General features: G+C 58.5%; 60 protein-coding genes and 4 tRNA genes (2 of these 64 running past the window's edge). 45 read left to right on the top strand and 19 right to left on the bottom strand.

The annotated features are described in order from the left end of the window. The 6 genes from F0A16_RS02925 to F0A16_RS02900 all read right to left on the bottom strand — a co-directional run. A protein-coding gene (locus tag F0A16_RS02925) for a DNA cytosine methyltransferase (RefSeq protein ID WP_149433877.1) crosses the window boundary here: on the bottom strand, positions 1-126 show its start. 1,686 nt of this gene lie to the left of the window's left edge; only the first 126 of its 1,812 coding nucleotides appear in the window; it begins with the start codon at positions 124-126; its stop codon lies off the left edge, out of view. 73 nt (positions 127-199) lie between these two features. Beyond that, on the bottom strand, positions 200-841 hold the full coding sequence (locus F0A16_RS02920) for a C2H2-type zinc finger protein (protein WP_149433876.1): 642 nt from the start codon (positions 839-841) through the stop codon (positions 200-202). A gap of 138 nt (positions 842-979) precedes the next feature. After that, positions 980-1,408: a hypothetical protein gene (locus F0A16_RS02915; protein WP_149433875.1), complete on the bottom strand. Its 429-nt coding sequence runs from the start codon at positions 1,406-1,408 to the stop codon at positions 980-982. A gap of 1 nt (position 1,409) precedes the next feature. Next, positions 1,410-2,384 (bottom strand): hypothetical protein, encoded by a 975-nt coding sequence (locus F0A16_RS02910; RefSeq protein ID WP_149433874.1) that lies wholly within the window; start codon positions 2,382-2,384, stop codon positions 1,410-1,412. Beyond that, positions 2,377-3,213 carry a hypothetical protein gene (locus F0A16_RS02905; RefSeq protein ID WP_149433873.1) on the bottom strand — a complete coding sequence of 279 codons (837 nt, stop codon included), beginning with the start codon at positions 3,211-3,213 and terminating at the stop codon, positions 2,377-2,379. Before F0A16_RS02905 ends, F0A16_RS02910 begins: the two co-directional genes overlap by 8 nt. A 282-nt stretch (positions 3,214-3,495) precedes the next feature. Continuing rightward, complete coding sequence (locus F0A16_RS02900; RefSeq protein ID WP_149433872.1) at positions 3,496-3,822, bottom strand: hypothetical protein; 327 nt, start codon at positions 3,820-3,822, stop codon at positions 3,496-3,498. A 305-nt stretch (positions 3,823-4,127) separates the two neighbouring features. Between F0A16_RS02900 and F0A16_RS02895 the strand changes: the two genes are divergently transcribed. Continuing rightward, positions 4,128-4,442 carry a hypothetical protein gene (locus F0A16_RS02895; RefSeq protein ID WP_149433871.1) on the top strand — a complete coding sequence of 105 codons (315 nt, stop codon included), beginning with the start codon at positions 4,128-4,130 and terminating at the stop codon, positions 4,440-4,442. A gap of 100 nt (positions 4,443-4,542) precedes the next feature. Here the strand turns inward: F0A16_RS02895 and F0A16_RS02890 are convergent, their stop codons facing one another. The 3 genes from F0A16_RS02890 to F0A16_RS21955 all read right to left on the bottom strand — a co-directional run bounded on the left by F0A16_RS02890 (position 4,543) and on the right by F0A16_RS21955 (position 6,907). Further along, positions 4,543-4,821 carry a hypothetical protein gene (locus tag F0A16_RS02890; RefSeq protein WP_149433870.1) on the bottom strand — a complete coding sequence of 93 codons (279 nt, stop codon included), beginning with the start codon at positions 4,819-4,821 and terminating at the stop codon, positions 4,543-4,545. A gap of 624 nt (positions 4,822-5,445) precedes the next feature. Continuing rightward, positions 5,446-6,168 (bottom strand): zeta toxin family protein, encoded by a 723-nt coding sequence (locus tag F0A16_RS02885; protein WP_149433869.1) that lies wholly within the window; start codon positions 6,166-6,168, stop codon positions 5,446-5,448. Positions 6,169-6,214: 46 nt separating this feature from the next. Further along, the gene (locus tag F0A16_RS21955) at positions 6,215-6,907 is read right to left on the bottom strand and encodes a LexA family protein (protein ID WP_149433868.1); all 693 of its coding nucleotides are present in this window, start codon (positions 6,905-6,907) and stop codon (positions 6,215-6,217) included. 92 nt (positions 6,908-6,999) lie between these two features. Between F0A16_RS21955 and F0A16_RS02875 the strand changes: the two genes are divergently transcribed. From F0A16_RS02875 to F0A16_RS02810, 14 genes are all read left to right on the top strand, one after another. Beyond that, the gene (locus tag F0A16_RS02875; protein ID WP_149433867.1) at positions 7,000-7,236 is read left to right on the top strand and encodes a helix-turn-helix domain-containing protein; all 237 of its coding nucleotides are present in this window, start codon (positions 7,000-7,002) and stop codon (positions 7,234-7,236) included. Between the two features lie 38 nt (positions 7,237-7,274). Then, positions 7,275-7,880: a hypothetical protein gene (locus F0A16_RS02870; RefSeq protein ID WP_149433866.1), complete on the top strand. Its 606-nt coding sequence runs from the start codon at positions 7,275-7,277 to the stop codon at positions 7,878-7,880. A gap of 62 nt (positions 7,881-7,942) precedes the next feature. Further along, the gene (locus tag F0A16_RS02865) at positions 7,943-8,644 is read left to right on the top strand and encodes a phage antirepressor KilAC domain-containing protein (protein ID WP_149433865.1); all 702 of its coding nucleotides are present in this window, start codon (positions 7,943-7,945) and stop codon (positions 8,642-8,644) included. Then, a complete protein-coding gene (locus F0A16_RS21865; RefSeq protein ID WP_223119689.1) occupies positions 8,641-9,564 on the top strand; it encodes a helix-turn-helix domain-containing protein in 924 nt (307 codons plus the stop codon). Before F0A16_RS02865 ends, F0A16_RS21865 begins: the two co-directional genes overlap by 4 nt. Before the next feature lie 3 nt (positions 9,565-9,567). Further along, on the top strand, positions 9,568-10,314 hold the full coding sequence (locus tag F0A16_RS02855; RefSeq protein ID WP_149433864.1) for a hypothetical protein: 747 nt from the start codon (positions 9,568-9,570) through the stop codon (positions 10,312-10,314). Beyond that, on the top strand, positions 10,311-10,553 hold the full coding sequence (locus tag F0A16_RS02850; protein WP_149433863.1) for a helix-turn-helix domain-containing protein: 243 nt from the start codon (positions 10,311-10,313) through the stop codon (positions 10,551-10,553). The genes F0A16_RS02855 and F0A16_RS02850 overlap by 4 nt, the downstream gene beginning before the upstream one ends. Before the next feature lie 160 nt (positions 10,554-10,713). Further along, positions 10,714-11,178, top strand: coding sequence for a hypothetical protein (locus F0A16_RS02845; RefSeq protein WP_149433862.1), 465 nt, complete (start codon positions 10,714-10,716; stop codon positions 11,176-11,178). Continuing rightward, complete coding sequence (locus tag F0A16_RS02840) at positions 11,179-11,589, top strand: HNH endonuclease signature motif containing protein (protein WP_149433861.1); 411 nt, start codon at positions 11,179-11,181, stop codon at positions 11,587-11,589. Next, positions 11,586-12,023 (top strand): DUF968 domain-containing protein, encoded by a 438-nt coding sequence (locus tag F0A16_RS02835; RefSeq protein WP_149433860.1) that lies wholly within the window; start codon positions 11,586-11,588, stop codon positions 12,021-12,023. Before F0A16_RS02840 ends, F0A16_RS02835 begins: the two co-directional genes overlap by 4 nt. Further along, positions 12,020-12,487 (top strand): RuvC family protein, encoded by a 468-nt coding sequence (locus F0A16_RS02830; protein WP_149433859.1) that lies wholly within the window; start codon positions 12,020-12,022, stop codon positions 12,485-12,487. Before F0A16_RS02835 ends, F0A16_RS02830 begins: the two co-directional genes overlap by 4 nt. Continuing rightward, on the top strand, positions 12,484-13,215 hold the full coding sequence (locus tag F0A16_RS02825; RefSeq protein WP_149433858.1) for a hypothetical protein: 732 nt from the start codon (positions 12,484-12,486) through the stop codon (positions 13,213-13,215). The genes F0A16_RS02830 and F0A16_RS02825 overlap by 4 nt, the downstream gene beginning before the upstream one ends. Positions 13,216-13,924: 709 nt before the next feature. Then, entirely contained in the window at positions 13,925-14,464 is a 540-nt protein-coding gene (locus F0A16_RS02820; protein ID WP_149433857.1) for a glycoside hydrolase family 108 protein, read from the top strand. Positions 14,465-14,535: 71 nt separating this feature from the next. Beyond that, positions 14,536-14,859, top strand: coding sequence for a phage holin family protein (locus tag F0A16_RS02815; RefSeq protein WP_187775883.1), 324 nt, complete (start codon positions 14,536-14,538; stop codon positions 14,857-14,859). A gap of 7 nt (positions 14,860-14,866) precedes the next feature. Further along, positions 14,867-15,394: a hypothetical protein gene (locus F0A16_RS02810; protein WP_149433855.1), complete on the top strand. Its 528-nt coding sequence runs from the start codon at positions 14,867-14,869 to the stop codon at positions 15,392-15,394. 357 nt (positions 15,395-15,751) lie between these two features. Here F0A16_RS02810 and F0A16_RS22170 read toward each other — a convergent pair whose 3' ends face one another. Together F0A16_RS22170 and F0A16_RS02795 are read right to left on the bottom strand one after the other, a co-directional pair. Further along, positions 15,752-15,931: a YegP family protein gene (locus F0A16_RS22170; protein ID WP_149433853.1), complete on the bottom strand. Its 180-nt coding sequence runs from the start codon at positions 15,929-15,931 to the stop codon at positions 15,752-15,754. Between the two features lie 197 nt (positions 15,932-16,128). Further along, positions 16,129-16,368 (bottom strand): hypothetical protein, encoded by a 240-nt coding sequence (locus F0A16_RS02795; RefSeq protein WP_149433852.1) that lies wholly within the window; start codon positions 16,366-16,368, stop codon positions 16,129-16,131. Positions 16,369-16,461: 93 nt separating this feature from the next. Here F0A16_RS02795 and F0A16_RS02790 point away from each other — a divergent pair, with 93 nt between their 5' ends. The 18 genes from F0A16_RS02790 to F0A16_RS02705 all read left to right on the top strand — a co-directional run bounded on the left by F0A16_RS02790 (position 16,462) and on the right by F0A16_RS02705 (position 37,990). After that, positions 16,462-17,022 (top strand): terminase small subunit, encoded by a 561-nt coding sequence (locus F0A16_RS02790; protein WP_149433851.1) that lies wholly within the window; start codon positions 16,462-16,464, stop codon positions 17,020-17,022. Then, positions 17,019-18,539 carry a terminase gene (locus F0A16_RS02785; protein WP_149433850.1) on the top strand — a complete coding sequence of 507 codons (1,521 nt, stop codon included), beginning with the start codon at positions 17,019-17,021 and terminating at the stop codon, positions 18,537-18,539. Before F0A16_RS02790 ends, F0A16_RS02785 begins: the two co-directional genes overlap by 4 nt. Before the next feature lie 9 nt (positions 18,540-18,548). Next, positions 18,549-18,806, top strand: coding sequence for a hypothetical protein (locus F0A16_RS02780; protein ID WP_223119688.1), 258 nt, complete (start codon positions 18,549-18,551; stop codon positions 18,804-18,806). Positions 18,807-18,869: 63 nt separating this feature from the next. Then, entirely contained in the window at positions 18,870-20,570 is a 1,701-nt protein-coding gene (locus F0A16_RS02775; RefSeq protein ID WP_149433849.1) for a portal protein, read from the top strand. Beyond that, entirely contained in the window at positions 20,567-20,869 is a 303-nt protein-coding gene (locus tag F0A16_RS02770) for a hypothetical protein (protein WP_149433848.1), read from the top strand. Before F0A16_RS02775 ends, F0A16_RS02770 begins: the two co-directional genes overlap by 4 nt. Continuing rightward, a complete protein-coding gene (locus tag F0A16_RS02765) occupies positions 20,862-21,545 on the top strand; it encodes a peptidase (RefSeq protein ID WP_149433847.1) in 684 nt (227 codons plus the stop codon). The genes F0A16_RS02770 and F0A16_RS02765 overlap by 8 nt, the downstream gene beginning before the upstream one ends. Before the next feature lie 8 nt (positions 21,546-21,553). Next, positions 21,554-22,591, top strand: coding sequence for a major capsid protein (locus F0A16_RS02760; RefSeq protein WP_149433846.1), 1,038 nt, complete (start codon positions 21,554-21,556; stop codon positions 22,589-22,591). A gap of 10 nt (positions 22,592-22,601) precedes the next feature. Next, entirely contained in the window at positions 22,602-22,994 is a 393-nt protein-coding gene (locus F0A16_RS02755; protein ID WP_149433845.1) for a Bbp16 family capsid cement protein, read from the top strand. A 45-nt stretch (positions 22,995-23,039) separates the two neighbouring features. Then, entirely contained in the window at positions 23,040-23,648 is a 609-nt protein-coding gene (locus F0A16_RS02750) for a hypothetical protein (protein ID WP_149433844.1), read from the top strand. A gap of 40 nt (positions 23,649-23,688) precedes the next feature. Beyond that, positions 23,689-23,997: a hypothetical protein gene (locus F0A16_RS02745; RefSeq protein WP_149433843.1), complete on the top strand. Its 309-nt coding sequence runs from the start codon at positions 23,689-23,691 to the stop codon at positions 23,995-23,997. Between the two features lie 4 nt (positions 23,998-24,001). Further along, the gene (locus F0A16_RS02740; protein ID WP_149433842.1) at positions 24,002-24,625 is read left to right on the top strand and encodes a phage connector family protein; all 624 of its coding nucleotides are present in this window, start codon (positions 24,002-24,004) and stop codon (positions 24,623-24,625) included. Further along, the gene (locus F0A16_RS02735; protein ID WP_149433841.1) at positions 24,613-27,384 is read left to right on the top strand and encodes a phage tail protein; all 2,772 of its coding nucleotides are present in this window, start codon (positions 24,613-24,615) and stop codon (positions 27,382-27,384) included. The genes F0A16_RS02740 and F0A16_RS02735 overlap by 13 nt, the downstream gene beginning before the upstream one ends. Then, complete coding sequence (locus tag F0A16_RS02730) at positions 27,374-27,841, top strand: hypothetical protein (protein WP_149433840.1); 468 nt, start codon at positions 27,374-27,376, stop codon at positions 27,839-27,841. The genes F0A16_RS02735 and F0A16_RS02730 overlap by 11 nt, the downstream gene beginning before the upstream one ends. Positions 27,842-28,350: 509 nt before the next feature. Further along, positions 28,351-30,747, top strand: coding sequence for a hypothetical protein (locus F0A16_RS02725; RefSeq protein ID WP_149433839.1), 2,397 nt, complete (start codon positions 28,351-28,353; stop codon positions 30,745-30,747). Continuing rightward, positions 30,748-32,559: a hypothetical protein gene (locus tag F0A16_RS02720; RefSeq protein WP_149433838.1), complete on the top strand. Its 1,812-nt coding sequence runs from the start codon at positions 30,748-30,750 to the stop codon at positions 32,557-32,559. A 10-nt stretch (positions 32,560-32,569) separates the two neighbouring features. Then, positions 32,570-35,134: a hypothetical protein gene (locus tag F0A16_RS02715; RefSeq protein ID WP_149433837.1), complete on the top strand. Its 2,565-nt coding sequence runs from the start codon at positions 32,570-32,572 to the stop codon at positions 35,132-35,134. Between the two features lie 5 nt (positions 35,135-35,139). Then, on the top strand, positions 35,140-35,430 hold the full coding sequence (locus tag F0A16_RS02710; RefSeq protein ID WP_149433836.1) for a hypothetical protein: 291 nt from the start codon (positions 35,140-35,142) through the stop codon (positions 35,428-35,430). A gap of 64 nt (positions 35,431-35,494) precedes the next feature. Beyond that, complete coding sequence (locus tag F0A16_RS02705) at positions 35,495-37,990, top strand: hypothetical protein (protein ID WP_149433835.1); 2,496 nt, start codon at positions 35,495-35,497, stop codon at positions 37,988-37,990. A gap of 48 nt (positions 37,991-38,038) precedes the next feature. Here F0A16_RS02705 and F0A16_RS02700 read toward each other — a convergent pair whose 3' ends face one another. From F0A16_RS02700 to F0A16_RS02690, 3 genes are all read right to left on the bottom strand, one after another. Beyond that, a complete protein-coding gene (locus F0A16_RS02700) occupies positions 38,039-39,022 on the bottom strand; it encodes a glycosyltransferase family 2 protein (RefSeq protein WP_149433834.1) in 984 nt (327 codons plus the stop codon). A 70-nt stretch (positions 39,023-39,092) separates the two neighbouring features. Continuing rightward, complete coding sequence (locus F0A16_RS02695; protein WP_149433833.1) at positions 39,093-40,271, bottom strand: tyrosine-type recombinase/integrase; 1,179 nt, start codon at positions 40,269-40,271, stop codon at positions 39,093-39,095. Positions 40,272-40,992: 721 nt separating this feature from the next. Continuing rightward, a tRNA-Ala gene (locus tag F0A16_RS02690) sits at positions 40,993-41,068 on the bottom strand. A gap of 390 nt (positions 41,069-41,458) precedes the next feature. Between F0A16_RS02690 and F0A16_RS02685 the strand changes: the two genes are divergently transcribed. The 6 genes from F0A16_RS02685 to F0A16_RS02660 all read left to right on the top strand — a co-directional run bounded on the left by F0A16_RS02685 (position 41,459) and on the right by F0A16_RS02660 (position 45,182). Beyond that, positions 41,459-42,106 carry a response regulator gene (locus tag F0A16_RS02685; RefSeq protein WP_149433832.1) on the top strand — a complete coding sequence of 216 codons (648 nt, stop codon included), beginning with the start codon at positions 41,459-41,461 and terminating at the stop codon, positions 42,104-42,106. Positions 42,107-42,202: 96 nt separating this feature from the next. Then, positions 42,203-44,017: an excinuclease ABC subunit UvrC gene (gene uvrC / locus F0A16_RS02680; protein WP_149434096.1), complete on the top strand. Its 1,815-nt coding sequence runs from the start codon at positions 42,203-42,205 to the stop codon at positions 44,015-44,017. Positions 44,018-44,078: 61 nt separating this feature from the next. Next, positions 44,079-44,627 carry a CDP-diacylglycerol--glycerol-3-phosphate 3-phosphatidyltransferase gene (gene pgsA, locus F0A16_RS02675; protein WP_149433831.1) on the top strand — a complete coding sequence of 183 codons (549 nt, stop codon included), beginning with the start codon at positions 44,079-44,081 and terminating at the stop codon, positions 44,625-44,627. A gap of 63 nt (positions 44,628-44,690) precedes the next feature. Further along, a tRNA-Gly gene (locus F0A16_RS02670) sits at positions 44,691-44,765 on the top strand. A 165-nt stretch (positions 44,766-44,930) separates the two neighbouring features. Then, positions 44,931-45,004, top strand: a tRNA-Cys gene (locus F0A16_RS02665). 91 nt (positions 45,005-45,095) lie between these two features. Beyond that, positions 45,096-45,182, top strand: a tRNA-Leu gene (locus tag F0A16_RS02660). A 722-nt stretch (positions 45,183-45,904) separates the two neighbouring features. On the opposite strand, the gene F0A16_RS02655 is transcribed toward F0A16_RS02660, so the two are convergent. Together F0A16_RS02655 and F0A16_RS02650 are read right to left on the bottom strand one after the other, a co-directional pair. Next, a complete protein-coding gene (locus F0A16_RS02655; protein ID WP_149433830.1) occupies positions 45,905-46,273 on the bottom strand; it encodes a hypothetical protein in 369 nt (122 codons plus the stop codon). Positions 46,274-46,512: 239 nt separating this feature from the next. Continuing rightward, complete coding sequence (locus F0A16_RS02650) at positions 46,513-47,352, bottom strand: arylamine N-acetyltransferase family protein (protein ID WP_187775882.1); 840 nt, start codon at positions 47,350-47,352, stop codon at positions 46,513-46,515. A gap of 466 nt (positions 47,353-47,818) precedes the next feature. Here F0A16_RS02650 and dusA point away from each other — a divergent pair, with 466 nt between their 5' ends. Beyond that, positions 47,819-48,832, top strand: a complete 1,014-nt coding sequence (dusA, locus tag F0A16_RS02645; protein ID WP_149434095.1) for a tRNA dihydrouridine(20/20a) synthase DusA — start codon at positions 47,819-47,821, stop codon at positions 48,830-48,832. Positions 48,833-48,846: 14 nt separating this feature from the next. Here the strand turns inward: dusA and F0A16_RS02640 are convergent, their stop codons facing one another. From F0A16_RS02640 to F0A16_RS02630, 3 genes are all read right to left on the bottom strand, one after another. Beyond that, the gene (locus F0A16_RS02640) at positions 48,847-49,869 is read right to left on the bottom strand and encodes a succinylglutamate desuccinylase/aspartoacylase family protein (protein ID WP_149433828.1); all 1,023 of its coding nucleotides are present in this window, start codon (positions 49,867-49,869) and stop codon (positions 48,847-48,849) included. Between the two features lie 81 nt (positions 49,870-49,950). Beyond that, positions 49,951-50,538, bottom strand: a complete 588-nt coding sequence (locus F0A16_RS02635) for a YceI family protein (protein WP_149433827.1) — start codon at positions 50,536-50,538, stop codon at positions 49,951-49,953. A 58-nt stretch (positions 50,539-50,596) separates the two neighbouring features. Then, positions 50,597-51,358, bottom strand: a complete 762-nt coding sequence (locus F0A16_RS02630) for a CDP-alcohol phosphatidyltransferase family protein (protein WP_149433826.1) — start codon at positions 51,356-51,358, stop codon at positions 50,597-50,599. A gap of 355 nt (positions 51,359-51,713) precedes the next feature. Between F0A16_RS02630 and F0A16_RS02625 the strand changes: the two genes are divergently transcribed. The 5 genes from F0A16_RS02625 to F0A16_RS02605 all read left to right on the top strand — a co-directional run. Then, positions 51,714-52,685, top strand: coding sequence for a zinc-dependent alcohol dehydrogenase (locus tag F0A16_RS02625; protein WP_149433825.1), 972 nt, complete (start codon positions 51,714-51,716; stop codon positions 52,683-52,685). A gap of 121 nt (positions 52,686-52,806) precedes the next feature. Then, positions 52,807-53,205 carry a 6-pyruvoyl trahydropterin synthase family protein gene (locus tag F0A16_RS02620; RefSeq protein WP_149433824.1) on the top strand — a complete coding sequence of 133 codons (399 nt, stop codon included), beginning with the start codon at positions 52,807-52,809 and terminating at the stop codon, positions 53,203-53,205. Beyond that, positions 53,202-54,269: a glycosyltransferase family 4 protein gene (locus F0A16_RS02615; RefSeq protein ID WP_149433823.1), complete on the top strand. Its 1,068-nt coding sequence runs from the start codon at positions 53,202-53,204 to the stop codon at positions 54,267-54,269. Before F0A16_RS02620 ends, F0A16_RS02615 begins: the two co-directional genes overlap by 4 nt. Then, positions 54,269-55,177 carry a class I SAM-dependent methyltransferase gene (locus tag F0A16_RS02610; RefSeq protein ID WP_149433822.1) on the top strand — a complete coding sequence of 303 codons (909 nt, stop codon included), beginning with the start codon at positions 54,269-54,271 and terminating at the stop codon, positions 55,175-55,177. The genes F0A16_RS02615 and F0A16_RS02610 overlap by 1 nt, the downstream gene beginning before the upstream one ends. Further along, positions 55,174-55,718 carry the 5' portion of a lysylphosphatidylglycerol synthase transmembrane domain-containing protein gene (locus F0A16_RS02605; protein ID WP_149433821.1) on the top strand. The gene runs 445 nt beyond the window's last position, so 545 of the gene's 990 nt are visible here — the first part of the coding sequence; it begins with the start codon at positions 55,174-55,176; its stop codon lies beyond the right edge, outside the window. The genes F0A16_RS02610 and F0A16_RS02605 overlap by 4 nt, the downstream gene beginning before the upstream one ends.

The raw sequence follows: 55,718 nt of genomic DNA, 5'->3' as shown, positions 1-55,718 counted from the left end.
ACCGCCGATGCATCGAAAGCGGGCCTGCATGTTGCCGACCCGGGCGTTGCCGCGGTTGAAGCCAGCAGCGCCGCCGCCCAAACCGCAGAAGAGGTGGAAGTGGCGAATCTCGCGGTGTTCGGTCATGGGTGCTCCAGAACGAAAAAGGCCACCCGAGTGGGTGGCCTTGATAAGTGAGGTCAGTTGTAGACTCTTTGAATTAACTGCCTGGGCGCCAGTAGCTCGACTTGATTGAAACAGGACCTTTAACAGAGCCGTATTTCGCCTTCAGCAAACCGATGCAATTGCAACGCGGGTGTATCCCATCATCAACGAGCATCGCGACGAACCTATCAAGAGACGGGTGTTTCTTTGAGTACCCTGCTCTCGCGGCTGAGAAGACTGAGCGGTCGAACCACGCCTTAGCGATCACTTCCCATCTCGCCATCTCGGCCTCACTGTTTTCTCCAGTCATCTCGGACCAAGCAATACTCTTTTTTCGCTCCCGCTCTTGGTGATTGTCCGGCACGATTCCACGATCGACCGCTAATGCATCAAGGTTCCGGTGAACCCTGCGATGCTCCTTGACATCATCTCGTGAGTCAGTTGAGAAGGTCATGGAACACAAGGAGCACCTAGCAACTCCATACGAATACGGATCCGCCTCTGCCAACCCATCGATTAAATTTCGATAAGTACTATTGATAGAGTGGTAGCTTGACATACGAGCTATTTGAAATGCAGCAGCATCAAGATGCTGCATATAACTCATGGTAGGAGTGTCTTTCGAAGATTTCCGAGCCTGAGATTTTATCTGCTCGATGTAAGCGTAAACTTCAGAAGTGCTTGTAAAAGTGGGCATGTAGCCTCCGACGATTTCCCTTTCATCCACTAGAAAGAGATCATGTGTGATTTCGTTGGGTATTTCAGTTTGATAGCTGGTTTGCCGTAGTGGATGGCAGGCGTCTACCCACGCCCTGAGAAAAGTATATCACACTTCTCAAGCAGCCAGCTTTCGCCGACGCTGCACGCGCTCGCCGGTGGCAACCCTGATGCGCGTGCCGTTGCGGCGGGCGCGCTCGCGGATATTGTGCGGCATGGCCGCGATGCGGCGGTAGATGGTGTCCTTGTGGACGGGATTCCCGAGCGCCGTGAGCTTTTCGGCTATCTGGCGTGGCGTCATCAACTCGCACTCGAGCATGTCGACGATCTTGCGATCCAGCTTTGACCAGTCCGGTGATCGCCAATGGCGTCGGCATGACGAGACACCGATCCGCTGAGCAGCGCCTCGGACGCTTTTCACGCTTCTTCCCAGCTCGGCGGCGATGCTGGCGTACTGCCGGTTGTCGCGCATGATGGCCTTCTCGACCAGGTCGTATTCCGCCCGCGTCCACGGGCGGTAGTTCTCGCGGGGTTTGCATGTGGCCATGTCACTCTCCCGAGTCGAAAGCAACGTGGCGAACGGCTCCGTCGAAGATCGCTTGAACCGCGGTTTCGGCGGACTGCCAATCGAGCCCAGCGTCGATGAGATCCGCGCGAGCGGCGTCCCAGTTCGACTCGCTGCCACTCGCCGCCGTGGCAGCCCATTCCTCTTCGTCAGCCCAGGATGTTTCGGCCTCTGTCCGTTCGTCCTGGCTGATTGCAGGTTCGCGAGGCCAGGGCGCAGCCAGAGTCGGCTCGGGTGTCGGATCTGACTCCTTGCGCGCGGCTTGCGCTTCCTGCTCGGCTTTGAAGCGCCGCAACTCTTCCAACTCGGCGCGATCTGCCTCCTGGCGCTCATTCTCTTCGCGCAGCCGGCGATGTTCGGCCTCGATGGCGGCCTGCTCGGCGGCGAGCTGCTCGCGCTGCACAGCGGCATCGTGCATGGCGCTGATCTCATTGATGACCCGGGCCCGCTCGTCTTCCGCTTCCTGGGTCACGTCGAAATAGTCGCCGGTGTCGATGCCCTGCGCCTGATCATAGAGCTCGGCCAGGGCGGAAGAGTCGAGCCCTTGGGCCGTGTCGAGATAGCTTGTGATCTCGCGAGCAATACGCTGTCGCAGCCGAGCAATCCGCTCTTCCTTCTTGCGCTGCTCGGCCTCGTCGACGACCTGCTTTGCGTCCCGGTGCGGCTGCTCCAGCTTCTCGATCTCAGCGATGAGCGATTTGCCGTAGTTGTTCACCCGCTCGATGAACTCACGGTGCGGCTTAGTGATCGCCAGTCGGGCTTTGTCTGTCCCGGTACGGTAGCCGGTCAGCTCCTTGATCGAGGCCTTGCCGGCTTTGTAGCCTTCGGCGGTCGTGTAGTCCGGCACGTTGCCGTGCTTGGCGCGCAGCTCGGCCAGCGCCTGATCCACGCGCGTCAGCTCGATCAACTCGTTGCTATAGGGTTCCTGCTGCTCCATGTTTTCGGCGGTATCAGCCATGGTTGCTCTCCTGTGGTTGCTGTGCTGTCTGGGCCTGCCGTTCTGCCTGCTTGGCGCTTGTCACGCGCTCGATGCCCTGCTGCATGGCGTCTTGGAGCTGCTTGCGCGCAACGCCGGTGGTCGCATCGTCCAGCCGGGCAATACTGGCCCGGTCGGATAACTGGTTGAGCGCCTTGTCACCGGCCAGTTGGATGCTGCGGGGGTGCGGCAACTGGTGCTGAAGCATCTTGCGCTGACTCTCGAGCCAGCCCTTGAACTCCTGGCGAAGACGATCAAGCTCGGCGTCGAGGTTGTCGGACTTCGCCAGTCGCTCTTCGGTACGCCTAGCGGCGACATAACCCTGGTCGTCGTAGAGGCCGCTGAAGATGTCGGCAGAAAAGCCGAGCAGCGAAAGGCACTTCTTCATGGCGTCAGACGTGGATTTCTTCGGCGCTTCGCCGTCAGTCATCCACGTGCCTTTGTTGGTGCGGTAGACGGCGCGGGTATGGCCATACTGCTCTACCTCGCCGCGCTCGCCGTTGAGCTTGTACCAGAGCTTCATGCGGATCGTGTGCGTCTGCTCGTGGCCAATTACCGTGCCCTGCGCGTCGGTGACGGGGGCGCCCTGATCGAACCTCTCTTCGTCGATGCTGTAGCCCCAGCCGATCCCCATCGGCCCGAATTCCTTCGTGGCCATCTGGATCATGTGGATGGTGTCGATCGATGTGATCTTCTGCCCGCCGACAGTCGCTTCCTTGGTCGCCGATTCGGGCGTCGTCTTCACGCGCTCCCACAGCGCCATGTGAGAGCCGGGCTGTTGAGCGCCGGCGTCTTTATCAATCGCGGTCACGTTTCTCTCTCCAGCCCGTTAAGCGGGCAAAAAAATGCGCTCAGGGCGCTTGAGTTGTTCGGTTGCGGATGAACCCATCCACGTCACCGGTATGCGTTCTACCTAGGTAGCGGAATCGCCGGCGGCTGGGCCAGTAGTCGAGCCGATGGCCGTCTAACTCTCGTGACCAGTGGTGCTCTGTGTGCTTGGTCCAGCCAGCCGGATCGGCTTGCTGCAGGTTGCGTTCTCGTCGCTCTCGGTGGTGTTCTCTGAGTGCTCGGAAGTCATCGCCCATGTCGCCCATTACGCTGCTTCCCTCCGTTCCAGCTCCCGCCGTGCCACCTCTCTGCACATACCGCTGATCTCGTCGTAAACGACTCTGCGTAGAGCCCGGGTTGCCGCTTCGATGTCGCTTGGCTGTTCGGCCAGCGCCAAATCGGTGACGAGCTTCGTTATCTCGTCTTCGTCGACCCGGCTGATCGCCTCGCCGCGGTTGCAGTTCATGAAACCATGGCCGCGCCGCAGCATGTCGATCAGATCATCGGTCTGCCGGCCGAGCGCCAAGTCATACCGCGCCCGGTCGTCCACACGGCGCTCGTAGTCCGCCAGGTCTCGTTCGACTGTGCTCATGACACCCTCCAGATTTCGAGTAGTGGCTGTTCGCCGAAACGTTTGCGCTGCAGGCGGCGCTTGAATCGCGTCAGCCGAGATTCCGGGGCGCGATCTGATAGGCCCAGCCGACGCCGGGCAATATCTGCTGTTCTGGTCATAGCTGGACCTTTGGAATAAAAAAGCCCGGCGGGTGCCGGGCAAGGGAGCCGCTGGATCGCGGCACGCAGGGACTGGAGACTTTAGCCGGGTTACCAATGGTCTATTGGCTTGCCAGCACAAGAGTGAGAGCTTCGTGCTATCCGCCCGAAGAGGCGGCGACAAAAATGACAACGACGCAGGTGATCCCCATGACGAAGATATTTGCCGCCATGCTTTGCAGCATGGTCATGACGTTCGCGTTCGCTTATGCCGACCAACCGGTACAGGCCGGGGCTGCTTCCCACACCTTCACGCAGGAGATTCAATTCGAGGGCCAGTGCCCTGAAGTCGCCGAGTTTTCGGCGCTGACTGCAGACGATGGTCGTATGCTCGCCCAAGGCTGCTGCAAGGTCTGTCGCGCTGGCAAAGCCTGCGGCAACAGCTGTATCAGCCGGAGCTACACTTGCCATCAACCACCAGGGTGCGCCTGCGACGGTTGAACCTCCATCCGAAGCGGCTCTCCATATGAAAGCCGTTTCGGATGCCGCCGTATTCTCAGCCCAGCGGCAGGCTATCGGCCGCACTGCGCAGCGGATCGCGTCATGCTCGTTGGCGTAGCTCGTGGTAGATGCCATTCAAAAGCTCACGCCCCTGCCGACCATGGATCGTTTCTACCCCGTACTCCCGGTCCATCCGGTGAGCCTGAATTGCCTGAAACGTCTTTTCAGCCATGTGCTGAACTACGCGCCCAGCCTCTGCCACCACTTCACGTGCCATTCGAACCTGCTCTTCGTCGCTCTCCGGCATGCCGTGCTTTTCTATCCAGCGCTTAGCGGCGGCATGGTGATGCGGTGTGATCATGTCTTCGGTGATCTGCACGTTGTCTCTCCTGTAAAAATCCCGAAGCCCACTCTCGAATGGGCTTGGGGATGCGCCCTGCCGTAACAAGGCGCTGAATCCTTACCGGTATTTCGACAGCCCCGGTCGGCGTAATCCCCTCGGCCCTCGCGCTCTCCACGCTACGTGCTGTTGGGGCTACCTGGTTTTTAAAGAGCGTGGCCTTCCTGGCCTTTTGGGCGCTGTCCGTTGCGTTCATACCGAGGTACATCTCTGCGCCTCACGGAACCTATTAAAGTACCTATTAGGTACATCGTCAACCATGAAGAAGAACTTTTTTGGTACATACGAAGTCGAAGATGGCTAAGCCGCTGAAAGGGCTAGCGATTCGCTGCGAAAAAATTCGCTCAGGGCGGATCGGCTGACGGAATCAGGGTGGCTGGCAAAGAAAAACCCGCCGGGTGGCGGGTTTGAGGAATCTTATCTTCTTCAGGCTATCGCGCGACGCGGTTGGTACGTCCAATCACCTGATTCTGACGATCAATAGCCCTGTCGATAACTTTTTGATAAACACGCTTTTTCTCTCTCGAAGACGCTGTACGAATGAATTCAGAGAAGGCGGTTGTCTCGACTTTTTGGCTATCGTTGAAAAATGTAAGCATTTTTTCACCTACGGCTAGGGAGTCCCTGTAGCAGGGACTCGGCAGTGTATTTCTCAGGGAGGTGGGTGTCAATACGATCCACGCCTGCTTTGTAGGACCTCACCGAACAGTCATTGTTCTTGACGATGAGATCTACATGCACGGATTTGCCGTGCTTTCGCTTAATCTCATGCACAACCCTTCGGGATTCAAAATACTGTTCTACAAAGGTTTCCATCCGAATGTTCCGACCTTCATCTGCCTCTCGGCGCAGAACAAAATCCCAAGCTAGATACGGGTCCTGGTAGACGTACAGGATCTGCACGAAACGACCTCTACCCAGGGATCGTTCTACATTCTCCATAGCAATATTGAGGCTGGATAGCGTGCCGTCAAGTATGAAGCTTTGGCTCTGTTCGAGCGCGAAGTCATGAACCTTGGACACCAGAATAGATACTGCATACTGAAACAGCCACGAGTTATCTCCTGTATACCACTCAAATTCATGGCGCAGCTCGTCGGGGTCAATTCGCAGAACTCTGCCCCCTTCGTTATGGAAGGACTGTAGCAACTCAAGGGATGCCTCAGTCTTACCAGCTCCCGGGGATCCAGCCATGAATACTGAGGCTGGCTTCTTTTCCCGAGGGAAGATCTTCTTGTCGGTTATACGTCGCGCTATCTTCTTCTTGTTTTTCTTAGCAAAATCAACTGCTAGTGCTGAGATCACCTCATCTGATAGGTTGTTCATACTCTTCCTTACACCGCCCCGCCGCGCCACACGACGTGGCCGACGATCAGCCAGTCTTCGGCGTCCGCATCCACATGGTGGCGACCACAACTCCGATGATCTGGCAGTTGCCGTTGATCTTGACCCACTGCTCCGGCCAGCTGGGGTTCCGGGCCTTCAGCATCTTGCCACCGCCCGGCTCCTCTACATACTGCTTGAAAGTCGCCTCATTCGATTCCGTCAGCACCGCCACCACGTCATCCCCGTCGAAAGGAACCACCTCGGGGTCGACGTAGATTATCAGGTTGGGCTCGTAGCGCGGGGCCATCGACTGCCCTTTCACGCGCAGCGCGAAAGTCCGGTCGGAGCACCCCGGCGGCCGCGGCACCATCTCGTCACTGACAGCCTCGACGTTACAGACCTCAGTCCACGCCCCCGCCTGTACCCACGAGATGACCGGCACATACCCATCCATGCGCGGCGCGGGAGCAACATTCGACTCAAACTGCGCAGGGTGATGAGCAACGTTCGAGTCGCCGCGGCCGGAATGATCGGTGTCTAGCCAGCCTTTCGGCTTATCGAAGCATTCCTCAATGTGCCTGGCCAGCCGGTCCCCGATGTTCTTGGTCGGGTTTCTGCCCATGAATCGCGATGCCTGGGTCGGCTCACGGTCGATGCGCGAGGCAAAACTACCAGTGCCGCCAACTTGATCAGCTAACGTTCTGGCGTTCTCAAGGCGAATTTCTGAGATCTCTTTCATGAGCTCTATTTGAGCCCACTTGTACTTATTAGGTACAGAACCTTGACGGTACATTTGGAGTGGATGACAATGTACCCCGGAGGTACCTATCGATGCCTGAATCAATGAACGAATCCCTTAAGCAGTACTGGCAATCCATGTCGCCCGAAAAGCGCGACGTAGTGGCGGCCAAGGCCGAAACCACTACGGCCTACCTGCGGCAAGTTTTGGCCTGTGGACGCACTCCTGGCGCGGCCATGGCCAAGAGCATCGAGATTGCTACGGATGGCGAGGTTTCCCGGCGAATGCTGCGCCCGGATCTGTATGCCGACCTGCAGCCCGCCGCCTAACCACGAAACCAGACTACCCAAAGGTCGACACCATGCCCATGTCTGACAACCGACACCCCAGCCGTGACGCCCTGCTCCGGGATGGCTTTGGCCAGCTACGCGAGCAGCGTGGGGTATCGCTCGAATCGTTCGCCTTCACGCTCAACGCGCTTGTCCACGCCATGGCGCCCGCCAAGTCCGACAAGATGCCGAACCTGTCTTCGCTGGGCGGCCTGAATGCAGAGTCGATGCGAACCATTGAGAGTTGGCGCAAGCGCTGCGAGCGCTGGGTTGATGGCGGCACCGAGCTGCCCGCGTGGCTGGAGGAGCCCTTCGTCACAGCGCTCGAGGAGCACGGCGACACAGATACGCGTGTCCAGTTGGCCCGGCGTCACGGCTTCATGGGCGTGCGACGCCCTGCCCTTGGTGACGCCCCAGCCTGTGCATTCGCCGCACTCGGCTCCGTTGGACGCGAAACCGGCGATGTCATGGGCGTGGTGAGCGAGATGCTGCAGGACGGTGTGCTGGACGAGAGAGACCGCCAATACGGCGAACAGGCGCTGACGGATATCGACGATGCCGTCGCGGCACTGATGAGCATGCGCGCCTTGATTCAAGAGCGCGTGATGGGAGCAAGGCCGGCCCTGAGGTCGGTCAACCAGTAACGAAAAAGCCCCGGGCGGCGACCAACCAACCCCGGGGCTTTCATACAACCAGTGAGGTAACTATGAATCAGCTCACATCGAATGTCCAGCCAACAATGACCAGTCTCGAAATTGCCGAGCTTGTCGAGAAGCGGCACGACAACGTAAAGCGAACCATCGAAACGCTGGCAGATCGCATGGTTATTGCTTCTCCTCATTTTGAGGAAAAGCCTACCGCTGGCCGCCCGGTCACTGTTTACGTGTTCTCGGGTGCGACTGGAAAGCGCGACAGCACTATCGTCGTCGCCCAGCTCTGCCCCGAGTTCACCGCCCGGCTCGTCGACCGATGGCAGGAGCTTGAGGCCCAAAACGATGGTGGCGCCCTCCCCAATTTTGCCGACCCTGTAGCCGCTGCCCGCGCCTGGGCGGACGCCAAAGAATCCGAACAGCTCGCTCTGGCTCAAGCCGAAGCCGCTCGTCCCGCTGTCGAGTTCGTTGAGCGCTACGTTTCTTCCGACTCTGGCAATAAGGGATTCCGTCAGGTCGCCAAGCTTCTCAACGCCAATGAGCGCGAGTTCCGCGAATTCCTGCGCGACCAGCGCGTCATGTACCGCTTGGGCGGCGAGTGGATGCCCTACCAGAACCACGTCGACGCGGGCCGCTTCGTCGTGAAGACCGGCGTCGCCGAGAACGAGCACGCTTTCAACTCCGCCAAATTCACCGCCAAGGGCGTCAACTGGGTTGCCGGCCTGTGGGCACATCGCAATATGCAGGGTGCAGCATGAGCGTCGAAGCCATGTCCTGGGCTATGAACCAGACAGTCGTAACCGATTCTGGCGCGCGCTTCGTGCTCGTCGGTCTCGCCAATCATGCCGACAAGTTCGGCCGCAACGCCTTCCCTTCCAACAAGACGCTATCCGAGTACACGGGGCTTTCCGGGCGCACAGTGACTCGGAAAATTGCCGATCTGCTAGAGCTGGGGGTTATCCAAGAGGGTAACCAGGCCATCGTCGCAGCTCATATCCCGCGCCCTGATCAGCGCCCGGTGCTCTATGACATCGCGATGACCGATGACACCCCCAAACGGGGTGACAGGGTGTCACCTCGATCAGAACGGGGTGACAACGTGACAGGAGTGGGGTGTCAGCCTGACACCAACGGGGTGACATCTGTGCAGGAACGGGGTGACACAGTGTCACCCGAAACGTCCTTTAAACCATCCACTGAACCATACGATGAACCAGATCGGGACGAGGGGGCTGCGCCGCCCTCTCCGTCTGCTGGCTTGGTTCCTGCTGCAGAGCCTCGCTGCGCAATCCCGCCGGACATGCCTGGCCCAAAAGATCCGACATGCAAGACGTTCAAGCCCTGGGCGAACTACGCCGTGACCTACCGGCAGCGTTACGCCGAGTGGCCGATCTGGAACCAACGCATCGCCGGACAACTGTCCCAGCTGGTCGACCGCGTCGGCCAAGACCTGGCTCCAGGCGTCGCCGCGTATTTCCTTCGCTGCAACAACGAATTCTATGTCCGCAAAGGCCACCCGGTCGGCCTGATGCTGCAGGACTGCGAGACCCTGGCGACCCAGATGCGCACCGGCTCCCAGATGACCGCAACCCGGGCACGACAAATCGACGGCACCCAAACGAACCTGAGCAATGTCGATGAAGCCCGAAACCTACTCGCTTCCGGCTGGGAGGACTGATCCATGCCACTGACGAGACAAGACGCCGAAGGTTTGCTCGAGACGGTCTATGCGACTGCCGAGCTGCTGGGAACCGAGATTCGTCCGGCTACTGCCACGATGATGATCAAAGACCTCCGACCCTATGAGCGCGCCGAGATTGAGCAGGCGCTGGGCCGGTGCCGCTCTGAGCTGACCGGGCGCCTGACGCTTGCAGCTGTGCTTGAGCGTATGCCGAGTGCCCAGCAGCACCTTTCGCCCAATGAGGCATGGTCCGTTGCTCTCCAGTCGATGGATGAGATGGACACGATCATTTGGACGCAAGAGGCCGCCGCGGCAATGGGAGTCGCCCGGCCGATCATGGAATCCGGAGACAAGGTTGGTGCCCGAATGGCGTTCATCGCCGCTTACGAACGCGAGGTTGGCAAGGCCAAGGCGGAGGGGCGTCAGCCGGAATACACAGTATCCCTAGGGGAGAGCAAGGAGCGGCGCCAGGAGACGATCCAGAACGGCATCAAGCAGGGTTTGCTGCCGGCGACCAAGGTCGAGCACCTGCTGCCCGCGCCGCATGGCTTCGACGAAGACGCTGGCCAGACCGAAGAGGAAAAGGAGCGCTCGCGCGAAGCAATCCGGCATATGCGCAACCTGCTGAACGACGATTCCGCCGAGAAGCAGCGCGAGGCACGCGAGTATTTCGAGCGCATGGAAAAGCGACGCCAAGAACTCATCGATCAAGCCGAGCAGCAGGCTCGTCAGCGAGGTGCCGCATGACAATCCTGACATTCCCACAGCACAACCGCGTCGACCTGATGCAACTCACACTCGGGGTTCTCGGCAACGGTCCGGCCAGCGCGGAAGACATCAGCGAGATCCTGGCGAAAAAGGGTTATCACGGCTTCAGCGCCGAGGGCGTTGAACAGGCGATCGATGGGCTGCGCCGGAACGGCTACCCGATAGAGAGCGATGGCGATGTGTACTGGCTTGGTGATTCGCCCAAGGGGGCCGCGTGAGTATCAATCTAGACGGACTCGCAGGAACCTTGGTTCTGATCGCGTGGGTCGCCGGTACCGTAACCGCATCCGGGTTCTGGTCGACGCTATTCGCGATCTTCTTCCCACCATGGTCGCTCTACCTGATCGCTGAGCGATTGTTGCAAATGTGGGGTGTCATATGACCAAGGAAGTGGTCATTCGAGTCGACAGCATCAAGGGCGCTCAGTTCGCCCTTTCACGCGCGTCGGCGGCGATCAGCAAAGGCATCGAGGCTGGCCCGATTGAAGTTGTGCTTCGCCGCCCTGGCAAGTCCCGCCTTCAGGAGGAGAAGTACCACGCGATGATCGGCGACATCCATCGCCAGTGCTTCCGTGGTTACTCGGTCGAGGGCGTAAAGGCTGTGCTGGTCAATCAGTTCGCTCATGAAATGGAAGAGCAAGGAACGCCTCTATCGAAGCCTGGCGAACGGGTCTGGGACTGGGTGCTGCAGTCGCCGGTGTACGTGAGGCCATCGACAACCAAGTTCCGAAAGGCTGAGGCCGCCGCATTCATGGAGTTCCTGTACGCCACCGGTGCCGAGCTTGAGGTCGCTTGGAGCGAACCGGCGCTCAAGGCCTACAGCGAATTCAAGGAGGCGGCTTAGATGGACAACAAAACCTTCATCATGCAGCGCTTGGACAAGAAACAATCTGGGTGCTGGGAGTGGAAGCTTTACAGGGATCCTGATGGCTACGGTCGATTCACTCGGCCAAAGATAAGCCCAATGGCTCATCGGGCGGCATACATCATTCTGATCGGCGAAATCCCGGCCGGCTTCGATGTCGATCACAAATGCTGGAATCCAGCCTGCTGCAACCCTGAGCATCTTCGATTACTAATCAGCTCTGAAAACAGAAGCCGACAGAGATCATCTTTGCAATCTCGATGCAAGCATGGGCACGAGATGAAGGGTGACAATGTTGCGATATATGCCAATGGAAGAAAGGCATGTAAGACCTGCGTTAATCAAAGGGTGCGGAATTATTCGGCCAGGAAAAAGGAGCGCGCCGCATGAAGCGCACTGCCCTCAAGCGCAAAACGGCCCTCACCGCTCGCCAGCCGATGCGCCGGAAGTCGCCGCGCAAGCGTGAGGCCAGCCCAAAGCCGCGCAAGACCGATCCCCGCTTCCGCTCGCCGGCCTACCTGCGTTGGGTGCGCTCGATGCCCTGCTGCGTCTGCCTACAGGACGCCACCGACGCGCACCACGTGATCGGCTTGGGCTGGGGCTTGTCCGGCATGGGCATGACAGCGCCCGACTCGTTCGCCATGCCGGCCTGCCGTGAATGCCACGGAGATATCCATCGAGACCCGGAGTTGCAGCGGCACCAGTCGGACTGGCTACTACAGATCATCGGCTACGGCTTGCGTCAGTTCCCGGCCGGCCCGATCCACGACGCGCTGATCGAGGCGCGAACGTTCGTTATGAGCAAATGGGAGGGTTCGCAATGATCGTAGGGATCGATCCCGGACAGAAAGGCGGCGTTGCCAGCATCTCCCCAAGCGGCGCGGTAACCGGGCAGCCGATGCCGCTGGCAGGCAAGGAGATCGACGGGCATGCCTTAGCCACCCTCCTTCGCGTTCAATCGCCAGCTCTGGTGATCATCGAGAAGGTCCACTCGATGCCGGCCCAGGGCGTGGCGAGCACTTTCAAGTTCGGCATGGGATTCGGGCTGGTGATCGGGATCTGCGACGCGCTTGGGCTGCCCTATCGGCTCGTGACGCCACAGGCTTGGAAAAAGGCGGTGCTATCCGGCACCGCCAAGGATAAAAGCGCGGCAATCAATTTCGTCCGCCGGGCCTATCCTGGCCTCGACCTATCGCCTGGGCGGCTGCGCGCCCCACACGACGGCATCGCCGATGCGGTATGCCTGGCTGAGTACGGCCGCCAACTGATGACCAAGGAGAGAGCATGATGATCGACACCAACCCCCGCGTAGCATGGGCCGCGGCGTTCGAGACCGGTATCCGCACTCAAGCGATGGTCAGCATGCTCGAGGCGCAGACGGATGCGCACACCAAGAAAAGCGGCCGCCGCCACACATACTCCGACGTCGCAATGAATGACCGCGGCGAAGAAGTGGTGCTCAACTACACCCGAGACCAGGTGTCAGCGTCTGAGACCAGGAGCCGGAAAGGCGGCGCCGGCGCAGCGCATGGGGAAGACGCTTTCCCGATCTGGCAGGCGGTGAAGCGCCTCGAGGAATCGAACCCGGTACTGGCCGCCGTCGGTCACTGGCTATCACTCAACGACACCGGCGCGGCGAACGAGTACCTGGACGACGTCGCGGATACGATTCTGGTCCGGTACCAGATGGCGATCGGCATGGATGCGTGGAACGGTTATCGTCGTGCGCGCCGAGAGCGCGTCGAGGCGCTGATCAAAGCGCGGATGATGCAGGATCGTGACAACGTGGATGGATCCCGGCCGCCGCTGCAACCCCGGGCAATCTGCCAATCGATCTACGGGCTTTGGGGTATCCGGATCATCTCGGATAACTGGAAACAGGACGGCTGGGACAAGACGTGGCCATTGCTCGGCGACATCGTTTCACAGCTCGAATCAGAAGCCATGGAGCCAATCATGACAGCAACGCGCGATGCCAACCGAGAGATGCGCAATTTTATTGCGCGAGCCGCTTGACGAAATAAGGGTGGAAATGTAGGCTTCTCGCTAAGCTGTTCGAGCTACGCGCTTAGCAGCTCCAAAACTTCAAGGGCTCGCTTCGGCGGGCCTTTTTAATTGGCAGGTCAGTTTTGTGGACTAGACTCCTGGGGCACTTCGACTTGAGACAAATTGTATGTCCCATACAAAGATCCTGATCCTGGTAATTGCTCTTGCATCTGGAATTCTGGCCTTAAACGGTTGTTCCCCCATCCCAGACGCCCCAGGGCCTATCGGTATCCCCGGGATCTAAGCTACAGCACAGCTTTGAGCGCCTCGACTTCAGTCGGGGCGTTTTCATTTGCGCTACGGACTGGGAGTATCCCGGTCGGCGCACTTCAAGACCATGCGAAGCTCCGCGCTGCATGGCAACCCGCCGACGGGCGGTACATTGGTGATGGCCCCAATGAGGGCAATGTGCTCAAGGGTGAATGCGTGGCTTGACTGCGTGCGCACTGACAGCGATAGGCGCCCCGATAAAGGCCAGCTGCTTGCCGGGTAAACCCGGTCATCACCACCTATTCAACGCCTCGGCCTATGCCGGGGTGTTTTCGTGTTCGGCCCCGCCAGGTCAATTATCGGCTACCCCCTTTTCGCCAATCGCTGGCACGGGGCCAACCTATTCGAGCGGCCACCTCGTTCGATCTTGCCGGCTCCCCTTCGCCGGCCTTTTCTTCTGGAGCCTTCCATGATCAACGTCACCTTCGACGTCGCTTTCGATCGCGTCATTGGTCATGAAGGCGGGTATACCGACGTGCGCGCTGATCGCGGCAACTGGACCAGTGGGACGGTTGGCGTTGGCGAACTCAAGGGGACCAAATGGGGCATCTCAGCGATGAGCTATCCCGAGCTGGATATCCGCAACCTGACCCGTGACGACGCCAAGGCCGTCTACAAGCGCGACTTCTGGGATAAGGCATCGGATAACGGCCAGTTTGACGGCGCCATCGCGTATCAAATGTTTGACGCTGGCATCAATCACGGGCTGAAGACGGCGATCAAGCTGCTGCAGCGTGCGGCAGGCGTGAAAGACGATGGGCTCTATGGTCCGGTCACCCGCAGCGCGGTGAACTCGGCGTGGCTAGACGACTTGCTGAAGCGGTTCCTGGCGGCCCGCCTCCGCTACATGACCGATATCGGAGCGTTCACGACTTTCGGCCGCGGCTGGTCCCGGCGAATCGCTGACAATCTTCTGCTGGCTGCAGATGACACACCGAATCCGAAATAACCATAACCCTACTGGTACGCAGGCCGCCCGAGAGGTGCGCCATGAAACATCGCAATCATGAGAACCGAGCCATGCCAGGACGTGATCCGAACAACTGGCAGCCGTTGCTCGACCACTTGCCCTACTTCCTCGTCGCGTTCCTGACGTTCTGCGTCGCCCTGGCTCGTGGCGTACACGATGGCGGGCCATTCAAGAAGGCGATCCTGGGCGCTGTGGTCTGCACGCTGCTGGCCGTAGCGCTCTATCCCGTATTCATCTGGATTGCCGACACGCGGGGATGGCCGAGCGAGGTCGCTCTGGCGCCGTGCGTTTTCCTTGGATTCCTTGGAACTGAATGGATCCGAAACAAGGCCGACGACCTTTACGAGATCATCGTGGGCCGATGGCTCAAGTGAGGCTGCAATGAACTGGACCTGGTCAGACATCGGCGACATCGTCGGGAAGGCGGCGCCCACCCTAGGTACTGCGTTAGCGGGTAAGGCTGGAGGAGCAGTCGGCGCAGCTCTGGCCGACCTGCTCGGCGCTGACTCGACACCGGAGAGTGTGAAATCCGCTATCGATTCAAATCCTGAATGGCACCTCAAGGCCCGAGAGCTTGAGCTCGAGATGCAAAAGGCCGTATTGGCCGACCGGGATAGCGCTCGTGGGCTTCAGAAGGCAGCTCTGGCCGCCGGGAAAGGCGAGTTCCAGAACTGGCTGGCTGCCGGGGTGCTGGTCGGCGGGATTATCATGTTGGGCTGCATCGCGTTCATGCCTGCCGATGGGCTGACCGACAACACTCGGATGTACATCCTCGGTTTCCTTACCGCTGCAATGACCCAGGTGCTGAACTATTTCTTTGGGTCAACGCAATGGGGGAACCGGAACGCGAAACTGACAGCAGAGTCACCGAGCGCTAATCTCTACAGCCAGATCGGCGTTAGAGGTTAGTCACACATCCTCGTATACGAAACCTTTTATGAACTTAGCCAGCTTATTGTCTTTCTCGGTCTCGAGCTCAAGAATCTCTCGGGTGTGATCAGGGCTTAGCTCGTTCAAGATCACGGCAAATCCGGTCATCAGCCGGCATATCTCAACGTAGCTTTCACCTGGACGTCTGCTCTCATCGCTCATGCCGACCGCCCTCTCTCGGTAGCAAAGGTAAAAAACGGAATCAAGTCATTACACACAGTAACACTGTGTGCGTGGACTGTGTACCTACACAACTGGTTGAGAGGCAGGAGTGGTTAAGCATCTAGCGCACAGGGTGGCAGCACAGACGGCCCAGCCGCCACTGGGCCGCCATCACTAGTGAGTATAGACCGGGTCGTCTTTCGAGCCCTTAACAAGGTCGATTGAATGCTCACAGTCAGTCTTTGCTTTGTAGCTCTCTGAACTTCTGGCAATTGCTTCGCCATTCCTTGCGTAGTAAACCCAGTACCACTCGCCGCGGTTGTCCTTCTGCTGCTTGTAACAGGGGTTAGGCATGAGAGGTGTCCTTTGCCACAAATGGACGTCTCCATATTCGGAGACATCAACAACCTAACACCCGCAACTGGGGCGTACCACGGCGCATAGGGCGTAAGCGAAACGCTACCGGTAACGTAAGCCAATCGCTATTGAGTGATGAGAACGAGGGGTATTGAGGCGGCTGCTAATGCAACCGCCGCCGGTAACTTCAGCTCTCAATCATCTGGTGAGTCGAAGACGTGTTGGCTCACTTCTACCCTGTCACCGATTTCCCATCCCGTCTTCGCGAGAATGTGGGCAGGAGTATTCTCGGGAACGTTGAAATACAGGCTATAAACCATTTCTCCGCTACTGCCGGTATCTTCTTGAAGGAGCTCTTCAATATCCACTTCGTCGACATCTTGGGCAGTAAGGCCGCATCCAATGTCTTCGGCGATCTTTTGTGATGTACCCATCTGAGGCGCTCCAGGTTAGGGGGGAACTCAACCGTATGGCTCAAAATTCTGGAAAGCCACCGCTTTTTTAAGCTCTACGACCAAGGTAACGACATGACCAAGACTGCCAAGGGGGCTGTCGAGCTGACAGCCCGGCAGTCTCGTTTCGTCGAAGAGTACCTGATCGACCTGAACGCCAAGCAGGCGGCGATCCGTGCTGGCTATTCCGAGCGTAGCGCCGAGGTGACGGCTTCTCGACTGCTAAGCAATGCTAAGGTGGCGGCTGCCATCCAGGAGCGCAAGACAGCACGCTCTGCGCGCACCAAGATCGACGCCGATTACGTGCTTCATCGTCTGGTCGAGATCGACCAGATGGATGTGCTCGACATCCTGAATGACGACGGCGGTTTGAAGCCCATCAAGGAATGGCCCGTAGCCTGGCGTCGCTACGTCTCAGGCATGGATGTGTCCGAGATATGGGGCATGAACGGCGACGAGCGCGAACAGATCGGTGTACTCAAGAAGATCAAGTGGCCGGACAAGGTGAAGAACCTCGACATGCTCGGCAAGCACGTTGACGTGCAGGCGTGGAAGGAGAAGGTTGAGCACAGCCTCCCCGATGACGCCGCTGCTGTAATCCTCGCAGCCCGGAGACGATCAGGTAAAAGCGAATGAGCCCAGCCGAATACGAGCGCATGCTAGCCGAGGATATGGGCCGACTAGCTGACGACCCGATGGGCTGGGTCATGTATGCCTTCGATTGGGAGAACGACGAGTCGATCCAGAAAGCGCGATTGGTTGAGCCCTGGGCATCTCGGTATGACAGCGAATGGGGCCCTGACGAATGGGCCTGCGAGATGCTGGACGACTGGGGTGAGCATATCCGGCGCGTCGCGTTCAATGGATCTACGCCAGTCGATCCATTTCAGCATGCTACGTCATCCGGCCACGGTATCGGGAAATCGGCTGGTTCGAGCTGGATCATCCTGTTCATCATGTCGACACGCCCATTCAGCAAGGGCGTGGTGACGGCCAATACCGGTGATCAGCTCAAGACAAAGACGTGGTCAGAGCTGGCGAAGTGGAGGTCCAAGTGCATCACCGGTCACTGGTTCAATCTGGGGAGCGGCAAAGGCTCCCTGGCGATGACCCACAAGGACCATCCCGAGCGCTGGCGTGTGGACGCTCTGACGTGCCGTGAGGAGAATAGCGAGGCATTCGCCGGGCTGCACTGCGCCGACTCGTCTCCCTGGTATCTGTTCGATGAGGCATCCAACGTCCCGGACAAAATCTGGGAAGTGGCCGAGGGTGGTCTAACCGACGGCGAGCCCTTCTGGTTCGTGTTCGGCAACCCGACTCGCAACACCGGACGATTCCGTGAATGCTGGCGTCGTTTCCGCTCTCGCTGGAAGACGCAAAAAGTTGACTCTCGTTCTGTCCAGGTAACGAACAAGGACGACATCGAGCGCAAGCTCCAGGATTACGGCGAGGACAGTGACTACTTTCGCGTCCGCGTACGTGGCGAGTTCCCGTCATCGTCTGACAACCAGTTCATCGGGCAAAACCTTGTTGACGCTGGCATGGCTGTCCAGCTTGTCGAGCGCCAGATCGAGCATTCGGCGATCATCATCGGCGTTGACCCTGCATTCTCTGGCTCTGATGACGCAGTGATCTACGTTCGCCAGGGCCTGCACTCTCGCATGCTGGGCACGTGGGCCAAGACAGACGACGACGTCCTCATGGCTGAGCGTATCGCTCGGTTCGAGGATGAGCTTGGTGCAGACGCAGTCCACATCGACTACGGATACGGTACCGGCATCTACTCAGTCGGCAAGAGTTGGGGGCGCAAGTGGAAGCTCGTCAACTTCGGTGGCGCTTCATCTGATCCAGCAATGCTCAATAAGCGCGGTGAAATGTACGCATCGGTTAAGCAGTGGCTCAAGGACGGCGGTCAGTTGACAGATCAGCAGACCGCTGATGAGCTGACTTGGCCTGAGTACACCGTGCGCCAGAAAGACTCGCGCATCGTGCTTGAGAGCAAAGAGGACATCCGCAAGCGTCTCGTCGCATCTCCCAACCGGTCAGATGCCCTGGTGCTCACGTTCGCTTTCCCTGTCGTGCCACGCAAGGGCGCATCCGTTCTATCCAATCACCAAGAAGTCGCCATCGCCGACTTCGACCCCTTCGCATAGGAGTTTCCCATGGGCGACACGGTAAGCAGCCTGGTCGGTGGCGTTGCCTCGACATTCGGACTGGGTTCACAGAGCGCGCCAGACATCAATCAAGCGCCGGCAGCTGGTTCGAACATCACGCAGGATTCTAGCGCGCAGGAAGCGGGCAACGAACAGCGCCGGCGCCGTGCTGCATCGGCTGGCAGTCAGTCGACGATCCTGACCAGCCCGCTCGGTGCATCAGGTGGTTCTGGTGGTGGAAAAGGAGTCACGCTCCTCGGCCAATAACCTCACACAGTTTCATCGCCGCCTACGGGTGGCTTTTTTATGCCCGCAATATGGTGATACCTAATGGCTGACGAGTCAGAGCTGCGTAAAAAGATCTTGGCTCGTCACAGCGAGCTGAAAAACGAACGGACATCGTGGGAAACAGTATGGAAGGAGCTTAGCTCCTACTTTCAACCGTTGAAGGCCAAGTTTCTCTGCGATGACAACGCTTCGAAGCGTGAGAGTCGAGAGAACAAGCTGGTAGACAACACCGGTGTTCTGGCATCGCGTACCCTGGCATCCGGGATGATGGCCGGCATCACGTCCCCTGCCCGCCCCTGGTTCAAGTTCGAATTGCCTGATGAAGACCTGAACGACGATCAGGAGGTGCAAGTCTGGCTCGAGGACACGACCAAGCGCTGTCTTGCGGCCATGAGCCGGTCGAACGTCTACAGCGTCCTCAACAAAGCGTATCTCGATCTTGGCGTGTTCTGTACGCACTGTTTCCTTCTGCTCGAGGATGACGTAGACGACATCCGGGCAGTGGCTATGCCGATTGGCTCCTACTGCCTCGACATCGACTATCGCGGCCGCGTCAACACGATGTACCGCGAGTACCGAATGACGGTGCACCAAGTCGTGGATGAGTTCGGCAAGGACGCGGTATCTGATCGCGTGAGGCGCAACTATGAGAAAGGCGGCGCGGAGCTACAGCAGAAGGTCGATATCATCCATGCTATCGAACCTAATCCTGATCATGATCCTGATAGCCGTGATGCTAAGAAGCTACCGTTCCGTTCGATCTACATCGAGAAAGGCTCGAACGAAGGTGACGGTCTTCTGAGGCATTCCGGGTTCCATGAGAACCCGATCATCGCCCCACGCTGGATGACTCAGGCTGGCGAGACTTACGGGACTGGCCCCGGCTGGGACGGTCGCGGCGACTGCAAGGCGCTACAGCTCATGCAGTCCGATAAGCACAAAGCCGTGGCCAAGCTCATCAACCCCCCGCTCAACGTGCCGTCAGGCATGCAGAACGCGGGGCGTGTGTCGCTCAACCCTGGTGCTGTCAACTACTACGACGAGATGACCGGTGCTTCTGGTGGCAAGGGTATTCACCCTGTCTACCAGATGACATTCGATATCGGCGCCGTGTTGCAGGACATTCAGGACACTCGCCAGCGCATCAACGAAGCGTTCTACGTCGACCTGTTCCGTCTGCTGATGAACGACGACCGTAGCGGGATTACGGCGCGTGAGGTGCAGGAGCGGCACGAAGAGAAGATGTTGTTGCTCGGTCCAGTTCTTGAATCAGTTCAGAAAGACCTGCAAGAGCCATTGCTTGATCGTGTGTTCGGCATTCTCTGGCGTCGCGGCAAGCTCATGCCGCCGCCCGAGATCATGGCGGAGATGGAAGACAACCAGATCCGCGTCGAATACACGTCTGTTCTGGCCCAGGCGCAGCGCCTCGTTGGCATTCAATCGACTGAGCGATTCCTCTCGTTCGCTGGAAACATGGCCGGTGCATTCCCCTCCGTTCTGGACAACATCAACCAGGACAAGGCGATTCGCGATTACGGCGAGAGCGTGGGCGTGTCTCCGACGATCTTCAACAGCGAGGAAGACGTTGCAGCAGCGCGCCAGGCCAAGCAACAGCAGCAGCAAGCCCAGCAGATGGCCGAGGCTGCTCAGCAGGGAATACAGGGCGCGAAACTGCTCAGCGAGACCGACACGGGTGATGGCACCAATGCTCTACAGACGCTCACGCAAGGGGGCTATCTGTGACGGATGAAGAGATCCGCGAATCGCGGCGACGAGCGATAGAGACAGCATTCAAAGATGGCGAGCTTCGGCTCGCTTTTTTTGATCTCGCGGAAAGTCTCGGGTACCGCTCCGTCGCTGCTCAGGCCGACCCGCAGATGATGGCGTTCCATCAGGGTAGGCGTGCTGGAGCCAAGGCGATGCTCGATCTACTGGCCACTGCCGACCCTCTCCTTCCCTCTCGCATGGCGTTCGAATTCGATCAATTCCACGAGGAGCGCAAGCGCTCTCAACCCGAAGAATCGGAGATAGACGATGGCTGATGAAGCAGTCGATACCGGCGCTGAAGAAGGCGCACAGGAAGGTGCTGGAGAAGGCGGTAGTTCACTGCTGACCGGCGCCGAAGGTGCTGATCAGGGCGCCGAGGGCAAAGTCGAAGAGAGTGCAGTCGGCGAGGGTAAAGAAGGCGAAGGCCAGGGTGAAGACAAGAAAGGTGAAGGCGAAGAAGCCAAGCCCAACGCCCCCGAGGCCTACGACTTCAAGCTTCCGGAAGGCTTCGAAGGCGAACTGAATCAGGACGCCATCGGAGAGTTCGAGCCCATCGCTCGAGAGCTGGACCTCAACCAAGAACAGGCCCAGAAGCTCGTCGACATCTACACCCGCCAATCCCAGGCGGCCCACCAGAAGCAGATCGAGCAGTACCGCGAGACTCAAGAGCAATGGGTCAAGGATCTGAAATCTGATGCGGAATTCGGTGGCGCGAAGTTCGACGCCAATATCAAGCACGCCCAGCGTGCCATTCAGGAATTCGGCAACGACGGTATCAAGTCATTGCTCGACCAGTCCGGGCTTGGAAACAACCCGGACGTTGTGAAGATGTTTGCTGTCATCGGCAAACGTATGGCCGAGGACTCGCCCGGTCAAGGCACAGAGCGCTCATCCCAACGTGAAGTTCCTCTCGAAGAGCGCCTCTACCCCAACATGTACCCGAAGAAGTGAGGTAGCACATGGCTACGACCGGCAATACCTATCTGACGCTTGCTGACGAATTCAAGCAGCAAGACGGCAAAGGCGGCATCGCTGATATCATCGAACTGCTCGCCGAATCCAACCCGATCATGCTCGACATGATCATGGCTGAGTGTAACAACGGCACCACTCACCTGACCACGACTCGCACCGGCCTGCCGTCTGGCACCTGGCGCAAGCTCTACCAGGGCGTGCAGCCGACCAAGTCCACCACTGCGCAAGTGAAGGACGCGACCGGCATGCTGGAAAGCTGGTCCGAGGTCGACTCCAAGCTGGTGCAGCTCTCCAAGAATCCGGGCAAATTCCGCCTGAATGAGGCGACAGCATTCTTGGAAGGTATGAACCAGGACATGGCGTCCACTTTGTTCTACGGCAACACCGACACCAACCCTGAGCGCTTCATGGGTCTGGCGCCGCGATTCAACGCTTACCGTGAGATCGCTGATCGTCAGAAGCATGACGTCTACAACCAGACGGTTAATGGCGGCGGTACTGGTGCCGACAATACCTCTATCTGGTTCGTGGTATGGGGTGAGCGCACCGTCCAGGGTCTCTATCCGCAGGGCACCATGGCCGGCCTTCAGCGCGAGGACAAGGGCGAGCAGACCAAGACGCTGCCTGATGGCTCGATTCTTGACGTGATGCGCGAGAAGTTCGAGTGGGATCTCGGCCTATCCGTTCGTGACTACCGCTATGTGGCGCGTATCGCGAACATCAGCACCGCTGATCTTGTCGCTGGCACTCTCGACATCTACAAGCTGATGCGCCAGGCGTACTACCGTCTCAACCAGCGTCGCATCATCGGTGGTCGTGCTGCGATCTACTGCAACACCGACGTACTGGAAGCACTGGACGCCGAAGCCACGCCGACCAAGTCCACCACTGCATCCTATCGCCGTCTGACCAGCATGGAAGACGTCGACGGTCGCGAAGTCATGGGCTATCGCGGTATCCCGGTGCGTGAGTGTGACGCCATCCTCAACACCGAAGCCGCTGTTCCTGAGTTCGCCGAATAAGGAGACCGACATGATTTTTGACTACACCTTCCTGTTCAGCGATGCGCAGGAGCTCACGGCTACGGTCGTGTCCGAGAACGTCATCGACCTGGGTGTCAATCGCGATATCGGCAAGGGGGTTCCCGTGCCACTTCGCGTTCAAGTCGTTGAGGACTTCGCTGGCGCCACCGGACTGACCGTTGAAGTAGAGACCTCGGAGACCGAAGACTTCGCGTCATCCGAAACCATCTCTACCTCTGGCGTCATTCCGGCTGCCGATCTCGTCGCTGGCTACGTGTTCATGCCGCAGTACATGCCCTGGCGTACCAATCGCTATCTGCGCCTGAATTACACCGTGGCTGGTACTGGCACGGCTGGCGCGGTGACTGCCGGCGTCGTGGCAGGCCATCAAGCGAGCTACTAAGCCAATCGCCGGGGTTAACGCCCCGGCGCACTTTGGAGGTGCGAGATGGCTTATGTGCCATTCAAATATCGGGATGCCTCTAGCTCAGAACGATTATGGCTAGAACATCTCGAAAAAGGCCTTATCGATGCCAATGAAGAGGCATTGGAGCCTGTTGGTACTGACCGCATTGAAGACGGTGCGGTAACGACAGACAAGCTGGCAGATCAATCCGTTAGCACAGGAAAGATCGCTAACGATGCTGTTACTAATGCCAAGTTATCACCCAGCGCAGTTAATACATTACAGATTGCAGATGACGCGGTAACCAGCGCAAAGCTTGCGGCTGGTTCTGTTACGAGCTCAAAGCTATCGAATGGCGCAATTAACAATGCGCAGATCGGCGATGGCGCAGTAACCAACGTGAAAGTCGCTGCCGGAATCGACGACGCGAAGATCGATGTTGAAGATTTCGCCGGTGGCGGCATCAGCGCTGGAACGTTAGACACCGTTATCAACGGTATCGGTACGCGAATTACCACGCTTGAAGGTGCGCCAGCTCCGATCCATGTCACCGCCATTGATCTGACCGTTGACACTAATGGCGCTGTGACGGGTGGAACGGCGACCATGTCGGATAGCTCTACCTTCGCGATCACTGTCACTACTGCTTAACAGATGGGGCTACGGCCCCATTTTTCATTGGGAGCCTGTGATGGCCAAGTATCGTGCTGCTCGAAACCTGTTCGTCGATAACGTGTTTGTCGATGAAGGTGCTGAGTTCAAGTCAAATGGCAAGCCGGGCAAGCATTGGATCCCGCTTGACGCTGTCCCCAACACTCCAGCGCCGTCTGAATCATCAGACGGCGCTATCTATGCCGACGGTCCCGTTGAAGAGATCGACGGCAAGCATTACGCCGCAGTCGAAGGCCTGATGTTCGAAGTCGACCCCCGCAACGTGCGTGACGACCTGTCGCTGACCAATGCCGGTGTCAGCAAGTACGAAGCCGCAAAAGCCGAGTGAGCTCATGGACAAGACTGCGATTGCCAACATGGCGCTGAGTAGCATCATCTCGACTCGCACCATCACCAGCATGGATGACGGTTCGGTCGATGCAACGCAGTTGCGTCTCTGGTACGAGCCCACGCTTGAGCATCTGCTCCGGCAGCACCGGTGGGGCTTTGCGATCAAGTTCCGCGAGCTGGCGCAGGCTACCGTCGGAACGCCGGGATTCCGCTTTACGTACACCTACCCGGATGACTGCATCTCGATCCACAAGATCGTCTCGCCGTGCGGTCGATGGCAACGCCATTCCGTGCCGTTCAAGACTGTCGCGCTCGAGGATCGCAAAGGCATTGCCTGTGATCTACAGCATGCGTGCATTGAGTACACGTGCAGGCCAAATGAGGCGTTCTTCAGTGGTGACTTCGTGCAGGCATTCGTGGCGGCCCTGGCTAGTCGTATTGCCATGCCGATCACCAGCAATGCGAAGCTCTATCAGGCCAAGAGCCAGGAAGCACAGTTGCTGCTCTCGAATGCCAAGACGAATGACCTTGGCGAGCAATATCCCGAGCCAGAGTTGCCGTCGAAGTACGACGAGGCTCGCCGGCTCTATGGCGACGACTACAGGGGTGATCCATGGCAGAGGTGATGCAATACTCGTTCGTCGCCGGCGAACTCTCGCCGTTGTTGTACGGGCGTGTCGACCTCGCCAAGTACCCGTCTGCACTCAAGAAGTGTCGCAATTTCCTCGTTTTGCCTCAGGGAGCTGCGGTCAATCGACCTGGCTCCCGCTTCATCGTCGAGACCAAGAATTCGGGGCAGGTGCGGCTGATCCCATTCTCTTTCAATGTCTCGCAGACGTACGTGCTCGAGATGGGCTTCAACTACTGCCGAATCGTCACCAACGGTGCACAGCTTCTCGATGGCGGCAGTCCAGTCGAATTTGCCACGCCGTATGGCATCCAGGACCTTAACGAGATCACGTTCGTTCAGAGTGCCGACATCCTGACGCTCTGCCACCCCGATCATGCGCCGAGGCAGATTCGTCGCGAAGGCGCCATGTCGTGGAGCCTGTCCGAACTGTCGTTGTCGAATGACTGCTTCCAGGACCCCAACACTAATCAGGCGGCACGCATGTGGGTGACGGCGCCTACTGGAACCGTCACTGTGAAGACGAACTTCGATGCCTTCACAATCGATATGATCGGACACCAGATCCGGATCGATCAGATCGATAACGGCGATATCAACGCCTGGACAAGTTTCTGCGAGGTTGATGTCGGGCAGCTTCTGACGTCCGATATCAATACCTACGAGGTCATTCACAAGCAGGACGGTGCGCTGACAGGAAATATTCAGCCGACGTTCACCTACGGCACGGGATGGGATGGCCCGAACCGGTTTAATCCAGCATACGGGGAAGTCGTCGGCGTTCAGCTTGAGTACCTGCATTCGGGCTATGGCATCGCCCTTATCACCGGTATCACCGACTCGCGCACAGCAACGGCGACGGTTATCAGCCGTTTCCCCGAGACGGTGGTAGACGCCGGCAGCGGAAACACCCGAACCTGGGAACACACCGTCGAACCTACGTCAGGCGGTGGCCAGGGTTCGCAAAGCAACTTCTCAATCAGTGGTGCGGATAGCGCAGACCCTGAGCGCTTCTCGGTCCAAGTGCGTCAGTGGGATGACGATGCTGGAGACTATGTCTCGACGGTTCTGGGGACCAGCGAGTACACAATATCCGGTTCCACCCTCACCACGTCGTCGCCGGTTCTCACTGGCGCGCAGAGTGACGGCTCTGGTGGGACCATTCAGGTCGACACCTTTGTCACGATCACGCAGCGCGTCATCACTGGCACGTCCTACAAGTGGTATCTGCCGGCGTGGACGGATGGACAGGGATACCCGCGAGCGGTTTCGTACTTTCAGGAGCGTTTTGTCTTTGGTGGTAGCGATACGTTCCCTGACAGGGTATGGATGACTGAGTCAGGCATCTACAACTCGTTCCTGGTATCGAACCCGTCGATCGACAGCGACGCTATCGCACTGCGCATTGCCGCACGTCAGGTCAACGTGATCCGCCACATCCTTCCGCTCAATGGCTTGATCGCCATGACAAGCGGATCCGAGTTTCTGATCGGCTCGGAGAATGAAGCCCTCACGCCTTCGTCGGTATTCGCTAAAGCGCAAAGCTATCGCGGATGTGGAACGCCGGCGCCCATCGTCGTTGGTACCGTTGGGATCTACATCCAGGGCGACCAAAGTAAAGTCCGATCGCTGGCATACTCATTTGAGTCCGATGTCTACACCGGTGACGATCTCACTGTGCTTGCCGAGCATCTCTTCGATGGCCGGCGGGTCGTGTCATGGGATTACTCTCAGTCGCCCTACTCCATGGTCTGGGCGGTCTTGGATGATGGGCGCCTACTGTCAATGACATTCATGCCTGAGCAACAGGTCATCGCCTGGGCCCAGCATGACACCGACGGCACCTATGAATCGGTCTGTTGTGTCCGTGAGGGGACGATCGATGTTGCCTACGTTAGCGTCAGGCGCACTGTAGAGGGGCAGACAAAGCGCTACATTGAGCGCATCGGAGACCGTCGTTTCGACGATATCCGTGACGCTTTCTTTGTCGATTCCGGACTGACCTACGATGGGCGCAAGTCGACGCGTATCGATGTCGACCCGGGCGAGGACCCGGACTGGTCGGCTGGCAGCTACGTCGCCATTCGTGCGGATCGTGACATGTTCGATGAGAGCATGGTCGGTCGATACATCCGTATCACAGGCCATGATGGGCAGTTTGCCCAACTCGAGATCTACAACTACCTCGATCCTACGCTGGTCTATACCCACGCGGTCAGGGTTGTGCCGGAAAGCTGCCGAGTGACCTATTCGTATGATTGGGAGATTCAGGCCAAGACGCTTTCCGGACTGGAGCACCTGGAGGGCAAGACGGTGTCCGTTCTGGCTGACGGAAACGCCGTTGGTTCGTACATCGTAGAGGATGGATCAGTCACATTGCACAACTACTACGGTGTCGTTCACGTCGGACTCCCGATCACGGCGCAGATTGAGACCCTGCCTTTCAACTCCGCTCAGCAGATGATCCGCACGAAGCGCAAGCAGATCACCAAGGTGTCACTGCTGGTGAAAGATTCACGCGGAATCGAGACGGGGCGCAGCTACAGCGATCTGACCTACTACCAGACCGAGTTCGCTCAGCATAAGGAGCGCGCGCGCCTGGATGGGTGGGCCAATCCGATCACGCCGATCACCGGCAAGATCGATGTCAACCTGGCTGGGTCGTGGGATGACGATGGGACTGTGGTCGTGCAGCAGAAAGAGCCGTTGCCCGCGACGATTCTTGCCATCATCCCGGAGGTGTCAGTTGGCGGCTGAATTCATCGTGACGGAAGCCACCCCACTTCACGCCGCCGATCTGGCGCCTCGCATGCGGGAGGCAGACACCATGGAGGTGTGGGCGACCTGGCATGCAACGCCGACATCAGCCCTCGAAACCAGCCTGGCGCTAAGCACGCGCGCCTGGGCTGGTCTAGTGAATGGCTCTGTCGTGTGTATGTGGGGCGTGGCACCAACGACAATTCTCGGTGGTGAAGGTGTTGCCTGGTTGCTCGGCAGCGACTTGATCGATAAGCACAAGCGAGCATTCGTCAAAGCACATGCCCGTAGTCTGCCGGCGGTTCTCGATTGTTACAGCCACGTCTTCAACCATGTTGACGCCCGGTACACCAAGTCAATCGAGTGGCTTCGATGGCTTGGGTTTGAGATTCAGTCAGCCAAACCCTTCGGCTTTCAGGGTCTTCCCTTCCATCGAGTTGATTACTGGAGAGATTGATTATGGGGATGGCCGCAATACCCATCGCGATTGCTGCCGTAGGCGCGATCAATCAGGTTCAGCAGAGTCGAGCTCAATCCTCAGCCATGGAGCAGCAGGCCAGTCTCGCGGATAGCCAGGCCGAAGTAGTTCGTCAGAATGCCTCGACGCAGTCCAGCGAGCAGCTTCGCCGGACGCGAGGACAGATTGGTACGCAGCAAGCGGCATTCTCTGCCAGAGGAGTCGACACGTCAGCGGGATCTGCTCTAACCACCTTGGCAGACACGGCCACTCTTGGACAGTACGACGCCAACACGATCCAGAATAACGCCGCGCTTCAAGCCTGGGGCTATAACCAGCAGTCAACTCAGCTTCGATCACGAGCCAGAAGTACACGCCGAGCTGGCCTATTGAGCGCAGGCACCACACTAGCCACTGGTGGCTATCAAGGGTATCGCGCCGGTGCGTTTGGGTCCGGTGGGAATACCTCATCTGGTAATTGGTATAACAGCGCAACCACGGGGTAGAACATGCCGAGAGTTCCTCTCTACAACGGTGACAACTCGTCAGCCGTTCAGCCAGGCAATCTACCCGGATTCAATGTCATAGACGCCCGGGCTCCAGAGGGTCAGGCGGTCAATCAGGCTGTCAGCCAGGCACAGCGCATTTATTCCGATTTCCAGCAGCGCGCCGATCTAGCCGCTGTGCAGGAAGCGCAGACCGGAATTACTGACGCTACCATGCAGTGGATGGAGCAGGCGCGACAGCAGAAAGGCAAGAACGCCTTCGACCTCGAGAAGCAGGCGCAAGAGTTCTACCAGCAGCAGTACAACGAGCGTCTGGGTCAACTCAATAGCCCGGACCAGCGTGACGCCTTCATGCAGGTCCAGGCCAGGCAGCGGCCGACGTTCATGCGCGGCGTATCGAGCTACGTCAATGGTGAGATCAACCAGTACGAACAGCAGACCTATGAAGCATCAGTCAACACGGCCAGCAATGCCGCGATCCAGAACTACAATGACCCGGATGCGGTTCGCGAGCAGATACAGTTCATCGGCAGCTCAATCCGCGCCCGTGGCCAGGCAATGGGTTGGTCAGAGGAAGTCACCAACGAGCAACTGACGAATGCCCGCAGTGCGACCTTGGCCGGCGTTCTAAACCGAACTGCGCAGGATGATCCCTATGCGGCGCGCAAGCAGCTGGATGAATTGGGCGATCAACTCACGCCAAAGAACCAAGACGCGGTTCGGAGCCGCATCGACACAGAGATTCGCCAGCGTGAAGCCGAGGCCCGCGCGCGCCGCGCTGAGCAGCGACAGATTCAGGCGATTGCTCGTGCTGAATTGGTTGACCGCGTCACAGATGCTTCTGCTGCGTATCAATCCGGGCTTACTTATGCAGACCCGCCTACTAAAGATGACTTTGTCGCCGCGTATGGTGACAAAGCGGACGAGCAATACGAAGCGTTTAAGCGTGTTCAGGAAATGCAGCCAGCCATGCAAGATCTGGCGACCGCTACTCCTGAAGAAGCAAAAGCGATAATCGGACGATTTGACCCTGCTCGCCCTGCCCCATTTTACGGGGATGCCGCCCCGGGGATGATTTCAAAAGGAAATATTGATCTTTCTACTCGTCCTTCAGTTCATAATGAAGATGGATCAATCAGCACCGTTCGCTCTATCTCTATTGGAACGGAGGAAGGCGAGGTCTTGATTCCTACCGTCAGCGACGACGGAAGGATAATGTCGGATGATGAGGCAATCGATCAATACGAGAGAACTGGTCGTAACCTAGGGATTTTTGATAATCCTCAAGATGCCAGTGCTTACGCGCAAAAGCTTCATGATCAGCAAGCCGTTGAATATCTAGGAAGCCAACAGAAAGTTGCTGGAGAAGGATTTAAGCAAAAGCAGCAAATCCAGCAGGCCCTACAGCGCGCCTATCAGAACCTTGCTAAACAGCGCGAAGACGATCCTGCCGCCTATGTCGCCCGATATAGCCCGACTGTTCAGCAAGCCATCCAGGCGGCACGCACCGAGCAGACGCCGGAAGCCTACCAGGCGGTTGCACGAGCCAGCCTTGCCGAGCAAAGGCGCCAGGGCGTTGCAGATCCCAAGCCATTATCGAAACAGCAGGTGGCCGGCTTCGTGCGGATGTTCAATGACCAGGAGGAAGGCGGCGAGAACGCGGCGCAGATTGTGCAGCGTGAAAGCCAGCTTTACGGCCCCTACTTCGGTGAAGTGTTGAAGCAGGCCGGTACCAAGCTGCCGCCCGAGGTCCAGGTTATCGCCTCCGGGGCTTCGCCGGAACTCTCCGAGCGCCTGGCATCGATCGCCAACATCAAGGATTCGGACATTTTCGGGCCGCTGGAAACCGGTGTGAAAGCCGATATCCAGGCCGAAGTGACGAATCAGATGGAGCCGCTACGCCAGACGCTGATCAATCAGGCCGGTGGGCTCGAGACCTACACACGGCTCTACCAAGTCGCGGTCAAGACAGCCGCCTCCTATGCGCTGTCTGGCGAGTCGAGTGGAGATGCCGTTGAGAAGGTTGTCGACGGGATTGCCGGAAAGTACACGTTCAGCGACACCTATCGTGTACCCAACACGGTCGATGCCGATGCCGTCGGTGCCGGTGCCAGGACGTACATCAACGACCTTGCCGCTGACCAGTTGTACCCACTGGAAGGCCTCCCGGGCGTCTCGGACGAGGACAATGCACGTCAGCTCGAGGACGCCGTCAGGAACAGCGGTGAGTGGGTCACCAACAGCGACGAGACGGGCCTCGATCTAATGGTCAATGGATACCGTGTTCTGGGTCGCGATGGCAACCCGGTTTCGTTGAGCTGGGATCAGCTGGTAGAGCAAAGCCAGAAGGTCCAGGACATCCAGGAACGCAACGCAGGCTGGCTTGATACGGGGCTATAAATGACCTTTTACACAGGCGGCGCGCCCGCTCTCGACAGCCGTACCCTTCTGGATCTCCCGTCCACGACTGGAGATGCATTCGAAGCAGGGTTCGATGATGCATTCGCTGACAACCCGGGTACGTCTGTCGTTCGCATTGCCGAGCTATCGGCAGCCAACAATGGTTTCGAGTGGACATCCCCGTCAACGTGGTTTGATGGGCAAGGCCCTGACCGCATGCCGGCCAGCGAGGCACGCCAAAAGGTAAAAGGCCTGGGGCTGGAAGGGATCAGTATCCCCGATCAAGGCATAACGTCTGACGCCCTGGACATTTTGGTCGACAGGCATCGCGCAGAGCTGGCGAGAAACCAGATGCTGGCGCGCTCCGAATCCTCCATGGTTCCCCAAGTGTTCGGTGGGTTGGCTGCTACGTTCGTTGATCCTCTCAACATCGCCGCAGCGTTCATCCCCATTGTGGGTGAAGCGCGCTATGCCTCACTGGTGGCGCGTCAGACATCCGCCCTGGGTCGTGCTGGTGCGCGCGCTGGTGTTGGCGCCATCGAAGGTGCGGCAGGTGCCGCCCTCCTCGAACCGCTTCCTCTGTTCGCTGCCAACCAGGACCAGACCGAGTATGGCCTTTCCGATTCCCTGACCAACATCGCCTTCGGCGGGATTCTGGGTGGCGGCCTTCACTCGGCAGGCGGGGCAATCTCTGATGCTGTGCGGCGCCGAGCCGCCGAGGCAAACCCCGGTAATCCTGTGCCAGATGCTCCCGACATCCCGGGCGTCGATACGCCATCGGTGCGTGTTGCAGACGGTGACCTCAAATTCACGCCATCCGGTGTGACCTCGATGTCATTGTCTGACCTGGCGGCGCGCGCACCGTCTCCGCAGACGTTTACCCGTGCGTTGGATGACGATCCAATTGAAGCAGTGCGTACCACGCTGGCGAAGCAGGTACAGAACGATGAGGCTTATCTGAATCGTCGTGCGCAACGACAGGCTGCCGAAGAGATTGCCAACCAGATAGATACCGGTGGTCGCGTCGAAGGCGTCCGCGCACTACGCACCGAGCTGGCCGACGTCGAGACTCAGCTTTCCGGTATCAACGATTTGAGAAACCGCTTGCAAGTCGAGAATCAGCAGCGCGGCATGTCGCGCAGTCGTGCCCGTAATGCGGCCAACATTCGCGCCCGCACGGCTCAGCGGGAACTGTCAGCACGCCGGGATGAGCTGACTTCAACTATTGAAGGCAATCGACGCGCCGAGATGAGCACGCAGGACCGTGTCAGGCTGCTGCGCGGAGAGGTGCCCGAGCAATTCCGTGAACAGATCGATCAACGCGCCACAGAGATCCGAGATGGATTGCGCCAGAATCCCCTTGGCGCTGGCATCCGTACTGCCCGTTCGCGTGCCGAGGGCGCTCACTGGCGCACCCGTGCCGACGCACTGCGAGCTGCGGTGGTTCAGTCAGTGACTGGACAACGAATCGATGCCGAAGCGATCTACGATCTATCAGATCCGACGCGATCTAGAGCGGCCATGGAGCGCATCAAGAATCCGCAGCCAAGGCAGGCTGACCCGCAGTCTGTCGCCGAAAGCCAGCGTGCCCAGGAAGTGGTTACGGAAAATTTCGATGATCTCGAGGATTCTCGCGCCGCGCTTGCTGAAGAAGAGCAACGGTTCCGCGAATCGGTGGCGCGCATGTCTGACGAAGACCGAGCACTTATCGAGAGATCATCTCCCGAGCTTCAGGAGGCGGATCAGCTTGCACAGGCCGCCCAGCGCTACAGCCTGGCATACCGTGAAGCCGTTTTCTGCAATCTGAATTGACGAGGTATTGATGGCAACCTTTCCAGCCGGTCTAAACGCCTGTGTTGACGCTGTGCGCAATGCGGTCGGAGATATCTCGGACGAAGAGCTGCAGGAGGTCTTCTCAGAGCTTCGCAGTCGCACGCAGGCAATCAAGGCCGCCAACGAGGCGATGGATCTCGAGACCGCAGCTCTACGCGCTGCTGACGAGCTTTCACGCCAGGCCGAGCAAGCGGCCATCATTGAGAAGCGCAATGCGTTGATCAACGTTCGCCGGCGCGCCGAGATCGTCAACTTCGTGCGCGAGAGTTTCGCGGATCGCCCGGATCTTGGTGTTGAGTCTCTCCTGGTCGGCACCAACCTTGCCCGTCGCGGCGCCCGTCTGTCTGTCGCTGCTGAACAGAAGGCGCTGACCGATCGCTACCTGGGTGGTCTCCTGGCAGACCTGGATCGCGAGAACCTGACGGCATTTCTGTCTAAAGGTGGATCCGACGCCGAGATATCCGACGCTATGTGGCGCCTGGGTAAGGATCGCGACGTCAGCGACTTGAATCCAGGCTCAGTCAAGATTGCCAAGATAATCCAGCGCTACCAGGAGCTGGCCCGAGTCGACGCGAACCGCGCCGGCGCCAGTATCGGAAAACTCGACGGCTACATCACGCGCCAGAGCCATGACGCCGACAAACTGCGCCGGGCAGGCTTCTCGCAATGGGCCAACGATATTCTTCCACTGCTGGATGAGACGACCTTCGATGGCGTCAGCGACCGCAATGACTACCTTCGCTCCGCCTACAACGGCATTGTTTCCGGAAATCATGAGCGCGCCGGGCAGGAGGTGAAGGCAAGTGGCTTCAAGGGGCCGGCTAACCTGGCCAAGAAGATGAGCCAGAACCGTGTTCTTCACTTCCGCGATGGCTTGGCATGGCATGGCTATAACCAGAAATACGGAACCGGCAACCTTCGTGAAGCGGTGATTCGCGGCCTCGACCTGGCCGGACAGAACACGGCCACGCTGCGCCGACTTGGCACCAATCCCGAAGCCAACATGGAGCAAGCGCTAGATGCCATCGCCGATACGATGCGCGACGATCCTCTGAAGCTACGAGCCTTCGATAATGCTCGTCGCGGTGCGCTGGCCAATCGCATGAAGGAAGTGACCGGACAGACACGCATACCCGAGAACGCATCCTTCGCCCGCGTGTCATCCAACGTGCGCGCCTGGCAGTCGATGTCAAAGCTTGGCGGCGCCCTACTCTCGAGCTTCAGCGACCTGCCCGCATCTGCATCCGAACTCAGATATCAAGGGCAAAGCTACCTTGGCTCGATGGGCCGATTGATGGGAGGCCTGCTCAAAGGCCGGGGTACGCAGGAACAGAAACAGATCCTGTCCGGATTCGGCGTCTACGCCGACTCGATGCGTGGTGAGATTGCCCGTCGTTTTTCCGCCGATGACACCATGGGCGGGCGCATGTCGCGGATGATGAATCACTTCTTCCGCCTCAACGGCCTGTCATGGTGGACGGATGCCAACAAGGCATCTGTGGGCCTGATGATGTCGCATCACCTTGCCGATGCTTCAAAGCGGCAATGGGGCGGCGTAGACAGCAACCTGAAGCGCGCCCTTGGCCTCTATGACATCGGCGATGCGGAATGGTCTCTATACCGCCAAATACCAATGCGTCACGCTGATGGTAGGGATTACCTGACACCAGATGGTGTTGATGACATCCCTGACGAGGCGCTGTCTGGCTATCTGACCGATCGTGGCATCAGGGTTTCAGATTCATCGCTGGCCGATGTCCGCGAGCAGTTACGACGAAAACTGTCTACCTACGTGAATGACCGCGTGACCTATGCAGTGCTTGAGCCGGATGCACGCACCCGTTCGATCATGAACCAAGGAACACAGCGCGGGACCGTCCCTGGTGAGCTTCTCCGCTTCTTGGGTCAGTTCAAGTCATTCCCGGTGACGTTCATTCAGAAGACACTGGGGCGCGAGCTCTATGGACGCGGGTACACGCCGGGCGCCATGGACTCATCGTTTCGTGCCGGCCGTGATTTCGTCAACGCGCTGCGCAACGGCAACGGGGAGATCCTTGGCCTGGCTCAGCTCATGGTATGGACCACGGCATTCGGTTATATGTCGATGGTGGCAAAGGATGGTGTGAAGGGTCGCTCCCCTCGTGATCCGTCCGATCCCAAGACGTGGATGGCCGCCATGGTCCAGGGTGGAGGTCTGGGTATCTACGGCGACTTCCTGTTCGGTGAAGCCAACCGATTTGGTGGCGGTGTCCTGGGTACTCTGGCTGGACCCTCTATCGGCACGTTCAGCGATACCGTGACGTTGTGGCAGGAACTCAAGTCCGGAGATGCTGATGCCGGCAGCGCGTTCCGCCTGGCGCAAAACAACACGCCATTCATGAACTTGTTCTATACCCGCGCCGCACTTGATTATCTGTTCTTCTACTCGGTACAGGAGGCCATGAGCCCCGGTTCACTGAGGCGAACGGAGCGCAGAATCCAAAAAGATAACGCTCAGACCTTCCTTTTGAGACCTTCTCAGAATTATGCTGACCCCTTGGGGATAGCAAGGTAAAGCACATGAAAGGCGTTTTTCTGGAATCGACAGAGTCGCTGATACAGCGTAAGCGGCGCATCTACTACAGCAAGTGGTGGGATGTTCCGGCGTTCCTGTGCTTCTTCGCGGCACCAGTACTGATGGTGTCTGGCTGGAGCCTCATCAGCGGCGACCTGTCCGCCTTTACGCTTATCTCAATCGCGGTGTCTGCCCTGCCCTTCCTGCTGCTCTGGTTGGGCCAGAGAGGCCGGCGAGAGGTCGACTGGCACGAGCGATACCTGCACGAGCAACGCTATAGACGACAGCAAATGTAGCTGTCACAGCAACCCCAACGAACCCTGGCGAAAGCCGGGGTTTTTTTGTGCCCGAGGATCCCCAATGACTGTCTCCGTCGAATCCATGCACGTCTTCCATCAGGGTGACGGCGCACAGCAGGTCTTTGACTTTAATTTCCGCGCTATCGATCCGTCCCACATCTTCGTGTACATCCTGAATGAAGCGGACGGCTCATATCAGCAACTGACGCTCAACTACGACTACAGCGTCACCGGCACTGGAACGTTCAGCTCTGGGGGCGAAGTCATCCTCTCCTCCATCGTACCAACCGCCACCCAGAAAGTGCTGATTACCCGCATCCTGCCGTTGCAGCAGATATTGGACCTCCGCAATCAAGGGTCATTCTTCCCCGAGAACCTGGAAGAGACCTACGACCGCATCGTCATGATGCTCCAGCAATTGGACTGGGAGTCTGGACGCTCAATCAAGAAAGACTTCTGGGGCCTGGCTTGGGATGCGCTGGGGTTGCGCATCAAGAATGTCGGATCGCCCACTTCCTCAACAGATGCCGCGACAAAAGGCTATGTCGACGGAGTCGTCGATGACATCGAGTCAAGTATCGGCTACATCGCAGATCTTACGCGGCGTGCCGAGAAAGCTCGCGATCAAGCCATCATGGCCGCTGAAGCTAGCGGAGATGTTAAGTTCTTCGACACTTATGCAGACGCTGCCGCCGCCACGCTAGAAGAAGGCGATGTGGTCGAGGTGTTCGCCGACGAGAATACCAACGGCATGGCGTCTCGCTATGTCTATGAATCCGGCGTTCTGGTTTTCAAGTTTCATCCCGGCCAAGGGATTGTCTCAACTACTGACGGCCAGGTCACAAAAAGCCAGTCTGAGTGGGCTGATGATACTGTCGCCAACTCAGAATTCGTACAGGATTATAAAGTAAGGCGATCGCGTGGCGCTCTAAGATGGTCAGATTTCGCAATTAGTTCTGACCCAAACGTTGACCAGTCGCAGCAATTATTTGAAGCCATTAAGGCGCTGTATGACTCAGATGCGCAGGTGCTAGACCTAGAAGGGTTCCCAATTGGGATTGCAAACCGAGTTGTTTGTCTAGCCGGAGAGAATGGGTTTACTAATCTGCCAAATGTGAAACGCAACCAGAACAACATCATCTGCAACTTCAATATCCGTTGGCTCGGAGACGACATGCCGGACCAGCAGATGATTGAATTCGGCGCAAATTATACAGAATGGCCAAATGCTGCATTTAATCACCCGATCTTCTTCGGTGGCACGATAGACAGTATGGGTAAGCAGATCGGGTCCATCCTGATATATAACTTCTACAATGCAATTTTCAGAGATATTCAGTTCCTTAACTTCTGTGACCAGACCTCGATCTATCTGCGTAGTGTAGATAATACAGGAAAATGGGAGGGGGACAACGGCGCAACGTTCCATGGTTGCCGTTGGGCGTGTCTGCCTTCAAGTGCTGCGTACACTGGGGCTCCAATTGTGGCGAATTGTGGCGACATCGTTGTGGAGGGCGGGTTCAGTGAATGGTGTGGTCCGCATGACTACAACTATGGCTCTATCAATATCGTCAACCATCACTGGTCCTACGGCAACAATTCCACCGTGAACAGGTTCTGCGCCATCTTCAGAGATCCACGTCACATAACTCTGGTTGCGAACGACTTGGACAATGCCATATTCAAGTTTACTAACGTTGGATGGATGGATAATGTCGTAATTAATGACGGTAGCCCCAATCATATTGCAAAGAACACATTTAAAGGGGTAAGCATTGTTTCAAATAAGTCTGGAACTAATAACCTAACCCCAGAAGGTCACGGTATCGTGACAATGGAGACGGATCAATCAGTAACATCGATCGAGGGTCTTAATATCGTTGCAAACTCCGCAGAAGTTCTTGGACACGGCGGATCGGCGGTGCCTTTCCTGAAGCTCAGGACTGTAGGCGATGGCGTTTTCACTAACGTTAGAGCAAATTACAACCAGCGTAGCGAATATGGCGTCTATTGTGGGGACTTGACAGATACGTCAGTTCTCCCGGCGACTAGTACGTTCGTGACTGTCGCAGGCGATGATAATAAATTGTATTATCCGTCTAATAACGCTCCAGAAGGAGCTGCTTGGTCTCTGCATCGCGGCGAAGAAATGGTCTACAAGGTAAATTTTGACGGCACTATCCAAAGCCCAGCCACACACTCATCAACAACATCAAATGCTGCCAACATGTTTATCGGTTCCAGCGGTAATATTCAAAGAACCACATCCGCGATGAAGTATAAGGTTCTTGACAGCTACGATGTAGAAGATGTTGCCAATAAGTGGTTACAAATGGATCCATTCACGTACCGCGATAAGAATCAGTACGAAGAAGACCCAGACAGCAAGCTCTACTTAGGTATGTCGGCAGATCAAGCATATGAACTGGGACTCACGTGCATGGTCGATGACACGAGCGGTGAGGTGGAAAATCTATTCTACGAGAGGGGGGTCGCCATTAATCTTTATTTAATTAAAAAGCTTTTCAATGAAATTGAAATATTAAAAAATTCTTAATACACACACCCCTCCGAGAAAACATCTTGGAGGGGGGTTAGTAAAATTCTAAAAGCACGAAAGTATAAAATCAATTCTTTCCTTTGAAAAGCCATTTGGTGAATAATTCTCATTAAAATCTACGCAGACCAAAAGGTCTAGTTCAACAAATTGTTTTATATTTTTGACAACCATCTGGCTGTATATTTTCTTTAAATATTTCTCTCTTAAATCATCATTATTTAATAGTCTTCCATTTATCAACGATATTGAGTTCTTGATCATCATCCTAGCCCCCCTGAACGAAGAGCTACCGGCCCCGTGTGCGTGCCTCCCCCACTTATCTAAAAAAATACTGAAGCTTGGCATATCGTAGTGCAGGACAGAAAATTCCATGTCTTCAGGTTTATGAGACGCAATCCATTTTCCGTCATTCCTCTTAGCATTATGTACCCCCATCACTATGTCTTTTGATGCCTTCACGATATATTTACCGGCAGTGTGTCCATTAAAATAACTAGAGTTAGAAGATTCTCCTATAAGTCCAAGCAATACAGCAAGATCCAATTCCGTGTCTGACAATTTCCTCTTAAAGATATCCACTCTACCATTCTCAGGAATGGCGCAATCATTCAATATGCAATAGTCATCGCACGAATTTTCTACTGGAAAGCATAATTTCTCATAAGTGTGCAGCTTAACGTACCTCTTTCCTTTTATGTTTAAAATATACTCTTTGCATATGTTTAAGAATTCATCGGAATCTATGCTTGCTAACCATACGTCAAAATCCAAATCAGATAAAACATAATTCACCTTATTTGAATTTATATTTTGCCTATCGTTTAAGCTTTCTGGCCTATTTCTTCCCCAATATTTATTGTCTGTAGGTATTGCTGTAATATTTGGGTGGTTGTTAAGATAAGCTGCCTTCTCATGATCACCATCATCAAGAAACAAGAAAATATGGTCTGCCCCGAGTCGTATATTTGCTTCTGCGAATTTTTTTAGGTATTCATAGCTTTCTAGCGCAGTTGTAACTGTGCAAATCATAATTCCCTTCCTTTGGCATAATTAAATTCGTCTATTCCTTCGGATATGCGCCTTTTTTTCGCATACCCTATCATCCACCCAGGCCGTCAATGTAGTCTGCCCACCATTGCATCATGCGTCTACGCTCATCGAGATATTGAGCGTGGTTGTAGCTCTTGCGTGTTCGATTCCCGGGCACGTGTGCCAGTTGGCGCTCTATGGCGTCCGGAGACCAGCCGTGCTCGTTCATGTGCGTTGAGGCCGTGGCGCGAAATCCATGCGCCGAGAACTCGCCCTTCCCGAAACCCATCCTTCCGAGCGCCTGGTTGATCGTCGTGAGATGGATAGGCTGGCGCGGATTCTTCATGCCCGGGAACAGGATGTCTCCGCCACCGGTATAGTCGCGCAGCTCCTCGAGCAGCGACACAACCTGATCGGACAGCGGCACCAGATGTTTCTGCCGGCGCTTCATGCTTTCCTCGGGCAGACGCCATAGCCGTGCCTCGATGTCGATTTCATCCCACCGCGCACGGCGCATCTCGATCGTTCTCACCATCGTCAGCAGCAGGAACCGGATGGCGAGCTGTGTCGTCCGATAGCCGCCGAACACCTGAAGCTGGCCTAGAAGATGGCGCAACTGTGATTCATTGAGATCGACCGCGTGCTTCACTTCGTTGCGCTTCACCGCGCCTTTGACGTGCGATGCTGGATCCTCGTCGTTGCGCAGCGTCACGATTCCATACCGGAAAACAGCGCTCATCCACTGCCTAAGAAGCACGGCTACAGTCTTGGCGCCGCGCTTCTCGGTTGCCTGCATGATCGACAGGATGTCCTGCGCGCCAACCTCCTTGATCGGGCGCTTTCCGATGACCGGGAGTATGTCCTGATCCAGCCCTCGCCTAACCTGGGTGGCGTAGTAGTCCGTCCATTCATCCGTGCGCTTAGCGAACCACTCTTCCGCGACTGCGCCGAACGTGGCACCGGCATCAGCGATTCGACGCCGCTTCTCCCGCTCAACCTCTTCGCGTGGATGGATTCCTCGCGCAATGAGCGCCCTACCCCAGTCTCTGCGCTCGCGTGCTACGCTGAGCGAGATAGACGGGTATGAGCCGATGGTGTGCATGTTCGCCTTGCCGTCGAGCCGGTAGCGTAATCTCCACGTCTTCGCGCCTGAAGGTCGTATCTCGATGCATAGGCCATCGGTGTCGGACAGTCGGTAGACGGCGTCACGCGGCTTCGCATTGCGGATTTTGGTGTCTGATAGAGGCATGGCGTGTGAGTAAGGTTTGGGTTACTCACGATCTTACTCACATCGATAGCGGATGGTCACGGAGTTGAAGCGGAAAGCAGCGAACTAATTATTACGGCTTGACATGCCGATGCTGCTTACGATCTAGGCTTGGCGGACAAGGAGGGATAGGAGCGGAACGGCGTATCGGTTATCGATCATGAGGACTGACATGGTGCAAGCTCCTGATATTCATACTAGATCGAGTAAAGGCCGTGATTGCTTACCCGGGTGATTACCCAAGTCGATCATTTCACCTATGCCAAACCCCCACGAAACGCAGCGGAGAAACGAAAAAATGCCGCCCCGAGGGACGGCATTTTCTACAGACGTCGGCATGCCGCCCTTGGATCAAAGGCGCCACCACCACTGGTTCAGTCTGAGCGTCGGATTCATATTCATGCCCAGTATAGTGCCGTGGAGCGCCGATCACTGTCAACGCTACCCTGTCTGGCATCGCGACCAGGCATGCCGTCACCTCGACGCCCGTTTCTATCCAGAGGCGTGGCGTATCGAATGAATAAAGATCCATCACCAAGCGGGCTAATTCATTCCCGAAGATGGTGAGCAATGGAGTCAAACGGATGCCGATAATTGGTGAAAGCGGGTGGTTGCCGGGACAGCGAGTAAGGCTACCGGAATTTCAGGCACGAAAAAGCCGCTGATGTCTGGATCACCAAGCGGCTGATTCGAAACTAAATTCTGGTGGAGCCTAGCGGGATCGAACCGCTGACCTCAACACTGCCAGTGTTGCGCTCTCCCAGCTGAGCTAAGGCCCCAAAAATGCGCTGCCCTGATGGACGCGAGGCACTATAAAAGCCCCCTCCCCCCAGGTCAAGCCCGCTTGCCCGAACTCGTCGACATCGATGTCACGACCATCGACGTCGAAGCCGCGCGGCGCGGTGCTTTGCGGGTCGCAAATTCCCCGCCAAACATGGAGTATTTGGTCCGAGAACGTGTCACACTACTTAACAGAGCGAGAGCGAAGGTGAAACGTCCACCCGTATACGTACAAGCTTCAATCATAAAGATATTGGCGATACCCAAGCTTTTGTCGAATCGCTGAATGACATCGCACTACTAATTAATCACAAATTCAGGGCCGCCGGTTGCTGGCATATTCAGTCGACGGTAGGGCCTTCAGGGGCAGCGGGAATCCAGGAGTCATCTTGATCAGGGTATTAGTAGCCGACGATCATCACTTGGTGCGCACCAGTATCGCGCGCGTCATGGCCAGCGAACCCGATATCGAGGTCGTCGCCGAAGCCGAAAGTGGAGAAAGTGCATTACAGGGCTGCCGGGAACACCTGCCGGATATTGCGATGATCGACATACGCATGCCGGGAATCGGCGGTCTGGAGACCATTCTGAAACTCCTCAAGACCCAGCCCGACACTCGGATCATCGTGCTGACGGGACAAGTCGAGGAGAGCACGGCGCAACGTCTGATCGATTCCGGCGTGACCGGGTTCATCAGCAAGGGCACCCAGCTGGATTTGATGATCGAGGCCGTGCGCCGGGTCGCGGATGGAGAGCGCTTCATCAGCCCGGACATCGCCCAACGCGTGGTGCTGGCCCGCAGCGAGGGTCGCCAGAGTCCGTTCGACCGGCTCTCGCATCGTGAACTGCAAATCGCGACGATGATTATTCACTGTCACAAGGTCAGTCGCATCTCGGAGCAGCTCTGCCTGAGTCCCAAGACGGTGAATACCTACCGCTACCGAATATTCGACAAGCTGAAAGTGCAGTCCGACGTGGAACTGACCCACCTCGGCCTGCGGCATGGGCTGCTGGACGAATTCGAGCCCCGATCGTGACGACAGTCGAACGCAATGGAAATGCAGGGAGCCCACCGTGCCCGTACGGGACTTTGATATACTCGGGGCATGAGTGAACCCTCGATCGATACCCCATTGCGCTTCGATGCCAAGCACTTCCTGAAGTCGGTTTCAGAATCGCCCGGCGTATATCGCATGCTCGACGAGCAGGCCAATGTCCTTTACGTCGGCAAGGCCAAACGCCTCAAGCCGCGACTCGCCAGCTACTTCCGCGGCGCCTTGAACACCAAGACCCAGGCGTTGGTGGCACGCATTCAGGACATCCAGATCACGGTCACACGCAGCGAAACCGAGGCTTTGCTGCTGGAGCAGACCTTGATCAAGGAGCTGCGACCGCCCTACAACATTCTGCTGCGCGACGACAAGTCCTACCCCTACGTCTTCGTCACCGATCGACACCCCTATCCCGCGCTCGAATTCAAGCGAGTTCGCCAGAAGCGGCGCGACGGCCGCTACCTCGGCCCCTACCCGAGCTCGACCGCGGTCCGGGAGAGCCTCTCGCTGATGCAGAAGATCTTCCGCATCCGCAACTGTGAAGACAGCGTATTCGCGCACCGGCACCGGCCCTGCCTGCAGTACCAGATCAAACGTTGCAGTGCTCCCTGTGTCGATTACATCAGTGAAGCCGACTACCGTCAGGACATCGAGCACGCCGTGATGTGCCTCGAGGGGCGCAGCGAGCAGGTGACCCAGCAGCTCACTGCCAGCATGGAGCGCGCCAGCGATGCGCTCGACTTCGAGGAAGCGGCTCGCTTGCGCGACCAGATCCAGCAATTGCGGCGATTGCAGGAGAAGCAGTTCGTCGACAACGCCGATGGCGATGCCGACATCTTTGCCCTGGCCGAGCAGCCTGGCGGACTCTGCATCAGCGTACTGTCGATTCGCCAAGGCCGCATGATGGGCGCGCGCCATCATCAACCCGACAACGGCCTGGATCTTGGGGCCGAGGACTTGCTCAGCGAGTTCGTCAGCCAGTTCTACCTCGGCCAGTCCAAGGAGATTCCTCTCGAAATCATCGCCTCGCACCCGTTGACGGATAGCGGGTTGCTGCAATCGGCACTGAGCGAACATGCCGGTCGACGCATTCGCGTCGCGTCTCAGGTACGAGGCCACCGCGCCCAGTGGCGCCGCCTGGCCATCACCAATGCCGAGCAGCATTTGGCGACCCAGCTTGCCAATCGCAGCCAGTTGGGCAAGCGTTTCGAATCACTACGCGAGGCTTTGGACATGCCGGTCTCCCCTGTCAGACTCGAGTGTTTCGATATCAGCCATAGTCACGGCGAGGCAACCGTGGCCTCCTGCGTCGTGTTCGACCAGAATGGCCCGGCCAAATCCGACTATCGTCGCTTCAATATCGAAGGGGTGGCAGCAGGTGATGATTACGCGGCGATGCGCCAGGCCCTGACCCGACGCTTCAAGCGGCTGCAGAAAGGCGAAGGCAAGCTGCCGGACATCCTGATCGTCGATGGTGGCAAGGGCCAGTTGAACATGGCCCGGGAGGTTCTGGTCGAACTGGAAGTCGTCGATGTCGCCCTGATCGGCGTCGCCAAGGGCACCACCCGAAAGGCCGGCCTGGAGACGCTGTTCATCGAAACGGTGGAGCGCACCCTCAACCTCGACACCAGTTCACCGGCGTTGCACCTGATTCAGCATATACGCGACGAAGCTCACCGCTTCGCCATTACCGGTCACCGCCAGCGCCGCGACAAGCAGCGCCGCACCTCTTCACTGCAAGATATTCCCGGCATCGGACCGAAACGTCGTCGAGAGCTGTTACGCTTCTTCGGTGGCCTGCAGGGCGTGCGCAAGGCAACCCGGGACGATCTTTCCCGCGTTCCGGGGATCAACGAGCAGATGGCGGCTACCATACATCAGGCGCTCCATGGATGAGCGCGCCTAGCAGGCGTAAAATGTCCGACTCTCATCTCCCAGTAAGGACGCTAGCGGCACGATGAACATTCCCAATATGCTCACCCTGGCAAGAATCGTGTTCATCCCGCTCATGGTGGTGCTGTTCTATTTGCCCTACGCCTGGAGCCTGTTGGTGACAGCGGTTCTCTTCGGACTGGCGGCCGTCACCGACTGGCTGGACGGCTACCTGGCCAGGCGCTGGGACCAGAGCACGCCATTCGGCGCATTTCTGGATCCCGTCGCGGACAAGGTCATGGTCGCCGTCGCCCTGGCGCTACTGATCGAGCGTTATGAGGCGTTCTGGCTGACGCTGCCGGCGCTGGTCATCATCGGTCGCGAGATCGTGATCTCCGCGCTGCGTGAATGGATGGCGGAAATCGGGCAGCGAAAGCGAGTAGCAGTCTCCTGGATCGGCAAGTCGAAGACCACGTTGCAGATGATCTCTCTACTGCTGCTCCTGGGCTTTCCGCCGCTCTCCACGATTGCCAACATTGGCATCGCTCTACTCTATGCAGCGGCCTGTCTGACACTGTGGTCGATGATCCAGTATCTCAGGGCTGCCTGGCCGGAACTCACCCGCTCGCTGTAAGCGAAAAGTGACATAAGCGTTTGACAGGTACGCACTTATCCTTATAATGCGACGGCGTGTTCAGCGGGAATAGCTCAGTGGTAGAGCATCGCCTTGCCAAGGCGAGGGTCGGGAGTTCGAATCTCCTTTCCCGCTCCAGAAACACAGCGTGTTTTGTAATGGTCAAGAGGTTCGCGAGCTGGTGTCAGCCCGACCGATCCCTATCCTAAATCGGACACGAATTTCGATCCTGTCAAATCGACGCGAATTGCTCTGGTAATGTAATGGCAATTCGAGCGATATATCTACAGAAAATCGATGAAAGGCTGGATGGCAGAGTGGTTATGCAGCGGACTGCAACTCCGTGTACGCCGGTTCGATTCCGACTCCAGCCTCCACTTCTTCTCGGCATCGAGTCTTCATGATTCGATCGCTCTTCCGGTCACCGGCGCCCTGTCTTGCGAAAAGGCGCCAGGCCGTATGCGTTTGGCCCGGATGGCGAAATTGGTAGACGCAAGGGACTTAAAATCCCTCGGTGGCAACACCGTGTCGGTTCAAGTCCGACTCCGGGCACCATCTTCCAACGCTCTATCAATGGCAGATAACCGTCTCCCGCCGTTCGCCATGTTTCGATTCTTCAAGACAATGACCCGAGATGGATCGCCATCCCAGGCAAGGCATTACGCTTTGTCTGAAAAATGCCTGCGCTCACCCATACGGTGTTCAAAATCGACCGGAGCGACAGCTCGGTCACAATGCTCATTTACCTCGCGTAAACTAGTACACGAACGCTTTCTGGTCGGCGTGACAGGATAGAGTGTCGGAGAAAAAGCGACCCGGTGGCACAAGGTGAGAAACCCCACATGTACCGGGTCGAAGTCGTCGCAGGGAAGCGACACAAGGCGTTAGCGGATCCCAGCCGACATCGAAACCTACCCGGTTGCCGGCACTGAACTCGCGCCCCAGAACATCTGGTGACTGTTCTATCGGCAAGCGCCCCGGTGACTTGAGCTCGCTTCACGGACACTCCGGGCTCGAGCCTTGAAAGTGCCGCACCGGCCTCGACGCCCCGATCCGTAGCTCGCCCTCCGCCCGCAGGCCATCGAAACCCAGTTCCATCTCTTGGACCTGTCGCAAAACAGCTCGATGGCTCATTGACAATAGATCAGCGGCGCATAAAAAACCCCGGCCAGGGGGAATGGCCAGGGAAGTTGGAGACGACTGAAGGTCTCTCAAAAGCGCCCCAGACTCTCGAGGCACAAGGCAGAATATTCTGTGACCGCGATCTTGCTTATGGCTCAGTCGATGCTGGCAAAAGTCATTTCGACACTGCCGTGACCTGTCGATTGGCCAACACTCTGCAGCGCCTGGGCGGCTGCCACGCTTTGCCCTCCACCGATCAGATCATCGTTGCCAGCCGGAATGCTGGTAGCGCGCATGGTGCTGGCAGAGACATAGGTCAAGGCCTCGTCCGCTGCGTCGCTGTGGCCACCATTGACCGGATCGATACGGTATTGGGTCGGCAGCGCCTGGAACTCGGAAGTCTGCTGTACGTTCAGTGCCTGCTGCTGGCTGGCAAAAGCCTCTTCGGCCTGGGCGCTATTGGCCTGAGCGGCAGCGGGCAGAGCGACGGCCAGTACGATTGCGGCAAGAATGGGGGTTTTCATGATTCGTTCTCCAATGACGTTTTTCGTTTTTTCTTTCTTCAGTCGGCCACTTGGCCTTGACCGTTGATGCCATTATGGGAACGAGACAGTTAGCATGCGAATCGAATGCCTCGAAAGCGACTATCGTCGAGATCGATAGGCGAAGCCATGAAAACCGGATACGCGGGCGGTGGCCTCTTACACTGTCGGCGTCATGGCCTGTTCGGAGACGAATCCCGGCGCAGCAGTCTCCCCATTGCTCACGAAGATACGGCTTCATCCTGGGCTTGCGCTGAAGCAACGATGCGCTCCAGTACCGGGATCCAGCAGGACTCGATGTTCAACCCGAACCGTCCGCCCAGGGTATCGATCATCTCCTCGACCGTGAGGTGGCGCTCTTCGATACCTCCCTTTACCCGTGCGATCTTCAAACGATTGTTCGCCAACGTGTAACGCGCTTCTGGTGTGGTCACGGCCACCATCAACCGACTGCGAAAGTGTGAATCCGGGTAGCAGGATACGTAATAGTTGGCCACCTGGTAATCGATGGGCTCCCACGGGAAATCGAGGATTTCGTACAGGGCTTGCCAAGCGTGATCATGGCATGACTCGACCATGAAGCCGCCCATCGTTTTACGCAGCCGATAAGCGCCGTAGGCGGATTGCTGGGAAAGCTCCGGTTGCCAGGCGAGCGGCGCATTGGGCATGAAACTGCCGAAACCGACATCCACCAACCACAGGGCATCGTCCACCACCACCTTCAAGGACGCATGTGTCGCGGCCGGGACGGGGCTTTCCGGCATTCGGCCGACCCACACCCGGGCCAGGTGGTTTTCTACCGAGAATCCCAGGGTTTGCAACACACGCTGCAGCAGGCTGGTGTGTTCGAAACAATAGCCCCCACGTTGCCGATAGAGCATCTTGTCATCGATGGCTTTCGGATCGAGCGAGATATCCCGCCCCAGCAATACATCGATAGCCTCGAACGGAATGGAGGCCATGTGATGCGAAATGATGGCGCACAGAGTTTCCTGCGTAGAGGGCAAGGCCCCCGAGAGTCCGACGCGCTTCAAATAGGCTGCTAGATCGACGCTGGCCATTTCCTGGTCGGAGAGTGAAACGATAGCTGACATGATGGGACTCCTCTGAAACGACAAGCGCAGCGTAATTCCTCAATTTAACTTGAGGTCAAGCCCGTAGTGACCTGGTGAATTTCCGCTCAAGGTATCTTTCCGACAAGGAGAGCCCGGTGGGCACCGAGATGAACGACGAGAGATCCACACTCCATGAGCGTTGTGTCGCTCGAGTACAGCCTCGAGTTGGATTTGCCGACATCTGCGCGCAGGGCCGCGGAAGACGGCTCTGTGACGGATGCCCATTCTTCCGTACAATAACGCGCCACCGACCGCGCCGCTGAAAAGTCGCCATGTGTACCGCGCTCCCCTGTGAATCCGGTCAATAGGGCCAACTGATACACTGGCGATACATTATGCCCGGTCATCGACGGGATTTGATGGTATCAACCAGCGTGTATTTACACAGTCGACCATGACGCAACTCACTGATATGCCGACACAAAACCCAGCAGACCGAGCCCGCCGATTTTCAGTCGCGCCGATGATGGATTGGACGACCCGCGATTACCGCGCATTCGCCCGCTGTCTGACTCGCCGTGCGCTGCTCTATACCGAGATGGTGACCACCGGCGCGATCTTGCACGGCACGCCACGGGAACGTTTTCTCGGCTACGACGCCATGGAACACCCGCTGGCGCTGCAATTGGGCGGCAGCGATCCCGGGGAACTGGCGGAGTGCGCGGCGATCGCCGAGTCGTGGGGGTATGACGAGGTCAATCTCAACGTGGGCTGCCCCAGTGACCGCGTGCAGAACAATCTGATCGGCGCCTGCCTGATGGGACATCCCGACAAGGTCGCGGGCGCCGTCGCCGCCATGCGCAGCACGGTCTCCATCCCAGTGACGGTGAAATGCCGCATCGGAATCGACGACCAGGACGAGGATGCCGATCTCGAACGCTTCATCGACCGAGTCGCAGGTGCCGGCTGCGACACCTTCATCGTGCACGCCCGCAAGGCATGGCTGCAGGGACTCTCTCCCAAGGAAAATCGTGACGTCCCGCCGCTCAACTATCCCCGCGTCTACCGGCTCAAGGCGCAGCATCCCGAGTTGCATATCGGTATCAACGGCGGTATCACCACGCTGGACGCCTGCAGAGCACATCTCGACGCCGGCGTGGATAGCGTGATGATCGGCCGGGAGGCCTACCAGAATCCGTGGCTTCTGGCCGAGGTCGACAGCGCGCTCTACGATGCCGAGCCGCCAGCCATCAGCCGCCACGATGCGGCTCGCGCCTTTCGCCCCTACGTGATCGGGCGACTGGCCGAAGGCGCCAAGCTCAACCACATCACTCGACACCTGCTGGGGCTGTTCCAGGGCTGCGCCGGGGGCAGGCGCTTCCGACGATTCCTCTCGGAAAGCGCCCACAAGGACGGCGCGGGAATCAGCGTCTACGACGACGCCGTGGGGCTGGTCGACGAATGCCGTCTGGCCGAGTCGGCCTGAGAGCGCAACTAGACCTAGACGCCGGGCGTTTCGTAGCGCGTCTGAAAATTCTCCACCGCGCTCTCGACATCGTCGATCTCGTCATAGCGAGCCACGTGGAACAGCGCCTCGCCTTCGTTCACCAGCGGCAGATTGCTCATGCCGATGACGATACCGTCGGCGCTGGCGACCACCGGCGCTTCGTCGTTGCCGAAGGGATCCGCGACCACGCCCAGCACCTGATGCTTCGCGACCCGCGTTCCTAGCCGCACCCGCGGACGAAGAATCCCGTCGATCGGCGCCCTGGCCCAGTTGGAGCCGTTGGCGACTTCCGCCGTCGGCGGTGCCCGGCGGCGACTATCTGCCGGAAGCATGCCGATCAGGCGCATCACGCGCCGAATTCCTCTAACGCCGGGCGCGATGGCCCACTCATCGAAGCGCAGCGCTTCGCCGGCTTCGTAGGTCAGCACGGGGACACCACGATTCTGTGCATATTCGCGCAGACTGCCCTCGCGCAGCTCCGCGTTCAGGATCACCGGCACGCCGAACGCTTCGGCCATGGCCTGTGTTTCGAGGTTCTGGCGCAGTTGGGAGCGGATCTGGGGAAGGTTGGTGCGGTGAATGGCACCGGTATGCAAGTCGATGATATGGGTGGCCCGATCTACCATCTCCTCCCGCATCAGCGCGGCGATGCGAGAGCCCAGCGATCCCCCCCCACTCCCCGGAAAGCAGCGATTGAGATCGCGCCGATCCGGCAGGTAGCGCGACTGCTGGACGAAGCCGAAGACGTTGACCACGGGCACGGCAATCAGCGTCCCGCGCAATCGCGACAGGTTCGGCAACCTCAGCAGCCGGCGGACGATCTCGACGCCATTGAGCTCGTCACCGTGAATCGCGCCGCAGACCAGCAACACCGGACCAGGCTGGCGACCGTGCACCACCTCCACCGGAATGTGCATCGGCGCGTGGGTATAGAGCTTGGCCACCGGAACGTCGACCTGCCGGCGGGTGCCGGGTTCGATTCGCTCGCCAACGAGGGTGAAGGCTTCCTGCGCCATGACGATCCTTGACAATGGTTGGGTCGGTAATGAAGAGATCGTGATCGTGGAGCCGTCACGTCATCTGGAAGAGTCATCCCGCTATACCGCTTCCAATTCGAAGATCAGGGTCACATGGTCGCCGACCATCCCGTCGTCGACGCCATAATTCATCCCCCAGTTACTGCGATCAAGAGCGCCCCGGACCGATAGCCCCAGCGTGGGCTGCCCGGGCCCGAACGGATAAACCGCATCCTGATTCAACGTGACGTCCAGCGTGACCGGCTCGGTACGACCCAGCAGCGTGAGCTTGCCATTCAGCGACCCCGTCGTCGGGGACGACGGCTTGAAATCCGTGGCTACGAAATGTATCCGGGGATGATTGTCCGCGTCCAGAAAGTCGCGCCCCCGCAGATGCTCGTCGCGAGCGCCGAGATTGGTGAAGACGCTACTGGACTGGATCGTGACCTCTGCCGAGACCAATGTTTGCGTCTCGCGGTCGTAGACGAAAGCGCCCTCGCCCTCCAGGAACTGTCCGAGCAGGTTTGCGTAACCCAGATGATCCACCATGAAAGCGATGGAAAAGTGTTCATGATCGATGTCGAAGCGCTGCGGCTCGGCGTTTGCCGGCGACGATGCCAGCGCCAGCAGCACCAGAGCGGGAAGGATGTTCAACTGGGCGGATCTCATGACAGCCTCCTTGCGGGAAAATCGACCCAACAGGGGTCGGGAGAGACAGCGACGCCGCTCAGAGCTCGATGTCGCCAACGGGTCGACGGCGCCAGAGCCAGACGATGTCCCGGCCAAAGGAGAGGACCAGCAGCGCCGCCGCCACGAGCGTGAAAGCGGTAGCCCATGAGGGTTCGACGAAGGGAAGCAGGCAGACCATCAGCGTCGACACCTGCCAGACGCAGACCGTCTTGCGAAAATAGCTCTCGGGCAGGGAGCGATTGAGCCACGGCGAGTAGACGCCAGCTACCAGGAAGGCATACCGCGCCAGCCCGATGAGCAGGATCCAGGCACCCACCTTGTCCAGGGCAATCAACGCCATGCATAGCACGACGATGAAGAACGCATCCAGCTCCATGTCGAACCGCGCCCCGAAGGCGCTGGACGACCCGGTTCGCCGCGCCACCCAACCATCGATGCCGTCGAGTGCCAGCGCCAGTAACGACAGCGCCGCGATGCCCTCGGCATGGCGCTGAATGAATTCCGGGTACACCACGACGCCGGCAACGATCGCGATCAGCGCTGCGCGGAGCAGCGTGACACGGTTCGCCCAGCCGAGGCCCTGCCGCGAGGCTGGCCAGGCCCACAGCACTACCGTGGCAATCGCCACGTAGATGCCGCCCGCCGTGAAACGCAGGCCCGAAGGCGCCGAGAATGCCCAGTGCACCCACTCGGTCAGCAGGGCGACCAGTGCGAGCCCCGCCGCCATCTCGACCCAGCCGCGCAGGGATCCGACCCGGCGGAAAGCCGCTGCCGAGATACGTGTCGATGAGTGTCGCATCGGTGATTTCCTCCCTAATGATGGCTCGCTCCTCGACCAGCCATGACGCCAGATCGTAACGAGGCCCTCCAACCGATACGCTGCCCGTACAAGTTTGGATGCAGTTTGACCGATTTGCGAGAATTGCTGATCATCGCGGCGATCGGCGGGGCGAGCAACGCCGGTAATTGGCCGATCTCTCCATCGCTCGTCATGGGCCGGCGAATGGCCGGCACCGCCATCGGTTCGAAGGAATCTTGTTTTTCGATCTCTTCTTGTACACCATTTGTACAATGCTAATTCGTCACACTCTGCCATACTCTCAGCGAGACGACGAACCGCCATCCCGATCTGTCATCAAGGAACGGATATCGCAATGACGACGCCTTACGCTCATGCCTTCTGGTCTCTCGGCAACGGTAACGGCGAAATTCGCCAGGCCGAGCTGAGTGTCAGCGGCGACTTGATGATCCGCACCTGTTACTCCGCCATCAGCCGGGGCAGCGAGACCCTGGTCTTCAACGGCCAGGTACCGGCGAGCGAATACCAGCGAATGCGGGCCCCCTTTCAAAGCGGCGAGTTTCCCGGCCCGGTCAAATACGGCTACTCCAATGTCGGCGTCGTAGAACAGGGAGCGCACGACTGGCACGGGCGATACATCTACTGCTTGCACCCTCACCAGACCCACTACCGTGTCGGCGTCGAGGATGTCGTGCCGCTGCCGCCCGGCGTGCCCCCGCAGCGCGCGATACTCGGCGCCAACATGGAAACGGCGCTCAACGCCTTGTGGGACGCGGCGCCAGGCATCGGCGACCGCATCAGCGTCGTCGGCGCTGGCGTGGTCGGCGCCCTGGTGGCCTGGCTCTGCGCCCGACTGCCCGGGACCCACGTCCAACTGATCGATATCGACGAGCGCAAGCGCTTTCTCGGCGAGGCGCTGGGGGTGGATTTCCACACCCCCGAGACCGCCGAGGCCGAACAGGATCTGGTGGTGCATGCCAGCGCGTCGGATGCCGGCTTGCAAAGCGCTCTTTCACTGGCAGGGTTCGAGGCCACCGTGCTGGAAATGAGCTGGTACGGTAGTCGCGAGGTCAATCTGTCGCTCGGCGAGGCGTTTCACGCGCGTCGCCTGACGCTGCGATCGAGCCAGGTCGGCAGCGTGTCGCCCGGGCATCGTCCTCGCTGGAATCACAAGCGGCGGCTCACCCTGGCGCTGGCGCTGCTCGATCACGACTGCCTGGACGTACTGATCAGCGGGGAAAGCCATTTCCGGGATCTGCCCGAAACACTCAAGCGACTGAGCCAGCGTGACGACGATACTCTCTGCCAGCGCATCCGTTACGGCTGATACTGCGTAACCTCATCACACCGACCCGGTATCGCGTTCGCCACCGGGGACTCGCCAGGGACAGCAAGACGCAAATTCGGCACCGGCCCCCACCAGGCCGACTCATCAAGGAGCGAGAGGAATGTTCAGCTTGACCGTTCGCGATCACATGATGATCGCCCACAGCTTCAACAGCGACACCTTCGGCCCGGCACAGAAGCTGCACGGGGCGACCTACGTGGTCGATGTCACTTTCAAGCGCCCGGAGCTGGACCACGACGATCTCGTCGTCGACATCGGCCTCGCCAGCGAGACGCTGAAACGCGTGCTCGGCGAATTCACCCTGAACAACCTCGACGACATGCCCGCCTTCAAAGGGCGCAACACCACGACCGAATTCATGGCCAAGATCGTCTTCGACCGGGTGGCGCACGCCATCCGCGAGGGAGGGCTCGGCGAGGGCGGACGTCATCTCACCGCGCTGACCGTCACCCTGCATGAATCCCACGTCGCCTGGGCCAGCTATGAGGGTGGACTGTGAACGAATTCACCCTGATCGTCGCCGGCGACCCGGCACAACTGACCGGCGGCTACGTCTACGATGCGCGAATCGTCGAGGCGCTGCGCGCGACGGGCTGGACGATCGACGTCATCGGACTCGAGGGACGATTCCCCGAGCCCGACGCCGTCGCCTCTCACGCCCTGGACAGCGCCCTCACTCGCCAACCTGAGGATACTCTCGTCGTCATAGATGGCCTGGCCATGGGCGGCCTGCCGGCGATCGTCGAGCGTCACGCGTCGCGGCTGTCGATCATCGCCCTGGTCCACCATCCACTGGCCGACGAAACGGGGCTGGGCACACCCGAGCAGCAGCGTTTCCGGATCAGCGAAACACGGGCGCTGGCAGCAGTGGAGGGCGTCATGGTGACCAGCGTCTACACCGCCCGGCGGCTCGCCGACTTCGACGTGTCGGCCGACCGAATCGCGGTCATCGAACCCGGCGTCGAGCTCAGCCCCATCGAGAAGAACGAAGAGTCGAATGCCATACCCCGCCTACTCTGCATCGCCACCATCACGCCGCGCAAGGGCCAGGATCTCCTGGTGGAGGCGTTGTCAGAACTGGCCGATCTGCCATGGCAGTGTCAACTGGTCGGCGCCCTCGACCGCGCCGATCACTACGTGGCTCAGGTGCGCGAGGCGATAGCCCGGCACCGGCTCGAAGCGCGAATCGAACTGCTCGGCTCGCAACCCTTGGAGCGCTTGCCAGCGTTCTACGCCGGAGCCGATCTCTTCGTGCTGCCCTCGCATTACGAGGGTTACGGCATGGTGATCACCGAGGCGCTGGCCCACGGGCTGCCCGTCGTCACCACCACAGGTGGTGCGCTGGCCCACACGCTGCCGGACGCTGCTGGCATCAAGGTGGTGCCCGGCGACGTCAGCGCGCTACGAGATGCCATTCGATCCATGCTCGAGGAGCCGGAGACTTATACCCGCTATCGGGCCGGCGCCCGCGAAGCCCGTGAAACGCTGAGCGACTGGCAGACCGCTGCCGAGGCATTCGGCATCGCGCTGGCTCGCTTCGGCCTATCCAAGGAGCGGCCGTGATGTCTCGACGGACGCCCAACGCGAATGCCCTTTTCAGCGAACAGTGGCTGACACTGCGCGAACCGGCCGATCATCTGGCACGGGATGCCCAGTTGACCCACGCCGCCGACAGCTGGCTGACCCGACATGCCGATCCAAGCAGGCCCCTCGAGGCCCGCCGGACGATCGTGGATCTCGGCTGTGGCAGCGGCTCCAACCTGCGCTATCTCGCCCCGCGCTTGCATGGCGCCCAGCACTGGCGACTGGTCGATCACGATGAAGAACTGCTGGCTTCCGCCAGATTGCGCTGCCAGTACCTGGTCAGCGCCGACGCCCAGCCGATCCACCTGGAGTCCGTCAACCTAAGTCTTGCCGACACCTTGGAAGAGACGCTGCAAGGCGCCTATCTGGTCACCGCCTCGGCGCTGTTCGACCTGCTGACGGCCGACGATATCGGGGCATTGGCCGATGCCTGCCAGCGTAGCGGTTGTGCGGTACTATTCGCCCTCAGTATCGATGGCCTGATCCGTTTCCACGATGCCAGCGGCAGCGCGCTTTACGGCGACGACGACCGCTTCATGCTCGCCGCGCTCCAGGCACACCAGCATCGCGACAAGGGCGACGGTCCGGCGATGGGAAGCGAGGCCCCTCGACGGCTTCGCGAGAGCTTTCGCCATCGCGGCTACCATATCCGTGAAGCCGCGTCCCCCTGGCAACTCGGACCGGAATCGCTACCTCTCGCCGAGGCGCTGATGGCCGGCTGGCGCGAGGCGCTTCACCAGCAATTGCCGCAGCAGCGGGACCGCGTCGACCAATGGCATGCCCGTCGTCTCGACGATCTGCTGCGTGAGCGGGTGACGTTGACCGTGGGTCACCGCGATCTGCTGGCGACCCCGAGCGACAGAACACGCTCGGGAGCGCGAGCGTGAATCAGTGGCTGTCGCCCTGGCTGCGGCTGGCCGTGACGCTGGCGCTGCTGGGCGTGCTGGCGTGGAAACTGGATACTGGCCAGCTGCTGGAACGGTTCATGGCACTATCGCCGGCCTGGGTCATGCTCGCGGTCCTGATTGGTATCCCCCAGGTCGCGATCTCGGCCTGGCGCTGGCGAATGACGGCTCACCGGATCGGCATCGCACTGCGATGGCCCACGGCCATACGCGAATACTATCTGGCCACCTTCCTGAACCAGGTGCTGCCGGGCGGCGTCCTGGGGGACGCGGCTCGGGCTTGGCGCCACGGCAACACCCGGACACAACCCGGTGCCGGCCAACCATCGCCGTCGGGACCGGCAGTTCGAGCCGTCATCATCGAGCGCGCGTCCGGACAAGTGGCGCTGCTGCTCGTGGCGGTTGCCGCCATCTGTCTCTCGCCGGCTTTACGCCACGGCATCGCCCGGGCATGGCATACCCAGGCGATGACCCTGGCATGGCTTCCGCTGGCGGCACTGCTGCTGGCCGGCATTACCATGGG

Origin of the sequence: Salinicola corii (genome assembly GCF_008298015.1) — a bacterium.
Taxonomy (GTDB): domain Bacteria; phylum Pseudomonadota; class Gammaproteobacteria; order Pseudomonadales; family Halomonadaceae; genus Salinicola; species Salinicola corii.
Note: the sequence above shows the minus strand (reverse complement) of the source record. Positions and strands in the feature narration are given on the sequence as shown.

What these genes read in the sequence shown, in the direction of transcription:
- F0A16_RS02920 (WP_149433876.1), bottom strand. Translation starts at nt 841, where the DNA reads ATGCCCACTTTTACAAGCACTTCTGAAGTTTACGCTTACATCGAGCAG.
- F0A16_RS02915 (WP_149433875.1), bottom strand. Translation starts at nt 1,408, where the DNA reads ATGGCCACATGCAAACCCCGCGAGAACTACCGCCCGTGGACGCGGGCG.
- F0A16_RS02910 (WP_149433874.1), bottom strand. Translation starts at nt 2,384, where the DNA reads ATGGCTGATACCGCCGAAAACATGGAGCAGCAGGAACCCTATAGCAAC.
- F0A16_RS02900 (WP_149433872.1), bottom strand. Translation starts at nt 3,822, where the DNA reads ATGAGCACAGTCGAACGAGACCTGGCGGACTACGAGCGCCGTGTGGAC.
- F0A16_RS02895 (WP_149433871.1), top strand. Translation starts at nt 4,128, where the DNA reads ATGACAACGACGCAGGTGATCCCCATGACGAAGATATTTGCCGCCATG.
- F0A16_RS02885 (WP_149433869.1), bottom strand. Translation starts at nt 6,168, where the DNA reads ATGAACAACCTATCAGATGAGGTGATCTCAGCACTAGCAGTTGATTTT.
- F0A16_RS21955 (WP_149433868.1), bottom strand. Translation starts at nt 6,907, where the DNA reads ATGAAAGAGATCTCAGAAATTCGCCTTGAGAACGCCAGAACGTTAGCT.
- F0A16_RS02875 (WP_149433867.1), top strand. Translation starts at nt 7,000, where the DNA reads ATGCCTGAATCAATGAACGAATCCCTTAAGCAGTACTGGCAATCCATG.
- F0A16_RS02870 (WP_149433866.1), top strand. Translation starts at nt 7,275, where the DNA reads ATGTCTGACAACCGACACCCCAGCCGTGACGCCCTGCTCCGGGATGGC.
- F0A16_RS02865 (WP_149433865.1), top strand. Translation starts at nt 7,943, where the DNA reads ATGAATCAGCTCACATCGAATGTCCAGCCAACAATGACCAGTCTCGAA.
- F0A16_RS21865 (WP_223119689.1), top strand. Translation starts at nt 8,641, where the DNA reads ATGAGCGTCGAAGCCATGTCCTGGGCTATGAACCAGACAGTCGTAACC.
- F0A16_RS02855 (WP_149433864.1), top strand. Translation starts at nt 9,568, where the DNA reads ATGCCACTGACGAGACAAGACGCCGAAGGTTTGCTCGAGACGGTCTAT.
- F0A16_RS02850 (WP_149433863.1), top strand. Translation starts at nt 10,311, where the DNA reads ATGACAATCCTGACATTCCCACAGCACAACCGCGTCGACCTGATGCAA.
- F0A16_RS02845 (WP_149433862.1), top strand. Translation starts at nt 10,714, where the DNA reads ATGACCAAGGAAGTGGTCATTCGAGTCGACAGCATCAAGGGCGCTCAG.
- F0A16_RS02840 (WP_149433861.1), top strand. Translation starts at nt 11,179, where the DNA reads ATGGACAACAAAACCTTCATCATGCAGCGCTTGGACAAGAAACAATCT.
- F0A16_RS02835 (WP_149433860.1), top strand. Translation starts at nt 11,586, where the DNA reads ATGAAGCGCACTGCCCTCAAGCGCAAAACGGCCCTCACCGCTCGCCAG.
- F0A16_RS02830 (WP_149433859.1), top strand. Translation starts at nt 12,020, where the DNA reads ATGATCGTAGGGATCGATCCCGGACAGAAAGGCGGCGTTGCCAGCATC.
- F0A16_RS02825 (WP_149433858.1), top strand. Translation starts at nt 12,484, where the DNA reads ATGATGATCGACACCAACCCCCGCGTAGCATGGGCCGCGGCGTTCGAG.
- F0A16_RS02820 (WP_149433857.1), top strand. Translation starts at nt 13,925, where the DNA reads ATGATCAACGTCACCTTCGACGTCGCTTTCGATCGCGTCATTGGTCAT.
- F0A16_RS02815 (WP_187775883.1), top strand. Translation starts at nt 14,536, where the DNA reads ATGCCAGGACGTGATCCGAACAACTGGCAGCCGTTGCTCGACCACTTG.
- F0A16_RS02810 (WP_149433855.1), top strand. Translation starts at nt 14,867, where the DNA reads ATGAACTGGACCTGGTCAGACATCGGCGACATCGTCGGGAAGGCGGCG.
- F0A16_RS22170 (WP_149433853.1), bottom strand. Translation starts at nt 15,931, where the DNA reads ATGCCTAACCCCTGTTACAAGCAGCAGAAGGACAACCGCGGCGAGTGG.
- F0A16_RS02795 (WP_149433852.1), bottom strand. Translation starts at nt 16,368, where the DNA reads ATGGGTACATCACAAAAGATCGCCGAAGACATTGGATGCGGCCTTACT.
- F0A16_RS02790 (WP_149433851.1), top strand. Translation starts at nt 16,462, where the DNA reads ATGACCAAGACTGCCAAGGGGGCTGTCGAGCTGACAGCCCGGCAGTCT.
- F0A16_RS02785 (WP_149433850.1), top strand. Translation starts at nt 17,019, where the DNA reads ATGAGCCCAGCCGAATACGAGCGCATGCTAGCCGAGGATATGGGCCGA.
- F0A16_RS02780 (WP_223119688.1), top strand. Translation starts at nt 18,549, where the DNA reads ATGGGCGACACGGTAAGCAGCCTGGTCGGTGGCGTTGCCTCGACATTC.
- F0A16_RS02775 (WP_149433849.1), top strand. Translation starts at nt 18,870, where the DNA reads ATGGCTGACGAGTCAGAGCTGCGTAAAAAGATCTTGGCTCGTCACAGC.
- F0A16_RS02765 (WP_149433847.1), top strand. Translation starts at nt 20,862, where the DNA reads ATGGCTGATGAAGCAGTCGATACCGGCGCTGAAGAAGGCGCACAGGAA.
- F0A16_RS02760 (WP_149433846.1), top strand. Translation starts at nt 21,554, where the DNA reads ATGGCTACGACCGGCAATACCTATCTGACGCTTGCTGACGAATTCAAG.
- F0A16_RS02755 (WP_149433845.1), top strand. Translation starts at nt 22,602, where the DNA reads ATGATTTTTGACTACACCTTCCTGTTCAGCGATGCGCAGGAGCTCACG.
- F0A16_RS02750 (WP_149433844.1), top strand. Translation starts at nt 23,040, where the DNA reads ATGGCTTATGTGCCATTCAAATATCGGGATGCCTCTAGCTCAGAACGA.
- F0A16_RS02745 (WP_149433843.1), top strand. Translation starts at nt 23,689, where the DNA reads ATGGCCAAGTATCGTGCTGCTCGAAACCTGTTCGTCGATAACGTGTTT.
- F0A16_RS02740 (WP_149433842.1), top strand. Translation starts at nt 24,002, where the DNA reads ATGGACAAGACTGCGATTGCCAACATGGCGCTGAGTAGCATCATCTCG.
- F0A16_RS02735 (WP_149433841.1), top strand. Translation starts at nt 24,613, where the DNA reads ATGGCAGAGGTGATGCAATACTCGTTCGTCGCCGGCGAACTCTCGCCG.
- F0A16_RS02725 (WP_149433839.1), top strand. Translation starts at nt 28,351, where the DNA reads ATGCCGAGAGTTCCTCTCTACAACGGTGACAACTCGTCAGCCGTTCAG.
- F0A16_RS02720 (WP_149433838.1), top strand. Translation starts at nt 30,748, where the DNA reads ATGACCTTTTACACAGGCGGCGCGCCCGCTCTCGACAGCCGTACCCTT.
- F0A16_RS02715 (WP_149433837.1), top strand. Translation starts at nt 32,570, where the DNA reads ATGGCAACCTTTCCAGCCGGTCTAAACGCCTGTGTTGACGCTGTGCGC.
- F0A16_RS02710 (WP_149433836.1), top strand. Translation starts at nt 35,140, where the DNA reads ATGAAAGGCGTTTTTCTGGAATCGACAGAGTCGCTGATACAGCGTAAG.
- F0A16_RS02705 (WP_149433835.1), top strand. Translation starts at nt 35,495, where the DNA reads ATGACTGTCTCCGTCGAATCCATGCACGTCTTCCATCAGGGTGACGGC.
- F0A16_RS02700 (WP_149433834.1), bottom strand. Translation starts at nt 39,022, where the DNA reads ATGATTTGCACAGTTACAACTGCGCTAGAAAGCTATGAATACCTAAAA.
- F0A16_RS02695 (WP_149433833.1), bottom strand. Translation starts at nt 40,271, where the DNA reads ATGCCTCTATCAGACACCAAAATCCGCAATGCGAAGCCGCGTGACGCC.
- pgsA (WP_149433831.1), top strand. Translation starts at nt 44,079, where the DNA reads ATGAACATTCCCAATATGCTCACCCTGGCAAGAATCGTGTTCATCCCG.
- F0A16_RS02655 (WP_149433830.1), bottom strand. Translation starts at nt 46,273, where the DNA reads ATGAAAACCCCCATTCTTGCCGCAATCGTACTGGCCGTCGCTCTGCCC.
- F0A16_RS02650 (WP_187775882.1), bottom strand. Translation starts at nt 47,352, where the DNA reads ATGGCCAGCGTCGATCTAGCAGCCTATTTGAAGCGCGTCGGACTCTCG.
- dusA (WP_149434095.1), top strand. Translation starts at nt 47,819, where the DNA reads ATGCCGACACAAAACCCAGCAGACCGAGCCCGCCGATTTTCAGTCGCG.
- F0A16_RS02640 (WP_149433828.1), bottom strand. Translation starts at nt 49,869, where the DNA reads ATGGCGCAGGAAGCCTTCACCCTCGTTGGCGAGCGAATCGAACCCGGC.
- F0A16_RS02635 (WP_149433827.1), bottom strand. Translation starts at nt 50,538, where the DNA reads ATGAGATCCGCCCAGTTGAACATCCTTCCCGCTCTGGTGCTGCTGGCG.
- F0A16_RS02630 (WP_149433826.1), bottom strand. Translation starts at nt 51,358, where the DNA reads ATGCGACACTCATCGACACGTATCTCGGCAGCGGCTTTCCGCCGGGTC.
- F0A16_RS02625 (WP_149433825.1), top strand. Translation starts at nt 51,714, where the DNA reads ATGACGACGCCTTACGCTCATGCCTTCTGGTCTCTCGGCAACGGTAAC.
- F0A16_RS02620 (WP_149433824.1), top strand. Translation starts at nt 52,807, where the DNA reads ATGTTCAGCTTGACCGTTCGCGATCACATGATGATCGCCCACAGCTTC.
- F0A16_RS02610 (WP_149433822.1), top strand. Translation starts at nt 54,269, where the DNA reads ATGTCTCGACGGACGCCCAACGCGAATGCCCTTTTCAGCGAACAGTGG.